Source organism: Cedecea sp. B1(4) (assembly GCF_059414925.1).
The window spans coordinates 1-45550 of the sequence record NZ_JCAHMZ010000016.1 but is presented as its reverse complement, the minus strand read 5'-3'; the positions used below and the strand labels follow the sequence as shown (position 1 = coordinate 45550).

The following is a 45550-nucleotide window of genomic DNA, read 5'->3' as shown; positions in this document are numbered from 1 at the left end:
GTATATAACAGTGAGCGGCCCCATGAATCCCTGAATAACCTGACGCCAGAAGAGTACCGGCTGATGGCTGAAAACCCGGAAATCTCAAAAAGTGCGTGGAACTAAAACGGGTGTGCTTACACTTCCTTACTCAATGGAACCTTGTGGGGCCGTTTCATCTTCATGAACTCAGCGGGGATGTTCCAGAATCGGTTCTCTTCGTCGATGTCAGTCCAACGAGCACGGACAGCCTCTCCGGGACGAACCCATGTAAGAAGTTGCCATTCAATTAGCAGGCGTGTTTCTAAGCGTATAGATGCGTTTGCTAAAGCCACTATGAACCTTGGTAACTCGCTGGGGGGGAGGGCTGGCATGTTTTGCTTCTTTGGCTTGCTGAAACGCTTTGTGAGGTTATCTGCAGGGTTGAACTCAATAAGCTCTTCTGTGGCCGCATAACGGAAAATTTCGTTCAGTCGGGAAATTATACGGCGTAGAGTTTCAAGAACACCTCTTTGCTCGATAGGGTCAAGATGTTGTTTCAACATCTTAGGGCGGATCTCTTTAATAGGAATATCCCCCAAAGTTGGAAAGATGTTTCGTTCAAGGCTACGCCAGATATCCTTAGCATGATCTTGCGATATGCCTGATGTTTTAATTTTTTCATCAAGCCACTTTTTCGCCACTGTTTGGAATGTGTGTTCAGTGGCATCTTTGAACGCTTGAGCTTTTTGCTCATTGTGGGATTGGGGATCGATACCCTGTGCAAGCAAAGAGAGGTATTCATCCCGTAGCGCTCTTGCTTGAGCAAGTGTCAGGTAGGGATAGAACCCAAGACTCATTTTGGCCCGTTTCTTGGTTAAAGGAACGGTATAGCCGAGGTGCCAGATTTTTTTGCCACTTGGTTTGATACGCAGGAACAAGCCATCTCCATCCCATAGCGTGAACTCTTTCTCTGTGGGCTTGGCCTTTTTGATCTCTGTGTCAGTGAGTTTTGTTGCTACCTTCGGCATTTTTGCTCCCTCGTTTTTACTCCCTCATCGACGAGGGATAATAGGAGGGGGCCATAAGGAGTGGTTTCTAGCAATTCTCAGTAGACTTCACTGGACATGAAAAAGGCCGCAAACCCTTGTGGAATGCGGCCTTAGTAGACTTGAGTAGACGTCATTTTACTAAAAAGTGGTGGAGCTGGCGGGAGTTGAACCCGCGTCCGAAATTTCTACATCCTCGGTACTACATGCTTAGTCAGTCTTTACATTCGCCGGGCAACTGCGGACAGACACGCCATTACCAAACTATCCTGATTAGTTTTAATGCTTCAACCCCAGGCAAGGCATCCACACGATCTCTTTTGGGTTTGACCTCTCTTTGATCCCCGTCTTAAGAGCGGAAGCTAGGGAGAGAGGGCTCAGAGCAGGTTATTAAGCTGCTAAAGCGTAGTTTTCGTCGTTTGCGACTATTTTTTTGCGGCTTTTTACGAGGCCAACCGCCCCTCGGCATGCACCTTGGGTTTCGCAAATCCCGTCGAATCCAGAATCAGCCCCAATGTGTACCGGCGAGTATAACAGATTTATTACGTGTGTGACCAGCCGTCTAAAGAGAAATCCCGCTGAGTGCCATTCGTACAAAATTCCTTCAGCACCAGCGGGATAGGCGGTCAATTAACGTTCACGCAGCGCCTCGCGGGCGCGGTTGAACGGCTTAATCAGGTACTCAACGATGGTTTTCTGCCCGGTTTTAATGTCCACGGTGGCCACCATCCCCGGTGAGATGGAGAAATGGTGGCCGACTTTGTTCACCAGGTAGTCCTGATTGGTGCGGATAAACACCCGGTAGTAGACGATTTCCGGCTTCACCTTGTCCTGAATGGTGTCCGGGGAGATGGTTTCCACGGTGCCTTCCAGCCCGCCGTAAATGGCGTAATCGTAGGCGGTGATTTTCACCAGTGCGCGCTGGCCGGGGTGGATAAAGGCGATGTCTCGCGGGGAGAGCCGCGCCTCAATCAGCAGGTGATCGTCCACCGGCACAATCTCCATCATCTCGCCGTTCGGCGGAATAACGCCGCCGATGGTGGTGACCTGAATGTTCTTCACGATGCCGCGCACCGGGGAGCGCACGGTCATGCGGTTCACCGAATCCTCACGGCCTTTGATGATGGCGTCCAGCATGTCCACTTCGGCATTGGCCTTCGACAGCGCCTCGCGCGCCTGCACGTAATACTGCGAGCGGAGGTCGGTTATTCTGAGGCCCAGGTCGCTCTTCTGCCGCTGCAGGCGCAGCACTTCCACGTGGCTTGCCGCGCCGCTTTTCACCAGCCGCTGGGTGATATCCAGCTCTTTGTTAACCGAGGTCAGCGCGTCCCGGAGCTCGGCTTCGGAGTCGTTCAGCTGCGCCCGGCGGGTTTTATACAGCCGGGTTTCGGAGGCGAGGAGATCCGGGAATGCTTTGAGCGAGTCCGGGAACTTCAGCGGCTGGTCGTTCACTTCCGCGTAAAGCCTGGCGCTGGAGGCCAGAGAGGCGCGATAGCGCGCCGTGCTTTCGCCGACGTTGGACTCGGAGCGGGTCGGGTCCAGGCGGGCGACGATTTGCCCGGCCTGTACTTTATCGCCCTCGTGCACCAGCAGCTCGGTGACTATCCCGCCGTCCAGCGACTGCAAAATCTGCTCGCGGGAACTCGGCACCACTTTCCCGGTGCCGGTGGAGACTTCGTCCAGCGTGCCGAACCACGCCCAGATGCCGAACAGAGCAAACAGCAGGGTTATGAGCAGGATAATGCGGCTCGCCCCGGAAAATTCGCTTTCGCGCTGGATGTCCGGGTCATCCATGGTGACGTCATGCTGACTGGTTTTCATTGTTCCACTCCCGCGGTGGTGTCTGGGCGGCGGCCGGAGCCTGAGCCTGTGCCGGTCTTGCGGCGCCGAGCGCCTGCGCCTTCGGTGCATCCATTACCAGCTGGCCGTCTTTCAGCACCAGCACGCGTTCAACCAGTTCGAGCACCGGCACGCGGTGGGTGGCGACGACCAGCGTGCGGTGGCCGAGCCACTGGTTCAGCCGCTGAATAAATTCGCGTTCGGTGTGGTCGTCCAGCGAGGCGGTGGGCTCGTCGAGCAGCACGATGTTGGGCGAGCGCAGCAGCATCCGCGCCAGCAGGATCGATTGCCGCTGCCCGCCGGAAAGCCCGCTGCCGCCTTCCATGATTGGGTGATCCAGGCCTTTGGGCAGGTGCTTCACAAAGTTGCTCGCGCCGCTCACGTCCAGCGCCTCGAAGATAGCTTCGTCGCTGGCGTGCGGGGCACCGAGGGTGAGGTTTTCCCGCAGCGTGCCGTAGAACAGCCGTGCGTTCTGGCTCAGGAAGCCGATGTTGCGGCGCAGATCCGCCATGTCGATTTGCGACATCGCGAGATCGTCGAGCCGGGCTTCGCCGCTGGCGAGATCGACCCCGCCGGCAAGCGCCTGCAGCAGCGTGGATTTGCCCGCGCCGTTGCGCCCGAGCACGGCAATGCGCTCGCCGCGCTGGATCTCAAGGCGGGCAATACGCAGCGGAATGCGCGGATCTTCGCTGTGGTATTTGAACTGGGCGCTTTCAAACAGGTAGTGGCCGTGGAGGATGTCCTTGTGGATGAGGTTTTCATCGCGCTGGGTTTCTACCGGCAGCTGCATAATGCTGTCCAGCCCCTGTTTGGCGGCTTTGACCTGCTGCCAGCGGGCGAGCACGCCGCACAGGTTGGCCATCGGGGCAATCATCCTTGAGGCCAGCATGGAGGCGGCGACCATCGCCCCGGTGGTCATTTCACCTTCAATCACCAGCGGCGCGCCGAACAGCACCACCACCACAAAGACCAGGCTCTGAATGGTGATCCCCCAGCTGATTAAGCCCTGCGTGAGCTCTCGGGTTTTCAGGCCGGACTCGGCGGTGATGCGGATGTAGCTGTTCCACTGCTGGAGGAAGCGGTTCTCCGCCTGCATCAGCTTGATGTCCTCCAGCCCCTGCACGCTTTCCACCAGCACGGCGTTGCGCAGGGTGGATTCGTGGGCGGCCTGGTTGGCCAGCGTGGCGAGCTTTTTCTGCAACAGCAGGCCCGGCAGCACCATCACGATGGCGGCGACCGGGGCGATCCACGCCAGCTGCGGCGCGATGATCGCCAGCACCCCAACGAACAAGATAAAGAACGGCAGATCGACGATCGTGGAGATGGTCGAGGAGGTGATCATCTCGCGGATCTGCTCCAGCTCGCGCAGCTGAGAAATAAAGCTGCCGGTTGAGCGGGGCACGGCGCTGTTGCGCAGCCGCAGGGCGTGGCTGAATACGCGATCCGAAATGCGCATGTCCGCCCGCTTGCCCAGCACGTCCATGATGTTGCTGCGCGTGACCTTCAGAATGAAGCCGAAGACCACGGCGATCAGCACCCCGGTCGCCAGCACGTAGAGCGTCGGGTACGACTGGGCGGGGATCACCCGGTCGTACACCTGCATCGAGAACAGGATCCCGGCCAGCGACAGCACGTTCACCCAAAACGCCGCCAGCATCACCGGGCCGTACGGGCGAATATCCAACATGATCAGCTCTTTCATCCAGTCCGGGCTGAAGCGTGAGATATAGGCGTCGACGCGGCTGTCTTTCAGTGCCGAGAGCGGGCGCAGGGCGGCCACAAAGCGGATCTCCGGCAGCAGCTTGCTGAGCGACTGGCGGTTGGTGTGGCGTTCGTCGTCGAAGTAGCAGATATCCACGGTGTCTTCGCCGTCAAACTGCTCGATCACCGCGATCTGGCCGTTGGCTAAGTCCACCACCACCGGCAGCCGCCACTGGGATATCGCTTTTTCGGTGTTGCCGAGCAGGTGGAAGGAAAGCCCGGCCTGGCGTGAAAGTTGGGTCAGCGCGGCGACTTTGGTTTTGTCCTTGAACCACGGGGCGTTGGCCTGAATGGTGCCGGGCGAGCAAACCACGCGGTAGTGCCCGGCGACGTGACTGATGGCGTGTGCCCATTGGGTCAGGGCCTGTTCGCTTAAAAACTCCCCGGCGGGAGAGGCTGTCTGGCTCATGGCTGAATCTCCAGGGACTGGATGTTGCGGTGTTCCAGACCAAATGCGGTGCGTAATTTGCCGGTGTTGTACAGGCAGTTAAGCTGCAGTTGATGGAGCTGGCTCAGCGTTTGTTGTTGGGCGAAGCGCGCCTGGAAGACTTCCTGCTCGGCGTTGAGCACGTCCAGCAGCGGGCGGGAGCCCAGGTCGAGATACTGCTGTTGGTAGAGTTCGCGGGTGCGGGCGCTCAGTTGTTCCTGGCGCTGCAGCACCTGAAGCGCGGTGGCCAGGCTAATGGCCTGGCTGCGGGATTCCAGCAGCTTCTGGCGCACGTCCAGGCGAACCCGGTCGATACCGGACTGCGCCGCTTCCACCGCGTGGCTGGCGGCGTTGCGGCGCGCCGTCAGGCCACCGCCCTGGTAGATCGGCATTTCGACGCGGATATACGCCGAGTATTGCGTGCGGTTGAGGACTTCGCTGCCGGAGTAGTTGTTGTTCAGGTAGTGCTGTACGGACGGCTCCAGCGAGATGGTCGGTGTCATCTGGGCGTTGGCGTAATCCAGGTTGGCCTGCGCCACGTTAGCCTGCGCCCAGGCTGCGAGCACGGCAGGCACCAGGCGGTCGTCCGGTTTCGCCACATTGCAGCTGTTATTCAGCTTCTGCGGGAAATCCGGGCTGATTTTGTTGAGGCTCGTCCAGCCAAGCTGGCTCATTAGCGTCGCCTGGGTACTGTCGAGGTTGGATTCGTACTGGATCAGCTGCGAGCGGGCGGATTCGATACGTGCGTCGGTTTGCACCACGTCGGACATCGAGGTTGCGCCCTGGTCGTTCCGCTCCTGAGTCAGGCGGCCAATGGCGGTCAGCGCGTCAAGCTGTTCTTTGGCGATGTCGACCATTTGCTGCCAGAGCTGCACCTGTACCATCGCCGAGGCGGTGTCGTGCCCGACGGTGTCAATGCTCACCAGCACGTTGGCCTGGGCCTGGGCTTCCCCTGCGGTTTCGGCGCGGACCTGGCTGGCGACTTTGCCGAAGTCATAGAGCATCTGGGACAGAGAAAGCACCAGCGACGGGCTATAGCCGCTGTTGGTGTAGGTGTTGGTGTAGCCGTTGTTCATCCCGGCGCTGATCTGCGGGTAGTACTTAGATTTGGCGACGTTGATCTGTTCGGACTGGCCGTAAAGTTTGCCGATAGCTTCACGAATACTGGGATGCCAGGTGACAGAGCGGTTGACCGCGTCGTTAAGCGTTAAGATTCCGGGCGCAGGGGCATTGAGCGGGAGGGCGGTTGGGCCGTCGAGTGAGGGTAGCTCTTGTTGTTGAGCCAGACCCTGAGTCGTAATAGAAACGGGCGTGTCGTCGGCCGAGGCCTGGAGTGAAAACAGACCGCAAGCCAGCCATAACGCAACAGGCTGTAATTTTCCCATATTTTTTCCCTAATAAATGGCACTGCGTTTTTGTCTTATTCCCCGGGCGTCTGTGCGCCCGGGGATTTTTCGCTACAACTATCAGGCAACAATGTGGTTGTTCTGGATCAGCTCATCGAGTGTGGTGTGCACGTTCTCCAAAGTGACAAGAGTGGTTGAGTGGAATGCGCCGGCGGTGCCGTCACGGTCGATGGAGATGACCGTGTTGTTGCCGACGGTAGCCACGCTCAGGTAGTTACCCAGCGTTGAGGTCTGCCCGTTCCAGCCGACCAGCAGGTCGTGGATGTTGATCTGGTCGCCCTGTGTGAGCGAGAAGTTCTTCCAGACATCCGACCCGTTACCGCCCGTGCCGTCGTTCGCCCCGCCGGCAAGGACGTGGTACACCAGCGTATCGGCATAGGCCGACGAACCGTTGATGATGTCCCCGTAGGCGGTACTGACGATCTGCGGATTCATGTTGATGGTCAGCGTAGCGCTGTCCGAATGCCCGTTCTGATCGTTCAGGGTGTAGGTGAAGACCTCTTTGTTGGTGATGGAGCCCGGCGATACGCCCGGGTTCAGGGTGTAGGTATAGTTCCCGCCGATGCCGATGGTCAGCGTGCCGTACTGGCCCTGAATCGTTGCCACCGCGTCGCTGTTGGTCATCGGGTTCAACGTAGCCGTGCTGCCGTTGGCGCCGGTGATCGTCATCAGCGTATGCACGCTACCAAGCTGGTCAGCCGCACCGGCGGAGTCGGTGCCGTCGTACAGGTTGCCGTGTACGACGGTACTTTGCGCCGTGAAGCTATCCAGCAGGTTCGAGGTCCCGGTAACCGTAGGCGTGACAGTAATGTTGCCCACGCTTAGCGGCCCCATGTTGCCAACATAGCTCAGCGTCCAGGTGCCCGAATGCAGGTCCGTGACCGGAATGGTGGCTATGCCGCCCAGCAGTACGCCACCACTAAAGGTACCGGTGTAGGTATGACCCTGCCCGTCACTCAGCGTCCAGGTGACGGACAGTCCACCCAGTGCCAGGCCGGAAGCCACTTTGAACACCAGGGCGGCACCGCTCAGCACGGTGTTATCCGCAATGGTAAAGGTGCCGCTGCCGTTGCCGTGAGTAGAGGCCAGTAGCGCAGTGGTCCAGGTCGCCGAACCGACGTTGGCACTCGCGTAAGCCGCAGTGTTTTGCGTCGACGTGATAGCCATAATCGAGCTGATGTCGTTCACGGCATCCACGGTGTGCGGTGTGGCGGTGATGTTCAGCGACGCGGTACCGGTATCACCGTTTGGCGCGGTGACGGTGTACACGAAGCTGTCTGGCGTATTGATGCCATCGGCCCCCTGACCGGCTTTCAGCGTATAGGTGTAGTTGCCCTGGGCATCAATGGTCAGTGTCCCGAACTTGCCGACGATAGTGGTGGTGCCGGTTGCCGAGACAGATACACCGTTCACCGCCGTCAGCAGACTGCCTGCCGGGGCGATATCATCCTGCATCACGTTCCCGGTGGTTGACGCTGCCAGGCTGTCGACCGCGTAGGTGTGATCCTGCAGGATATTCAGCGTGTAGCTGGTCAGCAGCGAGACGCCGCTCGCGTTCATCAGCAGGAACAGGTAGTCCCCGCCGCCCAACGTCACGGTCAACTGGCCTGACGAACCCCCTAGCAGCGGAGCCGTCAGCCAGGTTTTCTGCACCTGGAACTGCTCGTACTGCTGAGTGGCCGCGTTGAACTTGTAGATGTACAGGTCAAACGTGGAGAGCAGCGCCACCCCGCCGACGCTGGCCTGCAGCGTCATGGTGCGAGTCGATCCATCCGCGACATCAAACAGAATCGGGTTGCTCATGTTAGCCAGCAGGTTGAGGTTAACCACGTTCCCCAGACCCACGCTCAGCACCGACAGACCCGTTTGCTGCGAAGCCCCGTGGTCAACGGCAGCAACATCGGTGCCGAAGGTCAGCGATCCGGTGTTATCCGTGGCGGTGACCGTGCTGGCCGGGGCGCCGTTACCCAGGGTGACAATCAGCTGGGCAGAATCGCTGACGCCATTGTGGGTAATGGTGTAGGTAAAGTTCTCCGTCCGGCCCAGTACTGCCGCCGAGGTGTTGGTTAGGGTGTAGGTGTAGCTGCCGTCCTGGTTGATATGCAGGGTGCCGTATTTCCCCTGAAGATCCAGCCCGCCTGCGCCTACGGTGTGGCTGACGCCGTTGGCATCGGTGACGGAGGTCACTACCGTACCGGCAGGGGCGTTATCCACCGCCCCGCCAGGACCTGGATCAGTAATCACGTTCCCGGTGGAGGTGGTGGCACCGCTGACAACGCCAGGGCCGGTTTCCTCGACGGTCACCGCAAGGTTCGTGGTTGCCCCGACGGCCAACAGGCTGGTGTTATAGCCGAGGACGCGGTATTGCCCTTCGCCCAGCCCGTCAAGGTTCAGGGTCACGCCCGTTGCCCCCAGGGTCAGCAGGTTCAGGAACTGTGGCAGAGACGAATCGACAACCGTCGTCCAGGAGTTAGTGGCCGCGTCATATTTCTGAATGGCGATTTCCAGCGTATTCAGCAGCGACAGCACCACTCCGGTGGCGGCAGCGTTGATGGTAATATGCCCGGTTGCCCCGCTGCCGATAGTGAAGCCGACCTGGGCGGTATTGCTGCCCAGCACCGACCCCACGCTCCCCAGTGCGCCAATCAGCAGGGTGCCGTAGCCGCTGTAGTGCTCGGTGGTGATAGTTGCATTAGAGGTTAGCGCCATATCAATCACGTTACTGCTCGCCGAAAGCGGCAGGATCGGCGCGGTAATTGAGAGCGACGGTGAGACGTTCCCGGCCGCGTCCGCGGCAGAGATCGACAGAGACTGCCCTTCAATCTGACGAGTCGGCAGCGTGATGCTGAACGCGCCGGACGCATTCGCCGTGCCGGTGACGGTGATCCCGCCCGGCAGCGTAATGGTCACAGTGCTGTTAGCTTCCGCGACGCCTGTGATCGTCGAACCGTCGGCGCTGATAACCCCGGTTGGGATCAGCGGTGGAATAGTATCGACGATAACCGAGGTCGGCAGAGAGGCGCCGCCCGTCCCGTTGGCGTTAGTTGCCGTGGCGGTAAAGGCATGCACGCCATCACCCAGCGCGCCGGTTGGGGTAAACGTCCAGACGCCGCTCGCGTTGGCTGTAACTGTTCCCAGCAAGGCACCGTTGTCGTAGATCTTGACGGTGGCGTTGGCTTCGGCGGTCCCGTTGATCGTTGGGCGAGTGTCGTTGGTGCTCTGGCCGTTACCCACGACGCCGGTTTTCGGCAGGACATCGTCCACGATGCTGGTGATCACCGGCAGCCCCGGCACGCCGGTAAACGGTGCGGTGAAGCTGGCGGAAACACCGATGTTCCCGGCGGCATCCTGAGCGAAGGCCAGCAGCGGCTGGGCGCTGGTTTGCGCAGGGGAGAGCGTAATGCTGAAGTTCCCGTTGCCGTCAGCCTGAGCCGTACCCAGAACGGTGCCCGTCGCCGAGGTAACGGTCACTTTGCTGTTAGCTTCTGCAATGCCAGTCACCACGGTACCGGTGGCGTTGACCGTCAGACCTGTTGGCGCCAGCGGCGGGACGGTATCGACAATAATGCCGGCCGGTACGGACGGAACGCTGACGTTACCCGCCGCATCCGTTGCGGTGACGGTGAACGAGTGGTTGCCCTGAAGCAGAGGCAGCGTTGGCGTGAACGTCCAGACGCCGCTGCCGTTTGCCGTTGTGGTACCCAGCAGCACGCCGTTATCAAAGATATTGACCGTGGCGTTGGCTTCGGCGGTTCCGTTCAGGGTTGGGCGCGTATCGTCCGTTGGCTGGTTGTTGCCTACCGGGCCAGTGATCGGGCCGACATCATCCACCACAGAGGTTATCGCAGGCTGGTTAGGCGCCACGGTATCCACCACGATGCTGAAGCCTGCCGTTGGGCTACTGACTACGCCCGCACCGTTGGTCGCGGTGATGGTAAAGGTATGCGAGCCGTTTGCCAGCGCGGTCGGCGGGGTAAAGACCCAAATGCCAAGGGCGTTCGCCGTCACGGTGCCAATCAGGTTACCACCATCGTAAATCTTGATGGTGCTGTTGGCATCTGCTGTCCCGTTCAGGGTTGGGCGCGGATCGTTAGTCGCCTGGCCACTGGTTAATGGCCCGACCGTGCCACCGGCGACGTCGTCCACCACCGAGGTCAGCACCGGCGTATTCGACACGCCGCTGGCGAGGGTCAGGGTAAAGCCAGCCGAAGGTACGCTGGTGTTGCCTGCCGCATCGGTCGCGGTGACGGTGAAGACGTGCTGGCCGAGAGGCAGCGCGGTACCCGGCGTGAAGCTCCAGGCACCCAGCGCAGTGGTTGTGACAGTGCCAATCAGGTTGCCATTATCGTAGATATTAATGGTGGAGTTAGCTTCTGCCGTGCCGCTAAGCGCCGGTTGCGTATCGTCTGTGGTTGAGCCGCTGACCAGCGGACCCTGTACCGGGCCAACGTCATCGAAGGCCTGAACCACAATCGGCTGGGTAGGCGCAATGGTGTCCACCACCACGTTAAACGGTGTTGACGGCAGGCTGACGTTGCCCGCGGCATCTGTCGCGGTCACGGTCAACGCATGGCCGCCGTTAATCAACGGTGTTGATGGTCTGAAGGTCCATGCTCCGCCCGGATCTGCCTGCGCGGTGCCAAGCAGAACGCCGTTGTCGTACACACTCACGGTGGCGTTACCCTCGGCAGTACCGGTCAGGGTTGGGCGAGTATCATCGGTGACCTGGCCATTGCTCAGGCCGCCGACAATTGGGCCTACCGCATCCGTAACGGTGCTAATCACAGGGGCGTTTGGTGCCACGGTGTCGACGGTCAGCGAGAAGCCATTCGACGGATTGCTGACGTTGCCCGCCGCGTCGGTCGCGGTCACGGTTAACGTATGCGCGCCGCTGCCGAGTGCCGCCACCGGCGTCAGGCTCCATGCGCCAGACCCGTTGGCAAGGGTGGTGCCGATCAGGTTACCGTCGCTGTAAACCTTAATAATGGCACCGGCTTCCGCCGTCCCGCTCAGGGAAGGGCGGGTTTCGTTGGTGGCCTGGCCGTTGGTGATTGGCCCCAGTACCGGGGCGGTGTTGTCCAGCACGGTCACGATTACCGGCGGGGTCGGTGCGACAGAGTCAATATTCACGCCAAACGAGGCCGCATTACTGACGTTCCCTGCGGCATCGGTCGCCGTAACATTCAGGGTATGTGTGCCCTGGCCCAGCGGCGCGGTTGGGGTGAATGTCCAGTTGCCCAGACCGTCCGCCTGAGTTGTACCCAGCACGGTATTGCCGTCTTTCACCGTGATGGTGGCATTGGCTTCCGCCGTGCCGCTCAGGGTTGGCTGGGTGTCCTTGGTCAACTGGCCGTTGATCAGCGGCAGATTAGAGCCAGGCTGGGTCTGATCGTCTACCACCGAAAGGATAATTGGCACAATCGGCGGCACGGTATCCACCACCACGTTGAACCCGGCGGTTGGGCCGCTGACGTTGCCCGCGGCATCCGTAGAAATGACGGTGATGTTATGGCTGCCGTCCAGCAGCGGCACCGTAGGGGTAAAGGTCCAGTTTCCACCCACCGGTACCGTGACGGTACCGATGATGACATTCCCGTCCTTGAAGGTCAGGGTAGTGCCTGCTTCGGCAGTCCCGCTGAAGGTCGGGGTATTGTCGTTGGTTGGCTGGCCGGAGGTAATTGGCTGCGAGGTGATGTCATTGGTGACCGCCACCACGACAGGGGTTGCCGGTGGCAGGGTATCCACATTGACGACAAAGTTGGTGGACGGCACGCTGACGTTGCCGGCGGCGTCTGTCGCCGTCACGGTCAGGGTGTGCGGGCCTTCACCCAAACTGGTCGTTGGCGTAAAGCTCCAGATGCCAAGGGCGTTAGCGGTGACGGTGCCGATAATGGCGCCGTTATCGAGAATGTTCACCGTAGAGCCCGCTTCGGCGGTGCCGCTCAGCGTTGGTTTAGGATCGTTGGTGGCCTGGCCATTGGTCAACGGCCCGACTACGCCGCCCGCCACCGCATCCACGACGGAGACGATAATCGGCTGCGGCGGTGGCGTGGTATCGACAATAATGGTGTAAGGCGCTGACAGGCCGCTGGTCTCAAGTCCTACGGTCTGGCTGACCGCGAAGGTATGCGTCCCCTGAGGCAGCGGCGTAGTGAGCTGGTACGTCCATGTGCCGCCTGCGCCGACGGGCACGGACGTAAACAGCGCGCCATCGATGTAAATATGCACGACGCCGCCCGCAGCGGCACCTGAACCACTCAGGGTAGGTAAAGTATCATCGGTCGATTTGCCGTTGCCGACGTTACCGGTGATTGGCCCTACGTTATCGTCCACCAGATCGATAGTGGGTGGATGCGGCAGGACGGAGGTGGTTGCGGTAAAGTTCACGCCCGCACTTTGGTTACCCGCCGGGTCCTGAGCAATAGCCGTCAGGGTCGCACCGGTGGTTTGAGCTGGAGAGAGCGTAACGGTCCAGGCCCCGGTGATTGGTGCCGCCACGCCTGTACCGAGTATGTTACCCCCGGCGTCTTTGATGATAACCGTGGCACCAGGCTCAGCGGTCCCGGCCACTAACGTACCTGTCGGATCGGTTATCGGGAGAACGAAAGGCACCCCTGGCGGAGTCGTATCGACGTTGATCACAATTGGCGCAGAAGGCCCAACGCTGTTACCCACGTCATCCACTGCTTTGACCGTAATACTGTGCGCGCCTTCCGGCAGCACGGAGGTAGTGATACTCCATGTGCCGTTGGCGCCAACAACGCCTGTGCCCAGGATAGTCGTGCCATTGGTGTCGTACAGCGTTACCGTACTGCCGACTTTTCCTGTGCCGGTAAAGGTTGGTGTTGTGTCGTCCGTGAAGCTGCCGTTGACCAGCGGCGTCTGGATAGGGCCGACATTATCAATGATCTCCACGACGACCGGCGCAGTAAGCGGCACGGTATCGACGGTGAGGTCGTAATCAACTGAAGGTGAGCCGACGTTACCCGCTTTGTCGGTTTGTACTGCCGTGATGGTATTCAGGCCGTTATTCAGGGCGATATTCGGCGTAATAGTCCAGTTACCTAACCCGTCCACCACGGCAGAACCTATCGCCGTGCTGCCGTTATACAGTGTGACAGTGGCGCCGATTTCCCCGGTACCGTGGAACACCGGTTTTGGATCATCGGTAATGCCGTTGGTGATTGGACCCGTTACCGGACCTACGCCGTCATCCGCAGACCCGATGACCGGAGCACCCGGCGGCGTGGTGTCTACCGTTATTGCGATCGGTGCTGATGGCAGGCTGATGTTACCCGCCGGATCGGTAACCTGAACGGTAATATTGTAGGTGGCTTCGCCCAGCGGAGTAGAAGGATCAACGCTCCACGTGCCGTCGGAACGCACGGTCGTGGTGCCGATTAGCTGATTGCCGTTGTTATAGATGTTGATGGTGGAACCCGCGACGCCTGTACCGCTAAAGGTTGGGGTCGTGTCGTTAGTGCTGCCGCCAGGTATGACGGCGCCCACTACCGGAGGCACATTATCGGTCACCGTCGGAGCTGAAGGTGTGACTGGCGGAGTCGCGTAAACCGACAGCGTAAATCCGGATGACGGTACCCCGACGTTCCCGGCTGCGTCCGTTGCCGTGGTCGTGAAGACGTGTGTTCCACTGCCCAATGGGGCGGTTGGGGTAATCGTCCAGTTCCCGCTGCCGTCTACGATTGCCGTGCCAATTGGCGTTGTGCCGCCGTCGGCGTACAGCGTGATAGTGGCTCCTATCTCACCTTTCCCGGAGAACACTGGCTCGGTACTTTGAGTACTCCCCCCGTTCACCAGAGTCGCTGGTGCGTTAGCGACGTTCCCTAGCGCGCCATCAATGGAAGGGGCGCCTGGTGGGGTGGTGTCGATAACCACAATCTGGGTTGTGGCAGAGCTGGTGTTTCCGGCCGCATCCGTTACGTAAACATTAAGGGTATGCGAGCCTTCGCTCAGTGGCTGAGTTGGCTGGAATGTCCATGCGCCGCTGCCGTTCGCCGTGACGGTGCCGATAAGCGTTGTGCCGTCATAAATTTTTACGACTGCATTAGCGCCTGCTGTCCCATTAATAACGGGTTGAGGGTCGTTGGTTGAGCCGCCAGGCAAGATCGGGCCAGTATCCGGGTTAACGTTATCCACTATTTCGCCGATAGTCGGCGCGGTTGGCAGGGTTGTGATCAGCTCAATGTTCCACGGCGCGGAAGGCGCGGTAACGTTTCCTGCGGCATCAGAAGCCGTGACGGTAAAGGTGTGAGGCCCTTCCAGCAGCGGCGTGGTTGGTGTAAATGTCCAGGTCCCGTTGTTGTTCACGGTGGTGGTCCCCAGCACGTTCAGGCCATCGTAAACTGTGATGGTGGACCCCGGTTCCCCGCTGCCGCTTAGGGTTGGCGTTGGGTCGTTGGTCGCGCCGTTATTACTGACCGGCCCTGTCACGACACCTACATCGTCATACACCTGGGTAATCGTCGGTGCAGTCGGGGCGATGGAATCCACGTTAATGTTGAAGGCGGCGCTCGGCTGGCTAGTGTTGCCCGCGGCATCGGTGGCGGTCACCGTCAGGCTATGCAAGCCTTGGCCGATAGAGGTGCCCGGCGTAAATGTCCATGCTCCGGTGCCGTCCGCATTGACGGTACCAATCAGCGTGCCGTTGTCGTAGATCTTCACGGTTGAGTTAGCCTCAGCCGTACCGGAGATCGTCGGTTTATCGTCGTTAGTCAGGTCGCCGTTATTCAGGCCGCCGGTATGCTCAGGCACATTGTCGATCACGGAGCCAATGATTGGGATGTTCGGCGGTGTAATGTCCGGGGCAGTGATCGGCGCATTCTGGCCAATATTCCCTGCCGCATCCGTGGCGTTGACTTCCAGATGCTGACCGTTGGCCTGTGGCGTGGTCAGGGTGATAGTAAAGCTGCCGTCCGGCCCGGCAACGGCCTGACCCAATGGATTCCCCAGAGCATCAGTCACTTTTACGGTACTGCCGGCCTCGGCTTTACCGGTCAGTATCGAGCCATCTTCATTGAAGGTGAGGTTAGTCGGCAGCGCAGGTGGCGTATGATCCTGAGCGATAACGGCCGCAGGCGAGCTGGTGTTATTGGCGGCATCCGTGGCGGTAACCATCAGCGTCTCGCCGTTAAGCTGCGGTGGCACGAGTGGAGAAATATCAAATGTGCCGGTGCCGCTGGCGATGCCTGTACCAATGACATTGCCGTTACCGTCCCAGACGGTCACCGTGCTGTTTGGTTCTGCGGTACCGGTCACGTGCAGGCCGTCTGCGCTAACGGCAAGCCCGGTGGGTGGGTTAGGGGCGGTATGATCGGGGGCAGGGATACTCGTGCCCAGACCGGTATTGCCTGCCGCATCAGTGGCTTTCGCGGTCAGTATTTCGCCGTTAAGCTGAGCCGGATTGAGCGTCACGCTGAAGTGACCCGTCCCGTCCGCTGTCGCAGTACCGAGTACGGTCCCGCTGGCGTTGGTGATGGTCACTTTGCTGTTGGCTTCGGCCGTCCCGGTAAGCGTTGTGCCGTCGTTGGAAACGGTCAGGCCGGTCGGCAGCCCCGGTGGGGTCGTATCCACCACCACGCCAAACGGGGTGGAAATGGCGCTGGTGCCGTTGGCATTCGTTGCGCTGAAGGTGAAGGAATGTGGGCCATCAGGCAGTGGAGCCAGGGGCGTAAATGACCAGTTGCCGCTGGCGTCCGGTGTCACGATGCCAAGGGGAATATTGTTATCAAAAATAGTGATGCTGGTTGTGCCCGGCTCGGCAGTACCGCTCAGCGTTGGGCGGGAGTCGTCCGTGGCCTGACCATTGGTCAGCGGGCCTTGAATAGGGCCGACATCGTCAGTCACTGAAACCAGAACTGGCACGGTTGGGAAACCGGAGTTTGATGCCGGGAAGGTGGTATCCGGCCCGACGTTACCCGCGGCATCCTGCACCTGAGCGGTTAACGTTCCCCCATGGGTTTGAGCCGGGTTCAGGGTCAGTGTGAAGTTCCCGGTTTGGTCAATTTGCGCGGTGCCCAGCACTACGCCATTCGGGCCGACAACTTTGACGGTGTCACCCGCTTCGCCGGTCCCGGTGATGGTCGTCCCGTCCAGGCTAACGTTGTCAATGGTGACGGCAATCGGCGGAATGGTATCGACGGTGAAGGTCGGCCCGACGGTGACCGTACTGACGTTGCCCGCAGGATCGGTCTGCTGCAGCGTTATGGCGTGAGGGCCATCAGCCAGCGCTACAGTCGGAGTAAAGGTCCAGTTACCGTCATTCCCGACGGTGACCTGCCCAATGGGTAGACCATTATCAAAGATGGTTAACGTACTGCCGGCTTCACCGGTGCCGCTGAAGGCCGGTTTGTTATCATCGGTGATACCGTTGTTGCCGATTGGGCCGGTGATAGACCCGACGGTATCCAGGATTTGATCAAGCACCGGCGGATTGACGATGGTATCCACAATGACGGTAAAGGAGCCGGAACTGCCGCTGTCGCCGCGAATGTTAGAGGCGGTGGCGGTAAAGCTGTGCGGGCCATCAGGTAAGATGGAAACCGGGGTGAAGCTCCAGTTGCCGCCCGGCAGGACGAGGGTGGTACCTATCTCAATCCCATTATCAAAGATATGAATGGTCTCACCGGCCACGCCCGTGCCCTGCAGCGTCGGGGTTTGGTCATTGGTGGGTTGGTTATTTTGTACGGGGCCCACTATGGGCGGGACGTTATCCAGTATTTCGGTGATAACCGGAACGGTCGGGAGCGGGAAGAACGGCGCGGTGGTAGTGCCTGCCGGCCCTACGTTACCCGCAGAATCGCTGGCCACTACGCTTACCTGGCCGCCATCAAGCTGCGGGGTGGTCAGGGTAACGGTGAATGCCCCGCTCACAGGGTCGGCGGTGCCGGTCCCAATGACGTTGCCGCTGGCGTCTTTGATGGTCACCGTACTGCCGTGCTCGGCATTCCCCGTTAACGTAGCCCCGTCCGCGCTAATGGCCAGACCTGTAGGAGCTAGCGGCGGGGTGGTATCAATCGTAATGGTATAGCTGACCGAGGTTCCACTGTCGCCTCTGACGTTAGAGGCCGAAGCGGTAAAGGTGTAGCTGCCTTCACCCAGCGGGGTCTGTGGGGTGAAGCTCCATGTGCTGTCCAGTCCAACTTTCACGGTACCAATCTCGGTCCCGTTCGCGAAAATATGGATGGTATCGCCGGGCTGGCCTGTCCCCTGCACGGTTGGGGTTGTGTCGTTGGTTGCCTGATTATTCCCCACGTTGCCCGTGACGGGGGCCACATCGTCGAGGACGCCGGTGATCGCCGGTAATACAGGTGGCAGCACGTCAGGTGCCGTAACGTTGGCCGGTGGGCTGTTGTTGCCCGCCGGGTCGGTGACGACGACGGTTAACGTTTCGCCGTCTACCTGTGGCGTTGTCAGGGTAATATTGATATTGCCGTTGCTATCGGTCGTCCCTGTCCCGACGACTACGCCGTTCGGATCTTTAATGGTTATTGTGCTACCGGCTTCTGCATGTCCGGTAAGCGTTTCACCATCCGGACTGACGGTCAGCCCGGAGGCCGGCCCTGGAGGGGCAGTGTCAATGGTGACGGTATACGCCGGTGATGGGGCGGTTTCGCCCCTTTCGTTACTCGCCGTGGCAGTGAATACATGGGCGCCGTCGGCCAGCGCGCTGCCTGGGGTAAAGCTCCAGGTCCCGCCGGTGCCTACCACGACCGTCCCAATCTGTACCCCGTTATCGTAGATGTGAATGGTCGTGCCAGCCTGGCCGGTGCCGTTCAGCGTGGGGGTATTGTCGTTGGTCGGTGAGTTATTGCCTACGTTGCCGCCGTCAGGCGCATTTGGATTGTCGTTGATGACACTGGTGATGCTCGGTTCTTCCGGCAGCGGAATGTTTGGCGCGGTAATCGTGGCGCCCGGCCCGGTGTTACCGGCAGAGTCGGTTGCAGTGACGGTCAGCGTGCCGCCGGTAATCTGCGGCGTGGTCAGGGGAATGGTAAAGCTACCGTCCATGCCTGCCGTGCCGGTTCCAATCACGTTCCCATTGGCATCCTTCACCGTGACTGTGGAGCCAGCTTCGGCATGTCCCGTCAGGGTGTCGCCATCCGCACTCACTGCCAGATCGGTAGCCGCCGCCGGTGGCACGGTATCAATGGTGATGGTATAGGCCGGAGAGGTGGCGCTTTCGCCTCTATCATTGGTTGCGATAGCGGTGAACACATGGGCGCCGTCTGCCAGAGGCGTGCCTGGGGTAAAGCTCCAGGTCCCGTTAGCGCCTACCACAACGGTGCCAATCTGCACCCCGTTATCGTAAATATGAACCGTCGATCCGGCCTGGCCAGTACCGTTCAGCGTCGGGGTATTGTCGTTGGTTGAAGCGTTGTTATTAATATTTCCGCCGGTGCCCGGGGTGTCATTGACGATGTTGGTTATGTGTGGTTCATCGGGTAACGGGATATTTGGGGCGGTGATGTTGGTCCCAGGCCCGGTGTTGCCGGACGGATCTGTCGCGGTGGCGGTCAGGGTGCCCCCGTTAACTTGCGGGGAAGTTAACGTCACGGTGAAATTGCCGTCGCTGCCGGCGATGCCGGTGCCGACTACGTTCCCGTTAGCGTCTTTGATGGTTACCGTACTGCCTGCCTCGGCGTTACCGGTAATGGTTTTCCCGTCTGCTGAGATGACAAGACCCGTAGGCGCCGGAGGCGGCGTTACGTCCGGTCTGCCCGGGTTGCCGGGGTTGGTGCCGCTGTCAGAGTGCCCGCCGCCGCCGCTTGAGGCTGCCGCAATGGCGCCGCCCGCGGCAACGGCCAGACCACCCAGCACCCAAGGCCATATTGCGCCGCCTTCGGCATGTGCGCCGGTAGCGGTCATGATCGCGTCAATATTGGCAATTTGCTCATAGTGAGCTGCGGTTTCTGGATCCTGAACCCACCAAAGCACGCCGTCATGGCCTTCCAGAACGAGTTGGTTGCCACCCTGGTCGGCAAAAGCGTAGTAGTTTTTGATGGTAATGGTTTCGCCGGAATGGAGTTTTATAACCAGGTCCTGGCCCGAACGAGTGAAGCTGGCGACTTCTTCACGTTCAATTTTCAGCTCGACAATTGAAGGACCTTTTAAGGTGATTTCAGAGGCTTCGACGTTATTTTTTACGCCGGTTAATTTAGAGATAATTGAAATTGAACGCATTGTTATCACTCCATTCGCGATGAACGTGGTGGTAGTCAATTGCCCGGCGTAATGTCTTGATTACCGAAAGCAAAAATTTTAAGTGCAAGAGGCCCTTCGCGATGAATAGGCGAAAAAAGGGCTGTATCAAAAAATTGATGACAGTGATTATTAATAAATAGGGCGTTTCCGGTGCGGAATCGAAATTAGTTAATTCTCAGGGTCATAGGCTCGTCGTTTATTAAATTGAGACTATTGATGATATAGACAGGAAAAAATGAAAGCGCAACTTAAGCCATATTTAACATTATGTAAGTCACTCTAAAGTATCAGTGAACGTAACGGGCTCACCCAAACGGCTGAAGACAGTTCCCTGGCTGCCGGTTGGCTACTACTATTCTTATCGTGTTGAAAGATTTGAGATAAGTTTTGGCGGGAGTTTTGCATTGCCCTGGTTAAACTGAGGTTTTAGGTAAGATGATACATGTAACTGATCGGGGTGTAGTGCCTTTTCTGGTGGGGTGTTTTCTTTTGTAAAGCAGAAAAATTTGGAAAAAATTATCTATTTTGTGAGGCGTGTAAAGAGGGGGAGGAGAGGAGGGAATATTATATATCTTTGCGTTTATGGCTTTCAGTAAGAATGATAATAATGAAGGGAGATAGTATATATTATTTAGCGTCGCTTAATTAATTTAAAAGCTTCCTTATCTGACCGCGCAATAATAGCTGATAATTTAAGAAACATGTGATTTTTTTATACTGGCTCTTCAGACGAAGAGCCAGCGGAGAGATGAATAACGAGAATCGGCTTAACGCCCCGCGTTTTTCATGATACGGGCTTTATCTACTGCCCACTCGCGATCTTTCGCATCAGTGCGCTTATCATGCTGCTTCTTACCTTTCGCTACGCCGATTTTTACTTTGCACCAGGCGTTCTTCCAGTAGAGGGACAGGGCAATGACGGTGTAGCCGTCGCGGCTGACGCTGCCGAAGAGGTTATCGAGCTCGCGCTTGTTCAACAGCAGTTTACGGGTGCGCGTCGGGTCGCAAACTACGTGGCTGGAGGCGACGGTCAGCGGCGTGAAGTTAGCGCCAAACAGATAGGCCTCGCCATCTTTAAAGATAACGTAGCTGTCACCGATGTTTGCCTTCCCGGCACGTAATGATTTTACTTCCCAGCCTTGCAGCGCGAGGCCCGCTTCAATCTCATCTTCGATAAAGTATTCGTGGCGGGCACGCTTGTTTAGCGCAATGGTGGCTGAGCCTGGTTTGTGTGCTTTTTTCTTTGTCATAGTGCTGCTCAGTATATGTAATCCAGGAGTTCAAAGACACCCCGCAGCCTGCGCGAGGAGGAAGCGCTTATCTTAGCATGAGCGGCAGAGAGTTTTTGTTTGCGCGGTGATAAATGTTATTATTTGTCCGATTTATGACTCCCAGGAATTGTTATGCCGCAGATTAGCCGTACTGCTTTGGTGCCCTACAGCGCCGAGCAGATGTACCAGTTAGTGAACGACGTGAATTCGTACCCGGAATTTTTACCTGGCTGCACCGGTAGCCGGGTAATTGACGCATCGGCTAATCAGATGACGGCGGCAGTCGACGTTTCAAAAGCCGGGATCAGCAAAACCTTTACTACCCGAAATACCCTGACCGACAATCAGAGTATCCTGATGCATCTGGTGGATGGCCCCTTCAAAAAGCTGATGGGGGGCTGGAAGTTCACGCCGCTTAGCGAAGATGCCTGCCGGATTGAGTTCCAGCTTGATTTCGAATTTACCAATAAGCTGATTGAGCTGGCCTTTGGTCGTATCTTTAAAGAGCTGGCTGGAAACATGGTTCAGGCATTTACTACCCGCGCCAAAGAGGTTTACCGTGTCGCGTGAGATTCAGGTTGAGGTGGTTTATGCCCTGCCGCAAAAACAGTACCTGCGCCAGGTGAAGCTTGAGGAAGGCAGCACGGTTGAGCAGGCGATTGTCGCCTCAGGTTTGCTTGAGCTTCGTGACGATATCGATCTGGCGAAAAACAAAGTTGGTGTATACAGCCGCCCGGTAAAGCTGGGGGATAAAGTGAATGACGGCGATCGGGTTGAGATTTACCGGCCGCTGATTGCTGACCCGAAAGAGCTGCGCCGCCAGCGTGCGGAACGTTCTGCCCAGAAATAATCCTGCGTGAAAGTGACAAAAAAAGGTGCCTCAGGCACCTTTTTTTATGCATCGAGCCAGCCTTATTCCCCTTTGGTCAGGGCCGGTTTGTTGTCGATGTTGGTCAGCACGCCGCTGCTGTTAAAGGTCAGGGTTAGCGTCTGCTGAGTCACGTTCTCGTGGCCCGGCTGCTGGCGGAAGACATAGAACCAGGTATTGGTGCCGAACGGATCGGACATCATTGGCGTCCCGAGGGTGTAGGCCACCTGTTGTTGGGTCATGCCCACGCGGAGTTTGGACACATCATTAGGTGCCAGATAGTTACCTTGGTTGATGTCTGGGCGGTAAACCACTCGCTCCAGAGTGGAACAGCCTGCGGTCAACATCAGAAGAACCGCTGCGGCAGCAGTCAGCATTTTACAACGCATAGTGATTTGATTCCTTTTCGGGCCGGAGTAGTGCGTGGCTCATTCGTATTATGCCGATGATAATAGACCTTTAAGCAGTTTAAAACCTCAAGGCGCTCAACTCTGACAGTGGGAGCATAAAAAAGTTGGTTGAAAAGGTGGCAGAAAGTCGGATTAGCGAGTGGGGTGTATGTTTTTTGCACAATGCACGGCGCTGGATACACCGTGCATTGTAAAGCCTCAGGCGGCCAGCAGCTCTTTGGCATTGGCCAGCGTGTTGCGCGTCACTTCACTGCCGCCGAGAAGACGAGCAAGCTCCTGTAGGCGAGAACGTTTATCCAACGGCTGCATATGGGTTTCGGTCATTTCCCCGTCGGTTTCTTTGCTGACGAAGAAGTGATGGTGGCCGCAGCCGGCAACCTGCGGCAGGTGGGTGACACACATCACCTGGGTAGATTCGCCTAGCTGACGTAACAGCTTACCCACTACCGCAGCTGTGGGACCACTGATCCCCACGTCGACTTCATCGAAGATCAGCGCCGGTGTTTCCATTTTACGGGCGGTGATCACCTGAATCGCCAGCGCGATGCGAGAAAGCTCGCCGCCTGAGGCCACTTTTGCCAGCGGCTGCAGCGGCTGCCCTGGGTTGGTGCTGACGCGGAAATCAATGCGGTCGGCGCCTTCGGCGGTGAGGTGGTTTTCGTTAAATTCGACGTCAATGGCGAGCTTGCCGTGCGGCATGGAGAGCGAATGCATGCTTTCCGTAATCAACTGGCACAGTTCATTGGCATGTTTGGCCCGGCTTTGGTGAAGCGCCAGTGCCACGGCAAGCGCCTGCTGATGATGTTGGGCAACGGCCTGCAGCAACTCTTCCAACGACCCGGTTTGCTCATCCAGTAACTGCTGTTCATCCAGCAACTTCTGGTGGAAAGCGGGTAGCTCTTCAGGCGTGATGTGGTGCTTACGGGCCAGAGAGATCTGGCGAGAAATACGCTGTTCCAGTTCATAAAGACGGTTTGGATCCAAATCCAGACGATCGCAGTAATGGCGTAGTTCGTCGCTGGCTTCGGAAATCTGAATGGCGGCTTCTTCCAGCATATCCAGTACGCTAGAGAGCTTGTTATCCATGCCCACCAGTTCACCCATGAGGTGGCGCACGGTATACAGCTGACTTTGTAGATTGTTTTCTTCCCCGTCGGCCAGCACGTCCAGCGCCTGCTGGCTGGTGGATAGCAGTTGGCCGCTGTTGGCGAGGCGCTTGTACTCTTCATCAATCAGTTCGAATTCACCGGCAACGGGAGAAAACTCATTCAGCTCTTTGAGCTGGTAGTGAAGCAGTTCGGCTTTGGCTGAACGCTCCTGAGCCAGTTGCTGATGCTGCGCCAGAGTACGGCAGCTTTGGTGCCATTCGCGGTAGCGTTCTGCCATTTGTTGAATCAGCGCCTGCTCACCGGCATAGCCGTCCAGAAGCGTTTTTTGATGCTCGGGCTTGAGCAACAGCTGGTGGGCGTGCTGCCCATGAATCTGGATAAGCAGCTGACCGAGATCGCGCAGTTGGGAAAGGGGCACGGCGGTACCGTTGATAAAGCCCCGGGAGCGGCCATCGCTGTTGATCACGCGGCGAAGCAGGCATTCGCTGCCGTCTTCCAGCTGGTTTTTTTCCAGCCAGCGTAGCGCAGCCGGGGTGTCTTTCAGGGAAAAGCGGGCGCAGAGATCCGCGCGATTTGCACCAGAACGCACCATGTCCGCTTCCGCGCGACCGCCCAGGCACAGGCCCAGCGCATCTATGGCAATAGATTTACCGGCACCGGTTTCCCCGGTAATGGCCGTCATCCCGTGATGAAAGTCTATTTCAAGTTCACGAACGATAGCGAAATTGCTGATGGTGAGTTGAGCGAGCATGACCACTCTCCTGTATGAGCTCGTCATACTTCAAGCTGCAGGGGTGTTGGCTGCTTTCACTTACCCCAGTCACTTACTCAAGTAAGCTCCTGGGATGCACTCTCTTGCCGCCTACCTGCAACTCGAATTATTTAGAGCTAGATTGAGTTACTGTGTTTTCATACAGTATAAACTGGTTTTATATACAGTAAAGTGGCCAGGTGGTTTTTTAGAACAATTTTTTTGACCAGCCGAGTTTCGAACTTAATGTGTTGAAATAGCTGTAGTCTTTCGGGTGAATCAGATTGAGGTGGTAGTCGCAGCGGCGAATGAGTACGTCTTCACCTTCCTGAATAGGCAAAGCAATCTGGCTGTCGCAGCTGATTTCAAGGTCACTTCGCATATGGGAAAAACGCAGGCGAATGGTGCTGCTGCTGTTGATCACCAGCGGGCGCGCAGACAGCGTATGCGGGAACATCGGCACCAGCGTAATAGCATCCAGCGAAGGCGTAAGAATCGGGCCACCAGCTGAAAGCGAGTAGGCAGTCGAGCCGGTCGGCGTGGAGATAATCAGCCCGTCAGAGCGCTGTGAAAACGCAAAGATTTCGTCGATATAGACTTCGAACTCAATCATATGCGCGACTTTACCGGGGTGAAGCACCACTTCGTTTATCGCGGTACTGAGGCGCGTAGGAGTATCATGCTGGCAGACCTGGGCTTCGAGCAGGAAGCGGCGTTCGGTGATGTAATGCCCTTCAAGAACGTCCGCCAATTGCTGCTGGGCATTGTCCGGGTCAAGGTCGGTCAGGAAACCCAGGTTGCCACGGTTGATGCCAATAACTTTTATGTCATAGCGAGCGAGCACCCGAGCGGCGCCCAGCATATTGCCATCCCCGCCGACGACCACGGCCAAATCAGCCTGCTGGCCTATCTCCGCCAGCGTGCCGGTTTTCACCTGCTTGAGGTTTAGCTCCTGGGCGATTTGCTGTTCCACCATCACTTCATAGCCTTTGGCGCACAGCCAGCGATAGAGCATTTCATGCGTGGTCAGAGCGGTGGGGTGACGCGGATGCCCGACAATACCGATGCAGTTGAAATGTTTGTTCATTATCCTGGTGGTCCTTATTCGCAGACGTTCCTGTGACAATATGACAGGTTCCCTTGAAACCCTGAAACTGATCCCCATAATAAGCGAAGCAGCGAGATGAATGCTAAAAACGCGGAGAATTTCATGAGTAGTAAAGAACAGAAAACACCTAACGAGCAAGCCCCGGAAGATATCGTCATGGATCAGCACGAAGAAGTCGAGGCCGTAGAAGGTGCCGATGTCGTGGATCCGCGCGACGAAGAGATTGCAAATCTGCAGGCTCAACTGGCAGAAATGAAGCAGCGCGAGCGTGAAATTGAGCCGCGCCACCAGGCTGATTTAGCTAATCTGCGTCGCCGTACCGAGCAGGATATCGAGAAAGCGCACAAGTTCGCCCTGGAAAAGTTCGTGAACGAACTGCTGCCGGTTATCGACAGCCTGGATCGCGCGCTGGAAGTAGCCGATAAGTCCAACCCGGATTTAGCCCCAATGATCGAAGGCATTGAGCTGACCCAGAAGTCGATGCTGGATGTGGTTCGCAAGTTCGGCGTGGAAGTGGTGGGCGAGACTAACGTGCCGTTTAACCCGGACGTGCACCAGGCGATTGCGATGGTTGAATCTGCCGACGTTGCGCCAAATAACGTGCTGATGGTGATGCAGAAAGGTTACACCCTGAATGGCCGTACTATTCGTGCCGCGATGGTTTCCGTAGCCAAAGCCTGATTCATTGCAGAAAGTAAAAAGCCAGCCCTGAGGCTGGCTTTTTTACGTCTATTGCTCCACGCTTTGCCGCAAAGGCTTCACCGGCGTGACGCGCACCTGCTTAATCATGTTGTCCTGTACGTCGAGAATATCGATGTCGTACTGACTGAGCCGGATGCGGGTTCCTGCGGCCGGGATCTCCTGAATCTCTTCCAGAATCATACCGTTTACCGTGCGGGCGTCATCTTCCGGCAGCGTCCAGTTAAAGGCTTTGTTGAGTTCTCGCACGTTGGCGCTGCCTTCGATAATGACCGAGCCGTCGTTTTGCGGTGTGACTTCTTCCGCAAGCGTTGGAGACATGGAAGTGGTGAAGTCACCGACAATCTCTTCCAGAATATCTTCTACGGTTACCAGCCCCTGGATATCGCCGTATTCATCTACCACCAGGCCAACTTTCTTTTTATTGCGTTGGAATTTCACCAGCTGCACGCTGAGCGGGGTGCCTTCCGGCACAAAGTAAATCTCATCGGCGGAGCGCAGCATCACCTCTTTGGTGAACTCTTTTTTCTCAGTCATCAGGCGGTAGGCTTCGCGGACGCGCAGCATGCCGATGGCATCATCCAGACTGTCGCGGTACAGCACGATGCGGCCGTGCGGGGAGTGCGTTAACTGGCGGACGATGGACTTCCAGTCGTCATTAATATTGATGCCGACGATTTCGTTTCGCGGCACCATGATGTCGTCGACGCTGACCTTTTCCAGATCCAGTACCGACAGCAACATATCCTGGTTGCGCCGCGAAATTTGCGAGCGGGATTCATGCACGATGGTTCGCAGCTCGTCTTTGCTGAGGGCGGTGCTAATAATGTTGTCAACCTTGATGCCAACCATGCGCATCAGCAGACGGGTAATAGTATTCAGCAGCCAGACCAGCGGCATCATCAGGAACTGCAGCGGGCCGAGTAGCCAACTGCTTGGATAAGCGACTTTTTCCGGGTACAAGGCGGCGATGGTTTTAGGCAGGACTTCGGCAAACACCAGCACAACAAAGGTTAAAACGCCGGTCGCTATTGCCACGCCTGCGTTACCGTAAAGGCGGATGCCGACGATAGTCGCTAATGCAGAAGCCAGAATATTCACCAGGTTATTCCCGATGAGTACCAGGCTAATCAAGCGGTCTGGCTTACGCAGGAGTTTTTCAACGCGCTTCGCTGCCCGGTTACCCTGTTTGGCGCGGTGGCGCAGGCGGTAGCGGTTTAGCGTCATCATGCCGGTTTCCGACCCGGAGAAGTACGCGGACACCACCACCATGATGATCAGGGTGACGATCAGCGTGGTGGTTGAGATGTGTTCCAAAAGTGATTTCCTTTAAGAGATTAACTAGCTAACGAACTGCTGCAGGACACGGCTGCCAAAATAAGCGAGGGTTAAAATGCCCGCCCCGGCAACGTTGAACCAGACCACGCGACGGCCGCGCCATCCTTCATGATAGTGCCCCCACAGCAGAACGACGTAGACAAACCAGGCGAGAATCGACAGCACGGCTTTATCGACGTTTTCCATGCTGAACAGGTTCTTCATGTAAAACAGGCCGGTGCACAGCGTCAACGTCAGCAGGACAACGCCCACCTGGGTGATATGAAACATTTTACGTTCGATCACCATCAGCGGCGGCATTTCTGCGCTGAAGGCCAGCTTTTTGTTCTTTAATTGGTAGTCAATCCACGCCAGCTGCAAAGCGTACAGCGCGGCAATGATCAGCGTCGCATAGGCGAAGAGCGACAGGCCGATATGCACCATCATTCCCGGTGTGGCTTCTAGATGGGTGATAAATTCGTTGGGCATAAAGGTCGCCAGCGCCAGATTTATCAGTGCAAAGGCGTAAACAATCGGTAACAGCAGCCAACCCCGATTACGAGAGGCGACAATGGTCATTACCGTACAAATCATCAGGCTGACGAGGGATCCTACGTTCAGCAGGCTCAGGTTTTGCCCGCCATCGACGGTAAAGAAGCGCGCTTCCAGCGCCAGCGCATGGCTGACCAGGGCAATAGCGGCGGACAAAATGGCAAAGCGTCGCCATCCGCTGTTCTTCCGCAGAAGACCGGGAATGATCAGCGCCAGGCTGACGGAGTAGGCTACAAGCGCAAGAATGGCGAAAACGGGCATATTAAAGTGTCGGTCAAATTGGCCAGAGAACAAAAAAGCCAGTATAACGTTACCTGTCGCCTGCTCCAACCGTTGGATCACACCCGAGGCGGCTTCATGATATAATCCGCCAAATTCAGTTTTGTGTCGCGAGCAGCGGCCCCAGTGACCACGTTAGGCAAAATACCATGTTTGATAATTTAACAGACCGTCTGTCGCGTACCCTGCGCAATATTAGCGGCCGTGGGCGGCTAACCGAAGAAAACGTTAAAGAGACGCTGCGCGAAGTGCGCATGGCGCTGCTGGAGGCGGACGTTGCGCTGCCGGTAGTGCGTGATTTTATCAGCCGCGTTAAAGAAAAAGCGGTGGGGCATGAAGTCAATAAAAGCCTGACCCCGGGTCAGGAGTTCGTCAAAATCGTTCGCGCTGAACTGGTTTCCGCGATGGGCGAAGAGAACAGCAGCCTGAACCTGGCAGCTCAGCCACCGGCAGTCGTGCTAATGGCTGGCCTGCAGGGCGCCGGTAAAACCACCAGCGTCGGTAAGTTAGGTAAATTCCTGCGCGAGAAGCAGAAGAAAAAAGTGTTGGTGGTTTCAGCGGACGTTTATCGCCCTGCGGCGATTAAACAGCTGGAAACTCTGGCCCAGCAGGTTGAGGTGGACTTCTTCCCGTCTGACGCTCAGCAAAAACCTGTCGATATCGTTAACGCTGCGCTGAAAGAAGCGAAGCTGAAGTTCTACGACGTGCTGCTGGTGGATACTGCCGGCCGTCTGCACGTTGACGAAGCGATGATGGAGGAAATCAAACAGGTTCATGCCGCGATTAAGCCGGTAGAAACGCTGTTTGTGGTCGATGCCATGACCGGTCAGGATGCGGCGAATACCGCGAAGGCATTCAACGAAGCGCTGCCGCTGACCGGCGTTGTGCTGACTAAAGTGGACGGCGACGCCCGCGGCGGTGCGGCACTGTCTATTCGCCATATCACCGGCAAACCAATCAAGTTCCTCGGCGTGGGGGAGAAAACCGAAGCGCTGGAGCCGTTCCACCCGGACCGTATTGCCTCCCGTATCCTCGGCATGGGCGACGTGCTGTCGCTGATTGAAGATATCGAAAGCAAGGTTGACCGCGCGCAGGCTGAGAAGCTCGCCAGCAAGCTGAAAAAAGGCGATGGCTTTGACCTGACCGACTTCCTTGAACAACTCAAGCAGATGAAGAACATGGGCGGCATGGCGAGCATGATGAGCAAGCTGCCGGGCATGGGCCAGTTGCCGGATAACGTCAAATCCCAGATGGACGACAAAGTGCTGGTGCGTATGGAGGCGATTATCAGCTCGATGACGCTGAAAGAACGCGCGCAGCCGGACATCATCAAAGGTTCCCGCAAGCGCCGTATCGCGCAGGGTTCCGGCATGCAGGTGCAGGATGTTAACCGCTTACTGAAGCAGTTTGACGACATGCAGCGCATGATGAAGAAAATGAAGAAAGGCGGCATGGCCAAAATGATGCGCGGTATGAAAGGGATGATGCCACCAGGTTTCCCTGGCCGCTGATTGACCTGGTTTACTTGCCATTTTGACGCCGGGATGTGCTCAAAATGCTCACGTACCGGGTGTACGCTCCGCTTTCTGCGCGCACGCCGACGCCAAACTGACCGCGACACCGACGGTCACAAAAGGCAAAGTTTATTAAGTGCTGATTGCTTTTTAGCTAGAAATGAGTAAAATTTTCGGGCTTTTAATATGACACCGGGCTCCATCCCTCGATGGGGCCCGGCGTTTTATTCACTAAAGAGGATGTTATGGTAACTATTCGTTTAGCACGTCACGGCGCTAAAAAGCGTCCGTTCTACCAGGTTGTCGTTACTGATAGCCGTAATGCACGTAACGGTCGCTTCATTGAGCGCGTTGGTTTCTTCAACCCTATCGCTAACGAGAAAGAAGAAGGCGTTCGCCTGGATCTGGATCGTGTAGCACATTGGGTTGGCCAGGGCGCAACCGTTTCTGATCGCGTTGCTACGCTGATCAAAGAAGCTAAGAAAGCAGCTTAATCTGTCACGGTGGTCATGATGAGCAAGCAACTCGCCGCACAGGTTCCTGTTAACCCAATTGTGTTGGGCAAGATGGGCTCCTCCTACGGTATTCGTGGTTGGCTCAGAGTGTTTTCCTCCACCGAAGACGCCGAAAGCATTTTTGACTACCAGCCCTGGTTTATCCAGCGCGGCGGTCAGTGGCAGCAAGTACAGCTGGAAAGCTGGAAGCACCACAATCAGGATCTGATCATCAAGCTGCAAGGCGTTGACGATCGGGATGCCGCGAATCTTCTGACCAATTGCGAAATTGTCGTGGATTCAACGCAACTGCCGGCTCTTGAAGCGGGTGACTACTACTGGAAAGACCTTATGGGCTGCCAGGTAGTGACCACTCAAGGCTACCAGCTCGGTAAAGTCATCGACATGATGGAAACCGGCTCGAATGACGTTCTCGTCATCAAGGCAAACCTGAAAGATGCATTTGGTATCAAGGAGCGGCTGGTTCCGTTCCTCGATGGGCAGGTTATCAAGAAAGTCGATCTCGCTACTCAAACCATTGAAGTAGACTGGGATCCTGGTTTTTAAAACTCCGAAATCATACGGTAGTCGCTAGCATAGTGGGGATTGGCTTGTGTTTATTGGTGTCGTTAGCCTGTTTCCTGAGATGTTCCGCGCAATTACCGATTACGGGGTAACTGGCCGGGCAGTAAAAAATGGCCTGCTGAGCATTCAAAGCTGGAGTCCGCGCGACTTCACCTATGACCGGCACCGTACCGTGGACGATCGTCCTTACGGTGGCGGACCGGGAATGTTGATGATGGTTAACCCTTTGCGGGAAGCTATCCACGCAGCGAAAGCAGCGGCAGGGGAAGGTGCTAAGGTTATCTATCTTTCACCTCAGGGGCGCAAGCTTGATCAAGCGGGCGTCAGCGAACTGGCAGCAAATGAGAAGTTAATTCTGGTTTGTGGCCGTTACGAAGGGATCGATGAGCGCGTGATCCAAACCGAAATTGACGAAGAATGGTCAATCGGCGATTACGTTCTCAGCGGCGGTGAGCTACCAGCGATGACGCTGATTGACTCAGTCTCCCGGTTTATTCCGGGCGTTCTGGGGCATGAAGCATCGGCAACCGAAGATTCGTTTGCTGAAGGGTTACTGGATTGCCCTCACTACACCCGTCCTGAAGTGTTGGATGGCATGGAAGTACCGGCAGTGTTATTGTCCGGGAACCATGCGGAGATTCGCCGTTGGCGCCTGAAACAGTCGCTGGGCCGTACCTGGCTTAGAAGACCTGAACTTTTGGAAAACCTGGCTCTGACTGAAGAGCAAGCAAGGTTGCTGGCGGAGTTCAAAAAAGAGCATACGCAACAGCAACATAAACATGATGGGCAGGCGTAAGCCCCCTTAACCCCAAAATAGTTGGAGTTGCAGCAAGATGGCAAGCGAGTGAATCCCGATGAGCTTACTTCAGTAAGTGATTCGGGTGAAGGAGAGCAGCCAGCGCAGATGCAGCTTCAAATATGACGGGGAAATATCAGTTTACCCAGGATAAGAGATAAATTATGAGCAATATTATTAAGCAACTTGAACAAGAACAGATGAAACAGGATGTACCTTCCTTCCGTCCGGGCGACTCCGTGGAAGTGAAAGTATGGGTCGTTGAAGGTTCTAAAAAACGTCTGCAGGCATTTGAGGGCGTGGTTATCGCTATCCGTAACCGCGGTCTGCACTCTGCATTCACTGTTCGTAAAATTTCCAACGGCGAAGGTGTTGAGCGTGTATTCCAGACTCACTCCCCAGTAATCGACAGCATTACTGTTAAACGTCGTGGTGCCGTTCGTAAAGCTAAACTGTACTACCTGCGTGAGCGTACTGGTAAGTCTGCTCGTATCAAAGAGCGTCTTAACTAAGATTCGCTTAGGCGACATCCTAATAAAAGGGCTGCCATCTGGCAGCCCTTTTTTATGGGAAAAAGAAAGCATCGTGCGCTTGTAAAGGTAATCACTCTGGCTAAAAAAAACATGTGAGTTGTGTTTTGTTGTTTGCCCCAAACAGTCGAAAACCACGTTTTTCGGCTGTTTGTCACCGGACTGAAAGGGCTGCCATCTGGTAGCCCTTTTTTATACTCTAAATCGGCCTTGATTAGGGGGCGGTGATGACGACCGCGACGCGACGGTTTTCCGCGCGGCCTTCGCCGGTGTTGTTGCTGGCCACCGGGTATTTCTTACCCAAACCTTGGGTTGTGAGGTTACTGCGTGGGATGTGAGCACCTTCGGCCCAGGCATCTGCCACGATATTCGCTCGCTTGAGGGAGAGTTGTTCGTTATAGCCGTCTTCACCGTAGTTATCCGTGTGACCATCCATGCGGGCGTGTTTCAGGCCGGTCGCAGAGAGTTTGGCGGCCATACTCTGGATGGTCTGGTAGCTTTCAGGCTGCAGCTTGTACTGGTTTTTACCAAATAGGATCTTGTCTGAGAGCCCAAGTGACCAGCCGTCGTTTGACTCAGAGAATCCGTACGAGCGCATCGCGGCAACCTGTTCAGGAGAGAACGTCGATGGCGGTGCCTGACAGCCAGTTAACAGAAACGAGAAGAGGATTGCCGGTGCAAATAAGCGTGAAGCTTTCATAATGTATCCCTTTGGGGCGGTTTTATTAGCAACTCACGTTGCTTGTTTTTTTCTATGTACATATTGCGATCAGCGGTTTCCATCAGGCTTTCCGCTGAGGTGATATCTTTCGCGAGCGCAACGCCGATGCTTAGGGTCATGGTGACCCAGTGCTCGCCTGGTAAAAGGATTGGCTGCTCGACCATTTCTTTTAACTGTTCCAGCACGGAAGTGGCCTGTTCTTCGCTATTCACAGAATGAAGCAGCATGGCAAATTCGTCCCCGCCGAGACGGAAGGCGAGGTGGCGCGTATTGGCATACACCTGTAACCGTTTTGCGACTTCAATAAGCACAGCATCCCCGGCCGCATGTCCCCAGGTATCGTTAACAAATTTGAAGTTGTCGCCGTCCATAAACAGCAAGGCGCTGTTCTGGAGTATTTCGGGATCTGCAATCAGTTTGTCCAGCGCGGTTCGGAAGGCTGCTCGGTTTGCCAGGCCCGTCAATGAGTCCTGCAGGGCCGTTTTCTGCAGCGAAGCATTTTTCAGCTGAAGCTGTTTTTGCCATTCTTCCATCTCATCCAGCAGGCTGTTGAAGTCCTGGGCAAAGAGGTGAAACTCCTCAATTTTTTCCGGTGATACGCGGCGAGAAAAGTTACGGTTGCTGCGAACGTCGTGGACAACGTCAGTAATATTCTGCAGCGCGGCATCAATATCGCGATGTAAATGACGTGAAATGCCTAATGCGATAACTGACGCGAGTAAAATACAGGCCGTCAGCACGCCTAATGAGAGCCAGACAAACAAAGTCACGGTAGCATCCGTGCCTATCAGCCGCATTTCACCGATGATTTTCCCGTTATGCCAGATAGGCTGCCTGATCGGATGAGGATATAGCCATCGGGTAACCAGGCCACTCACCATGTCATGCTGAGACGGCTTATCTGCCTGCCAGTGCGTTAGTTCCTGACCATTAACATCTACCACCTTTGCGGCGGTGAATTGCCCTTGCTTGCCCAGCACGGCCAGGGTTTCATTGGCCGCGCTGCCATCACGGAAAACAACGGCGGCTTCCAGGCTATGACTTACAGTCACCGCCAGCAATTCGAGGTTTTTTTGCGCATACTGTTTTAGCGTCAGCATCGAAGCGACGGAAAGCAGCAGCCAGACAGCCAGCATGGCAATAACCACGCTGATTATGCTTATTCTACGTAACGTTCCTTTAAACGTTGGACGTGACGGCGTAGTCAAATCCTTATTCATGACTATTATTCCCTGGCCGAGCCAGCAGTAATACATCCGGACTCACCCTGACGCCGCTGCGGCTGAGGGCATCAAGGTTTACCGAAAAAGAAACTGCGTCATTATTAATATTCAGGCAGAAAGCACTGCCAATTATGCATTGTGGGTTCTGCTCGGCAATTAACAATAAAGGCCGGGATTGATAACGTTCTATTAATTGCAACTGTTGTTGTGGTGACTCGTTACCAAAATATATCCCGTCGCAGTTCGCTCGCAGTGCCTCGTCTGATGACTGAACGAGGAGGGGTTGATATGAAATATCGCTATTTTTTGTGCTTAGCGTCGTGGCATAGGCTGCCGTTGAAAATATGCAGAGCTTTGGAAGCCCCTGTAGCTGAGGCCAGCGGGTATAGCTGACAATCCCGGCCACTGTAGTGCGGACTTTGTCGGGCAGCACGGGGCTTGTTGCCTGTGCAGCTTGCATCCTGAATATCGTTAGCGCGAGGACGATAAACGTTAAAAATAACGTCAGCCCGCGGAGTTGAGACGTGGTTTTCACGCGCCACCAGCCCAAAAGCATCCTGGCCGGTGAAGCCAGTCTTTATTATTTATGATGTTGCCTTTGAGCATATCACTCCCACGTATTTCCGTCATTCATTCCCTGGTGTGATGATATTCCTGATTAACCAAAATAATAACGAGAATAACCCTGGAATGATGGTGTAAATCGTTATCGGTTTCCCCACGAAAAACGTACACGTGGGGGATAATATCAGCATAGAAGGTGGAATGAATTTTTACGCGCGCTTTTGTTTAGTCATGCAAGTTTGACCGTAAAATGTGCATTTTTATGTTTTGTGTAATTTTTTATTTACGAAATTGGCGATTCTATGCGGCATTCAATTGGTTGTGTAACGATTAATTTACGTATAATGGATTGCAATCTTTACTGTCGGCGGTTACAGTAAGGCCTCCTCTACGAGGAAACGACTATCGCAAACGAGCTAATACAGGACAGACATCATGCAAAAAGACGCGCTTAATAACGTTCATATCTCTGACGAACAGATACTTATCACGCCGGACCAGCTGAAAGCGGAATTTCCACTAACTGCGGCTCAGGAAGCGCAAATTGAGCAGTCCCGCCAGACGATCTCCAATATTATTGCTGGCCGCGATCCGCGCCTGCTGGTTGTTTGTGGACCTTGCTCGATCCACGATCCGGAAGCTGCGATTGAATACGCTCGTCGTTTTAAAGTTCTGTCTGAACAAGTTAGCGATAGTCTGTACCTCGTGATGCGCGTCTATTTTGAAAAGCCTCGTACGACCGTGGGTTGGAAAGGGCTTATCAACGACCCGCACATGGATGGCTCGTTTGATGTGGAAGCAGGGCTGAAAATTGCGCGTCGCCTGCTGGTTGAGTTGGTAAGCCTGGGGCTGCCGCTGGCAACCGAGGCACTGGATCCAAATAGCCCGCAATACCTGGGTGACCTGTTTAGCTGGTCTGCAATTGGTGCCCGTACCACTGAATCCCAGACTCACCGCGAAATGGCTTCCGGTCTTTCTATGCCGGTTGGTTTTAAAAATGGAACTGATGGCAGTCTGGGCACGGCGATTAATGCGATGCGCGCCGCGGCAATGCCGCACCGCTTCGTGGGCATTAACCAGGCAGGTCAGGTTTGCCTGCTGCAGACTCAGGGTAACCCGGATGGGCACGTGATTCTGCGCGGCGGTAAAGCGCCTAACTACAGCCCGGCGGATGTTGCCCAGTGTGAAGTCGAAATGCAGAAAGCAGGCCTGCGTCCGTCCTTGATGATCGATTGCAGCCACGGCAACTCAAATAAAGACTTCCGTCGCCAGCCGGGCGTGGCCGAATCCGCCATTGCCCAGATTAAAGATGGTAACCGCTCTATTATTGGCCTGATGATTGAAAGTAATATCCATGAAGGGAATCAATCATCAGAGCAGCCGCGTAGCGAAATGAAATACGGCGTGTCCGTTACCGATGCATGCATCGACTGGGAAACTACGGACAGCCTGCTGCGTGAGATCCATAAAGATCTGAGCGGCGTGCTGGCGGCTCGTCAGGCATAAGAGGTTTACTATGGTGGCAGAATTGACCGCACTGCGCGATCAAATCGACGAAGTAGATAAAGCGCTACTGGATTTGCTGGCTAAGCGGCTGGAACTGGTAGCGGAAGTGGGTGAAGTAAAAAGTCGCTTCGGCTTGCCGATTTATGTGCCGGAGCGAGAAACCTCCATGCTGGCGTCTCGCCGCAAAGAGGCTGAGGCTCTGGGCGTTCCACCGGATTTAATTGAAGACGTGCTGCGCCGCGTGATGCGCGAGTCGTACTCCAGCGAGAACGACAAGGGCTTTAAAACTCTGCATCCTGCTTTGCGTCCGGTGGTGATTGTTGGCGGCGGTGGCCAGATGGGCCGTCTGTTTGAAAAAATGCTGACGCTTTCCGGCTACCAGGTTCGTATTCTTGAAAAAGAAGACTGGGACAAAGCACCGGCGCTGCTGGCCGATGCGGGCATGGTGATTGTCAGCGTACCGATTCATATTACCGAGCAGGTTATCGCTAAGCTGCCTCCGCTGCCGGCGGACTGCATCCTGGTGGATTTAGCGTCGGTGAAGAATGGCCCGCTGCAGGCGATGCTTGCCGTACATTCGGGCCCGGTTCTTGGCCTGCACCCGATGTTTGGCCCGGACAGCGGCAGCCTGGCAAAACAGGTTGTGGTCTACTGTGATGGTCGTCAGCCTGAAGCCTATCAGTGGCTGTTGGAACAGATTCAGGTCTGGGGTGCGCGCTTGCACCGCTCCAGCGCGGTTGAGCATGACCAGAACATGGCGTTTATTCAGGCGTTGCGCCACTTCGCGACCTTCGCCTATGGCCTGCATCTGGCGGAAGAAAATGTGCAGCTTGAACAGCTGCTGGCGCTGTCTTCGCCGATTTACCGGCTGGAGCTGGCGATGGTGGGCCGACTGTTTGCCCAGGATCCGCAGCTTTATGCCGACATCATCATGTCGTCGGAAAGTAACCTGGCGCTGATCAAGCGTTATTATAAACGGTTCGGCGAGGCGATCGGCCTGCTGGAACATGGCGACAAGCAGGCGTTTATCGACAGCTTCCGGAAAGTGGAGCACTGGTTCGGGGATTACGCGCAGCGTTTCCAGAATGAGAGCCGCGTTCTGTTACGACAGGCAAATGATAACCGTCAGTAGGTGCCAAAAGGTCTTATAATCAAAAGCCAGTGGGATTTTGCCCGCTGGCTTTTTTGTTTGTCAAAAGGATCCCTGAAATGGCTGAGCCGCAGTTGCTGTTCGACTATACCGGTCACTTACCCGAATGCCCTACGTGGAGTGCAGAAGAAGGCTGCCTCTACTGGACGGATATTCTGGAGAATGAAATCCACCGCTACCATCTGGCCAGCGGCAAACATGACGTTATTCAGTTTTCTGAAGAAGTAGGCTGCTTTGCCTTGCGTGAGTCCGGCGGATTTATTGTGGCGATGCGCAGCGGTATCTGGTTAACCAATAATACCGGGCTGATCGTGGGCAAAGTCTGTGATAACCCGAGTAACCCGGATTTGGCGCGTTTCAACGATGGCGGCACCGACAGACAGGGGCGTTTTTATGCCGGCACGTTCTGGGGGCCAGGGGATTACAACGGCGCGCTACTCTGCCGGGTGGATAACGATTTGACGCCGCATGTAGTTCAGCATGATATTCATGGCGCAAACGGGCTTGCATTTAGCCCGGACGGCAAATGGATGTATACCTCTGACACGCCCAATGCCGTGATTTACCGCACGCCGCTGGATGAGCAAGGCGAGCCAGGCCGACGTGAAGTCTTCAGGCGGTTTGCCGAAGGTGAGGGCATTCCTGATGGCGCGGCGATGGATTGCGAAGGCTATTACTGGACGGCGTTGTTTGATGGCTACCGCATTGTGCGCATTTCTCCTCAGGGTGAGATTGTGGAAGAGCATCGCTTGCCCGTGCGTTGCCCGACTATGGTCTGTTTTGGCGGCGACGATATGAAAACGCTGTTTATTACCACCACCAGAGAAAACATGGACGAAGATGAAGTGGCCCGATTACCGCTTTCCGGGGCGCTTTTCACCCTCCGCGTTACGGTGGCCGGAATGGAAAAACTGAAGTTTCGGGAAGTGTGATTTGTGCAGCCCGGTTTTAGCCGGGCTGGCATTGTTATCAGGCCGGGTCGACCGGTACCACGTTTTCGCTTGGGTAGCTGCCGAGCACTTTCAGAGAGCGAGTGATTTCCCCCAACTCGCGCAGCGCCTTACGCATACTCTCATCTTTCAGGTTTGCCTGAATATCCAGATAGAACATCTCTTCCCACGGGTTGCCGTTGATTGGGCGCGATTCCAGCTTAGTCATGATCAGACTGTGGTTGCGTAATACCAGAAGTGCTTCTACCAGGGCACCGGCCTGCTGGCCAGTCGCCATCAGCAGCGTGGTTTTCGCTGGTACCTGATCGGACACCTCGACGGCCTTACGAGCCAGAACGATGAAGCGGGTGATGTTCTGGGTCTGGTTCGCGAGGTTACGTTCCAGCACCTGCAGGCCATAAAGTGCGCCGCCGGCTTCGCTGCCCAGAGCGGCAACGTGAGGAGAGTTGGCCTGAGCGACTTTTTCCATCGCGGCAGAGGTACTTTCGGTGTATTCAATTTTCCAGTGTGGGTAGCGATTAATGAACTGGCTGCACTGCTGGAAAGGTTGAGGATGGCTATAAACCGTTTGGATTTCCTCGAGAGCGGTGGAACCGGAAACCAATACGCAGTGGTCAATCGGCACAGTCATTTCGGCGACAATCGACAGGCTGGTGTGCTGCAGTAGATCGTAGACGTCATTAATGGCCCCCGAACTTGTGTTCTCGATTGGCACTACAGCGTAATCGGCCTGGCCGGTTTCCACCTGATTGAAGATGTCGTGGAATTTGGCACAGCCACTTTCGATGAACTGCTCAAAGTGGCGCGCGGCATACTGGCGCGCAGCAAGATGAGAATAAGAACCTTTAGGGCCGAGGAAAGCGATGCGGGCAGAGTGAGGGTTCGTTTTGTTCAGGTGCTGCTGCAGCAGAGTTTGCTGGGTCAGAACAGAATCTTCAATAATGAGCTGGAACAGGCGCGTGATGTAGTGGGCATCGAGATGGTGACCTTTACCGAGAGTAATCAGGCGTTCCAGTAAATCTCTTTCACGATCGATATCGCGTACCGGGCGGTGAGAAGCGAGTTTGGCTTTGCCAACTTCAACCGCTAGCAGGCGGCGCTCTGCCAGCAGGGCTAACAGCTTTTCATCCAGCGCGCTGATTTTATCGCGCAGGGCCAGCAACGGATTAATTTCGGTCATAACGCTACCTTTTCGGTGTCCATAAAAAAAGCCTCCCGGTTGGGAGGCTTGTTTGTTCGTCTTCGCATTCTTTATCACACGACGAATTGCCTCCCAGTCAGGGGAAGGTAAAAAAGAATGCGAAGAAGAACGGGAAAAGTTTCATGTCAGGTTTCCTGAGGAATCTGAGAGGTAAAGTACCTGCTCTGTTTTCGTTCTGTCAATAAAAAACGCGCCCGGAGGCGCGTTGCGGTGAGTGGAAGGAGAGTGATGTATTACTCTTCGTCAGCTTCTGCTTCTGCGAAGGACACGTCTTTCACTGAACCTGCTGCGCGACGTGCTTCACCTTTGTGTTGCACTTTATTTAACTGCCGCTCCAGTTTGTTGATCAAATCGTTGATAGCCGTATACATATCTTCATGTCTGGCACTGGCTACGAGGTGCCCATTCGGTGTGTTAATCGTGGCATCAGCCACAAAACCTTGAGGCTCTTTGGACAAGATAATATGTGGATTAATGAGATGAGTTTGCCACTTGTCCAGTTTGCTGAGACGGTCGGCGACATGCTGGCGAATAGCTGGGGTGATTTCCATTTGCTTGCTGGTAATGTTCATTGTCATAAATTTACCTCTTGTCTTTGCCGTCTTGGTAACTCCAGCATACCGTTCTTAATGTCAAAATGTGTGATGTAAATCACGTTATTTTGTCACTTTTTGTCAAGGAGACCTTTTTGTGAGGCAGGACAGGGTATGTGCTTTTAAGGCTTGTGGTTATCAGAAATCACGTCCATATTTGATGGGATGACCTGACGCTAAACCGTTTCAGTTTTCGCGTCGGCAGATAAAAAAACGGCAGCCGAGGCTGCCGTTTTTCTTGTTATATTGTCGATCAGGTGTTGCTGCTGTTGGCGGCAATGATCTTCGCGACTTTCTCTGCCTGACCCGGCATCTGCAGCTCGCGGTAGGCATTTTCCATCAGCTTCAGGCCATCACGGGTGGCCTGAGTGTCAGGATAATCACGCAGCATACCTTCTACGCGATTAACTACTGCCACCCACGCGCCGCGTTTCGTGTAATATTGCGCCACGGAAAGTTCATACTTCGCCAGGCGATCTTTCAGGAACACGAGACGTTTAGTCGCATCGGTAACGTACTGGCTGTTCGGGTAGCCGCGCACCAGCTTCGAGAAGTCGTTAAAGGCATCGCGTGCGTGCTGTGGATCCCTGTCGGAACGGTCAACGCCGAAGAAGCCCTGCAGCGCACTGTCATCCAACGCCATGTCCGTCAGGCCACGCATGTAAAGTACGTAGTCGATGTTTGGATGAGTTGGATTGAGGCGCATAAAGCGATCGATCGCCGCCTGAGCCAGCGGTAAGTCCGCATTTTTGTAGTAGGCGTAGATCAGGTCGAGCTGCACTTGCTGAGAGTACGGGCCGAATGGATAGCGGTTATCCAGCGCTTCCAGTTGCGTTATCGCCGCTTTAAAGTTACCGTCCTGCAGCTTTTGCTGGGCAGTCGCGTAGATCTCAGAAGGCGGATTATCAGGAACCTCATCCTTGGAACTGGAGCAACCAGCCAAAGCCAGGCTCAACGTGGCCGCTGCCACCAGATATTTCATGCGCGTCATGACGTTTGACTTTCCTAAGTAATGTTATTTCCGGGAGAGTTCGTGTTCCGGCTCCCGATAAAGACCAGCTACAATAGCACATTATATTAAACGGCATTGCCGTAAAACCCAACGTTAACGAAAGAAGCTGTCTATGGCACAACTAGTACAACTCACCGAAACGGTGTCCGATTCACAACTGGGTCAACGCTTAGATCAGGCATTGGCCGAATTGTTCCCGGATTATTCGCGTTCGCGCATAAAAGAATGGATTCTTGACCAGCGAGTTACGGTCAACGGCGTTGTCTGGGACAAGCCGAAAGAGAAAGTGTTGGGTGGCGAAAGCGTAACCATCAATGCTGAAATTGAAGAAGAGGTCCGCTGGGAGGCTCAGGATATCCCACTGAATATCGTCTACGAAGATGAAGATATTCTGGTGATCAACAAGCCACGCGACCTCGTTGTGCACCCCGGTGCAGGCAATCCGGACGGTACTGTGCTCAATGCATTGCTGCACTATTACCCGCCAATTGCGGATGTGCCTCGTGCGGGTATTGTTCACCGTCTGGATAAAGACACCACCGGCCTGATGGTTGTGGCAAAAACTGTCCCGGCGCAAACTCGCCTGGTTGAAGCGCTTCAACTGCGAGAAATTACCCGTGAGTACGAAGCCGTTGCAATTGGTCATATGACCGGTGGTGGTACGGTTGAAGAACCAATCAGCCGTCATCCAACTAAACGTACCCACATGTCAGTGCATCCAATGGGCAAACCGGCGGTCACTCACTATCGCATTATGGAGCACTTCCGTGTGCATACGCGACTGCGTTTACGTCTGGAAACCGGCCGTACTCACCAGATCCGCGTTCACATGGCGCATATCAGCCATCCGCTGGTGGGCGATCAGCTTTACGGTGGCCGTCCTCGTCCGCCGAAAGGCGCATCGGAAGAGTTCGTCAGCGTACTGCGTAAGTTTGATCGCCAGGCCTTACACGCAACCATGCTGCGCCTGTACCATCCTATCAGTGGTATTCTGATGGAGTGGAGCGCGCCAATCCCACAGGATATGGTTGAACTGATCGAAGCTCTACGCGCTGATACCGAAACCCATAAAGACCAACTGGACTGGCTATGACCAAAACGATCGTCCCGCACTGGCCTCTTCCTGCAGGCGTTGCTGCCTGTAGCTCAACCCGCGTGGGTGGCGTTAGCGTCGCACCGTATGACTCGATGAATCTGGGTGCCCATTGCGGCGACGATCTGGCTGATGTTGAAGAGAATCGTCGGCTATTTTACGCAGCCGCAGGCTTGCCTTCGAAGCCGGTCTGGCTTGAGCAGGTCCACGGGAAAACTGTGTTGAAGCTAACGGGCGAGCCATATGCCTCAAAGCGAGCGGATGCTTCTTATAGCAATACGCCGGGGACGGTTTGCGCAGTGATGACGGCGGACTGTCTGCCGGTGCTGTTTTGTAATGAGGCTGGAACCGAAGTCGCGGCAGCGCACGCCGGCTGGCGCGGTTTATGTGAAGGTGTACTCGAAGAGACTGTAGCCTGTTTTCAGGATCGCCCGCAGAGTATTCGCGCCTGGCTCGGGCCGGCAATTGGCCCTGAGGCATTTGAGGTGGGACCGGAAGTCCGCGAAGCCTTTATGGCAAAGGATCAAACAGCGGCAAATGCTTTCCGCGCAGCAGGCGAAAAGTACTATGCTGATATCTACCAGCTTGCAAGGCAGCGGCTGGCGAACGTGGGTGTTACGCAGGTGTACGGCGGCGACCGCTGTACCTGGACCGAAAGTGGCGATTTCTTCTCATACCGCCGCGACAGAACAACGGGTCGTATGGCAAGTTTCATCTGGCTGATATAACCTATCGAATCAAGACGATCCAGTGCGGATAGCTCGCGCTTCATATATTTCAGGTCATTAACCTTGAATAATTGAGGGATGACCTCATTTAATCTCCAGTAGCAAATTTGACCTGTTTATGGGAGGAGTTATGCGTCTGGATCGTCTTACCAATAAATTCCAGCTTGCTCTCGCCGATGCCCAATCTCTTGCTCTTGGGCACGACAATCAATTCATCGAACCTCTGCATCTGATGAGCGCTCTGCTCAATCAGGAAGGGGGATCTGTGCGTCCGTTACTGACCTCTGCGGGAGTCAACGCGGGCAAATTACGTACCGACATCGAGCAGGCATTAAGCCGTCTGCCACAGGTAGAAGGCACCGGCGGCGACGTCCAGCCTTCTCAGGATTTGGTGCGTGTACTGAACCTGTGCGACAAACTTGCACAAAAAAGAAACGACAATTTTATTTCGTCAGAGCTGTTTGTTCTGGCGGTACTTGACTCACGCGGCACTCTGACCGACCTGCTGAAAGCCGTAGGCGCAACGCCAGCCAACGTCACCGCCGCGATTGAGCAAATGCGTGGAGGGGAGAGCGTGAACGATCAAGGTGCCGAAGACCAACGTCAGGCATTGAAGAAATACACTGTTGATTTAACTGAGCTAGCTGAACAAGGCAAGCTGGACCCGGTAATCGGCCGTGATGAAGAAATTCGCCGTACTATCCAGGTATTGCAGCGCCGTACCAAAAATAACCCGGTACTGATTGGTGAACCGGGCGTCGGTAAAACTGCCATCGTCGAAGGGCTTGCACAACGCATCATTAATGGCGAAGTCCCTGAAGGCTTGAAAGGCCGACGAGTGCTTGCGCTGGATATGGGCGCGCTGGTGGCCGGTGCCAAATACCGGGGTGAATTTGAAGAGCGTCTGAAAGGTGTGCTCAACGATCTCGCTAAGCAGGAAGGCAACGTCATTCTGTTTATTGACGAGCTACATACCATGGTTGGCGCAGGTAAAGCCGATGGCGCAATGGATGCCGGGAACATGCTTAAGCCGGCGCTTGCTCGTGGTGAACTGCACTGCGTTGGCGCGACCACGCTTGACGAATACCGTCAATATATAGAGAAAGATGCTGCGCTTGAGCGCCGTTTCCAAAAAGTGTTTGTAGCAGAGCCTTCTGTAGAAGACACCATTGCGATTCTACGTGGGCTGAAAGAACGCTATGAGCTGCATCACCATGTACAAATTACCGACCCGGCGATTGTCGCGGCAGCTACGCTGTCCCACCGCTATATTGCCGATCGCCAGTTGCCAGATAAAGCTATCGACCTCATTGATGAGGCCGCATCCAGCATTCGTATGCAGATAGACTCCAAGCCGGAAGAGCTTGATCGTCTTGACCGCCGTATTATTCAGCTCAAGCTGGAACAACAGGCTTTGAAGAAAGAATCTGATGAAGCCAGTCAGAAACGTCTCAGCATGTTGAATGAAGAGCTGGAAGATAAAGAACGTCAGTATTCGGAGCTGGAAGAAGAGTGGAAGGCGGAGAAAGCCTCGCTGTCAGGTACGCAGACTATTAAGGCTGAACTTGAGCAGGCGAAAATCGCAATTGAGCAGGCTCGCCGCGTGGGTGACCTTGGCCGCATGTCTGAATTGCAGTACGGCAAAATTCCAGAGCTGGAAAAACAGCTGGCCGCGGCAACCCAAAGCGAAGGGAAAACCATGCGTCTGCTGCGTAATAAAGTGACGGATGCAGAAATCGCCGAAGTCCTGGCTCGCTGGACCGGGATTCCGGTAGCCAGAATGCTGGAAGGGGAGCGCGACAAGCTATTACGTATGGAAAAAGAGCTTCATCAGCGTGTGATTGGTCAGGATGAAGCCGTCGAAGCTGTCTCTAACGCGATTCGTCGTAGCCGTGCTGGATTGTCCGATCCTAATCGCCCAATAGGCTCGTTCCTGTTCCTGGGGCCAACCGGGGTAGGTAAGACTGAGTTGTGCAAAGCGTTAGCGAACTTTATGTTCGACAGTGATGATGCGATGGTGCGTATCGACATGTCCGAGTTTATGGAGAAACACTCTGTATCGCGGCTAGTGGGTGCGCCTCCGGGTTATGTCGGTTATGAAGAAGGTGGCTATTTGACGGAAGCCGTTCGTCGCCGTCCTTATTCCGTTATTCTGCTGGATGAGGTAGAGAAAGCGCATCCGGATGTGTTTAACATTCTGTTGCAGGTTCTGGACGACGGCCGTCTTACCGATGGGCAGGGCCGTACTGTTGATTTCCGTAATACGGTTGTCATTATGACCTCTAACCTTGGTTCAGACTTAATTCAGGAGCGTTTCGGTGAACTGGATTACGGCCATATGAAGGATCTGGTGCTGGGCGTTGTTAGCCAAAGCTTCCGTCCGGAGTTCATTAACCGTATTGATGAGGTTGTTGTCTTCCATCCTCTTGGGGAGCGCCATATTGCTTCTATTGCTCAGATTCAGCTGCAGCGTCTTTACAAACGGCTGGAAGAGCGTGGCTATGGCGTAAGTATCTCTGACGACGCATTGAAGCTCATCAGCGAGAACGGTTACGACCCGGTCTACGGTGCTCGTCCGTTGAAACGCGCTATTCAGCAGCAAATTGAGAACCCATTGGCTCAGCAAATCCTTTCCGGTGAGCTGATTCCTGGAAAAACAATCAAGCTGGAAGTCAAAGACGACCGCATTGTGGCCGTGCAGTAAGTCACTCAACGTAAAAAACGAGCCTGCCCGGGCTCGTTTTTGTTTGTAAAATAGTCATTTCTGGCTGGGTTTTATACTTTTAGCCTGGAAAGTGAGCGGTCAGAAAGTTTTTTCAAATTAGGGGTTGTCAGGCTCTGAGAACTCCCTATAATGCGCCTCCA

The 45550-nt window shown here is 55.5% G+C and carries 31 protein-coding genes, 1 other RNA gene, 2 pseudogenes and 1 other annotated feature; of the genes and pseudogenes, 15 read left to right on the top strand and 19 right to left on the bottom strand.

Features of this window, described 5'->3' with window-relative positions:
* Nucleotides 1-105, top strand: a pseudogene (locus tag ACR6JA_RS21655) (integrase); the annotation flags it as partial.
* 17 nt (nucleotides 106-122) lie between these two features.
* On the opposite strand, the pseudogene ACR6JA_RS21650 reads toward ACR6JA_RS21655, so the two are convergent.
* The 7 genes and pseudogenes from ACR6JA_RS21650 to smpB all read right to left on the bottom strand — a co-directional run.
* Nucleotides 123-989 (bottom strand): annotated as a pseudogene (locus ACR6JA_RS21650) (integrase arm-type DNA-binding domain-containing protein); the annotation flags it as partial.
* A gap of 167 nt (nucleotides 990-1156) precedes the next feature.
* Nucleotides 1157-1520: a transfer-messenger RNA gene (ssrA, locus tag ACR6JA_RS21645) on the bottom strand.
* Between the two features lie 117 nt (nucleotides 1521-1637).
* Complete coding sequence (locus ACR6JA_RS21640) at nucleotides 1638-2801, bottom strand: HlyD family type I secretion periplasmic adaptor subunit (protein ID WP_494494408.1); 1164 nt, start codon at nucleotides 2799-2801, stop codon at nucleotides 1638-1640.
* Between the two features lie 7 nt (nucleotides 2802-2808).
* Nucleotides 2809-5016 (bottom strand): type I secretion system permease/ATPase, encoded by a 2208-nt coding sequence (locus tag ACR6JA_RS21635; RefSeq protein ID WP_172744978.1) that lies wholly within the window; start codon nucleotides 5014-5016, stop codon nucleotides 2809-2811.
* Nucleotides 5013-6419, bottom strand: a complete 1407-nt coding sequence (locus ACR6JA_RS21630) for a TolC family outer membrane protein (protein WP_494494400.1) — start codon at nucleotides 6417-6419, stop codon at nucleotides 5013-5015. Before ACR6JA_RS21630 ends, ACR6JA_RS21635 begins: the two co-directional genes overlap by 4 nt.
* An 81-nt stretch (nucleotides 6420-6500) precedes the next feature.
* Entirely contained in the window at nucleotides 6501-19640 is a 13140-nt protein-coding gene (locus tag ACR6JA_RS21625) for a BapA/Bap/LapF family large adhesin (RefSeq protein WP_494494401.1), read from the bottom strand.
* A gap of 788 nt (nucleotides 19641-20428) precedes the next feature.
* Nucleotides 20429-20911 carry an SsrA-binding protein SmpB gene (gene smpB / locus ACR6JA_RS21620; RefSeq protein ID WP_085542304.1) on the bottom strand — a complete coding sequence of 161 codons (483 nt, stop codon included), beginning with the start codon at nucleotides 20909-20911 and terminating at the stop codon, nucleotides 20429-20431.
* Between the two features lie 153 nt (nucleotides 20912-21064).
* Between smpB and ACR6JA_RS21615 the strand changes: the two genes are divergently transcribed.
* Together ACR6JA_RS21615 and ACR6JA_RS21610 are read left to right on the top strand one after the other, a co-directional pair.
* Nucleotides 21065-21502, top strand: coding sequence for a type II toxin-antitoxin system RatA family toxin (locus tag ACR6JA_RS21615; RefSeq protein WP_039297422.1), 438 nt, complete (start codon nucleotides 21065-21067; stop codon nucleotides 21500-21502).
* Nucleotides 21492-21782 (top strand): RnfH family protein, encoded by a 291-nt coding sequence (locus ACR6JA_RS21610; protein WP_039297419.1) that lies wholly within the window; start codon nucleotides 21492-21494, stop codon nucleotides 21780-21782. Before ACR6JA_RS21615 ends, ACR6JA_RS21610 begins: the two co-directional genes overlap by 11 nt.
* A 62-nt stretch (nucleotides 21783-21844) precedes the next feature.
* Here ACR6JA_RS21610 and bamE read toward each other — a convergent pair whose 3' ends face one another.
* The 3 genes from bamE to nadK all read right to left on the bottom strand — a co-directional run bounded on the left by bamE (nucleotide 21845) and on the right by nadK (nucleotide 25157).
* Nucleotides 21845-22189 (bottom strand): outer membrane protein assembly factor BamE, encoded by a 345-nt coding sequence (bamE, locus tag ACR6JA_RS21605; RefSeq protein ID WP_008458182.1) that lies wholly within the window; start codon nucleotides 22187-22189, stop codon nucleotides 21845-21847.
* Between the two features lie 219 nt (nucleotides 22190-22408).
* Nucleotides 22409-24070, bottom strand: coding sequence for a DNA repair protein RecN (gene recN, locus ACR6JA_RS21600; protein ID WP_494494402.1), 1662 nt, complete (start codon nucleotides 24068-24070; stop codon nucleotides 22409-22411).
* A 208-nt stretch (nucleotides 24071-24278) separates the two neighbouring features.
* A complete protein-coding gene (gene nadK, locus ACR6JA_RS21595) occupies nucleotides 24279-25157 on the bottom strand; it encodes an NAD(+) kinase (RefSeq protein ID WP_008458177.1) in 879 nt (292 codons plus the stop codon).
* Between the two features lie 123 nt (nucleotides 25158-25280).
* On the opposite strand from nadK, the gene grpE reads away from it, so the two are divergent.
* Nucleotides 25281-25859 (top strand): nucleotide exchange factor GrpE, encoded by a 579-nt coding sequence (gene grpE, locus ACR6JA_RS21590; RefSeq protein ID WP_008458175.1) that lies wholly within the window; start codon nucleotides 25281-25283, stop codon nucleotides 25857-25859.
* Between the two features lie 48 nt (nucleotides 25860-25907).
* On the opposite strand, the gene ACR6JA_RS21585 is transcribed toward grpE, so the two are convergent.
* Together ACR6JA_RS21585 and ACR6JA_RS21580 are read right to left on the bottom strand one after the other, a co-directional pair.
* Nucleotides 25908-27194 carry an HlyC/CorC family transporter gene (locus ACR6JA_RS21585; protein WP_039286882.1) on the bottom strand — a complete coding sequence of 429 codons (1287 nt, stop codon included), beginning with the start codon at nucleotides 27192-27194 and terminating at the stop codon, nucleotides 25908-25910.
* A 24-nt stretch (nucleotides 27195-27218) separates the two neighbouring features.
* The gene (locus tag ACR6JA_RS21580) at nucleotides 27219-28007 is read right to left on the bottom strand and encodes a cytochrome C assembly family protein (RefSeq protein WP_008458173.1); all 789 of its coding nucleotides are present in this window, start codon (nucleotides 28005-28007) and stop codon (nucleotides 27219-27221) included.
* A gap of 167 nt (nucleotides 28008-28174) precedes the next feature.
* Between ACR6JA_RS21580 and ffh the strand changes: the two genes are divergently transcribed.
* The 5 genes from ffh (at nucleotide 28175) to rplS (ending at nucleotide 31926) form a co-directional block, all read left to right on the top strand.
* Nucleotides 28175-29536 (top strand): signal recognition particle protein, encoded by a 1362-nt coding sequence (ffh, locus tag ACR6JA_RS21575; RefSeq protein WP_039297411.1) that lies wholly within the window; start codon nucleotides 28175-28177, stop codon nucleotides 29534-29536.
* 248 nt (nucleotides 29537-29784) lie between these two features.
* The gene (gene rpsP / locus ACR6JA_RS21570; protein ID WP_008458171.1) at nucleotides 29785-30033 is read left to right on the top strand and encodes a 30S ribosomal protein S16; all 249 of its coding nucleotides are present in this window, start codon (nucleotides 29785-29787) and stop codon (nucleotides 30031-30033) included.
* 18 nt (nucleotides 30034-30051) lie between these two features.
* On the top strand, nucleotides 30052-30600 hold the full coding sequence (rimM, locus tag ACR6JA_RS21565) for a ribosome maturation factor RimM (RefSeq protein WP_008458170.1): 549 nt from the start codon (nucleotides 30052-30054) through the stop codon (nucleotides 30598-30600).
* A gap of 46 nt (nucleotides 30601-30646) precedes the next feature.
* Nucleotides 30647-31414 (top strand): tRNA (guanosine(37)-N1)-methyltransferase TrmD, encoded by a 768-nt coding sequence (trmD, locus tag ACR6JA_RS21560; protein ID WP_008458169.1) that lies wholly within the window; start codon nucleotides 30647-30649, stop codon nucleotides 31412-31414.
* A 164-nt stretch (nucleotides 31415-31578) separates the two neighbouring features.
* Nucleotides 31579-31926, top strand: coding sequence for a 50S ribosomal protein L19 (gene rplS, locus ACR6JA_RS21555; RefSeq protein ID WP_008458168.1), 348 nt, complete (start codon nucleotides 31579-31581; stop codon nucleotides 31924-31926).
* A 232-nt stretch (nucleotides 31927-32158) separates the two neighbouring features.
* Here rplS and ACR6JA_RS21550 read toward each other — a convergent pair whose 3' ends face one another.
* The 3 genes from ACR6JA_RS21550 to yfiR are packed head-to-tail and all read right to left on the bottom strand — an operon-like array spanning nucleotide 32159 to nucleotide 34348.
* Nucleotides 32159-32644, bottom strand: a complete 486-nt coding sequence (locus tag ACR6JA_RS21550; protein ID WP_008458166.1) for an OmpA family protein — start codon at nucleotides 32642-32644, stop codon at nucleotides 32159-32161.
* Nucleotides 32641-33885: a diguanylate cyclase DgcN/YfiN gene (gene dgcN, locus ACR6JA_RS21545; RefSeq protein WP_494494403.1), complete on the bottom strand. Its 1245-nt coding sequence runs from the start codon at nucleotides 33883-33885 to the stop codon at nucleotides 32641-32643. The genes ACR6JA_RS21550 and dgcN overlap by 4 nt, the downstream gene beginning before the upstream one ends.
* Nucleotides 33878-34348 carry a regulatory sequestration protein YfiR gene (gene yfiR / locus ACR6JA_RS21540; protein WP_494494409.1) on the bottom strand — a complete coding sequence of 157 codons (471 nt, stop codon included), beginning with the start codon at nucleotides 34346-34348 and terminating at the stop codon, nucleotides 33878-33880. Before yfiR ends, dgcN begins: the two co-directional genes overlap by 8 nt.
* A 539-nt stretch (nucleotides 34349-34887) precedes the next feature.
* Here yfiR and aroF point away from each other — a divergent pair.
* The 3 genes from aroF to ACR6JA_RS21525 all read left to right on the top strand — a co-directional run bounded on the left by aroF (nucleotide 34888) and on the right by ACR6JA_RS21525 (nucleotide 38040).
* Nucleotides 34888-35958 (top strand): 3-deoxy-7-phosphoheptulonate synthase AroF, encoded by a 1071-nt coding sequence (gene aroF, locus ACR6JA_RS21535; RefSeq protein WP_494494404.1) that lies wholly within the window; start codon nucleotides 34888-34890, stop codon nucleotides 35956-35958.
* 10 nt (nucleotides 35959-35968) lie between these two features.
* A complete protein-coding gene (gene tyrA, locus ACR6JA_RS21530; RefSeq protein WP_008458161.1) occupies nucleotides 35969-37090 on the top strand; it encodes a bifunctional chorismate mutase/prephenate dehydrogenase in 1122 nt (373 codons plus the stop codon).
* Nucleotides 37091-37167: 77 nt separating this feature from the next.
* Nucleotides 37168-38040, top strand: a complete 873-nt coding sequence (locus tag ACR6JA_RS21525; RefSeq protein WP_213716511.1) for an SMP-30/gluconolactonase/LRE family protein — start codon at nucleotides 37168-37170, stop codon at nucleotides 38038-38040.
* Between the two features lie 37 nt (nucleotides 38041-38077).
* Here the strand turns inward: ACR6JA_RS21525 and pheA are convergent, their stop codons facing one another.
* The 4 genes from pheA to bamD all read right to left on the bottom strand — a co-directional run bounded on the left by pheA (nucleotide 38078) and on the right by bamD (nucleotide 40843).
* Nucleotides 38078-39238, bottom strand: a complete 1161-nt coding sequence (gene pheA, locus ACR6JA_RS21520) for a bifunctional chorismate mutase/prephenate dehydratase (protein WP_494494405.1) — start codon at nucleotides 39236-39238, stop codon at nucleotides 38078-38080.
* A 21-nt stretch (nucleotides 39239-39259) separates the two neighbouring features.
* Nucleotides 39260-39384 (bottom strand) — a sequence feature (Phe leader region).
* Nucleotides 39336-39383: a pheA operon leader peptide PheL gene (gene pheL / locus ACR6JA_RS21515; RefSeq protein WP_193216298.1), complete on the bottom strand. Its 48-nt coding sequence runs from the start codon at nucleotides 39381-39383 to the stop codon at nucleotides 39336-39338. (Overlaps the previous feature by 48 nt.)
* Before the next feature lie 108 nt (nucleotides 39385-39492).
* Nucleotides 39493-39837, bottom strand: coding sequence for a ribosome-associated translation inhibitor RaiA (raiA, locus tag ACR6JA_RS21510; RefSeq protein WP_008458158.1), 345 nt, complete (start codon nucleotides 39835-39837; stop codon nucleotides 39493-39495).
* 268 nt (nucleotides 39838-40105) lie between these two features.
* Complete coding sequence (bamD, locus tag ACR6JA_RS21505) at nucleotides 40106-40843, bottom strand: outer membrane protein assembly factor BamD (RefSeq protein ID WP_008458157.1); 738 nt, start codon at nucleotides 40841-40843, stop codon at nucleotides 40106-40108.
* 133 nt (nucleotides 40844-40976) lie between these two features.
* Here bamD and rluD point away from each other — a divergent pair, with 133 nt between their 5' ends.
* The 3 genes from rluD to clpB all read left to right on the top strand — a co-directional run bounded on the left by rluD (nucleotide 40977) and on the right by clpB (nucleotide 45389).
* Nucleotides 40977-41957, top strand: a complete 981-nt coding sequence (gene rluD, locus ACR6JA_RS21500) for a 23S rRNA pseudouridine(1911/1915/1917) synthase RluD (protein WP_008458156.1) — start codon at nucleotides 40977-40979, stop codon at nucleotides 41955-41957.
* Complete coding sequence (gene yfiH / locus ACR6JA_RS21495) at nucleotides 41954-42685, top strand: purine nucleoside phosphorylase YfiH (protein WP_494494406.1); 732 nt, start codon at nucleotides 41954-41956, stop codon at nucleotides 42683-42685. The genes rluD and yfiH overlap by 4 nt, the downstream gene beginning before the upstream one ends.
* 130 nt (nucleotides 42686-42815) lie before the next feature.
* On the top strand, nucleotides 42816-45389 hold the full coding sequence (gene clpB / locus ACR6JA_RS21490) for an ATP-dependent chaperone ClpB (protein WP_494494407.1): 2574 nt from the start codon (nucleotides 42816-42818) through the stop codon (nucleotides 45387-45389).
* The last annotated feature ends 161 nt before the right edge of the window (nucleotides 45390-45550 follow it).

What these genes read in the sequence shown, in the direction of transcription:
- ACR6JA_RS21630 (WP_494494400.1), bottom strand. Translation starts at nt 6,419, where the DNA reads ATGGGAAAATTACAGCCTGTTGCGTTATGGCTGGCTTGCGGTCTGTTT.
- grpE (WP_008458175.1), top strand. Translation starts at nt 25,281, where the DNA reads ATGAGTAGTAAAGAACAGAAAACACCTAACGAGCAAGCCCCGGAAGAT.
- ffh (WP_039297411.1), top strand. Translation starts at nt 28,175, where the DNA reads ATGTTTGATAATTTAACAGACCGTCTGTCGCGTACCCTGCGCAATATT.
- raiA (WP_008458158.1), bottom strand. Translation starts at nt 39,837, where the DNA reads ATGACAATGAACATTACCAGCAAGCAAATGGAAATCACCCCAGCTATT.
- ACR6JA_RS21625 (WP_494494401.1), bottom strand. Translation starts at nt 19,640, where the DNA reads ATGCGTTCAATTTCAATTATCTCTAAATTAACCGGCGTAAAAAATAAC.
- recN (WP_494494402.1), bottom strand. Translation starts at nt 24,070, where the DNA reads ATGCTCGCTCAACTCACCATCAGCAATTTCGCTATCGTTCGTGAACTT.
- aroF (WP_494494404.1), top strand. Translation starts at nt 34,888, where the DNA reads ATGCAAAAAGACGCGCTTAATAACGTTCATATCTCTGACGAACAGATA.
- rimM (WP_008458170.1), top strand. Translation starts at nt 30,052, where the DNA reads ATGAGCAAGCAACTCGCCGCACAGGTTCCTGTTAACCCAATTGTGTTG.
- clpB (WP_494494407.1), top strand. Translation starts at nt 42,816, where the DNA reads ATGCGTCTGGATCGTCTTACCAATAAATTCCAGCTTGCTCTCGCCGAT.
- ACR6JA_RS21580 (WP_008458173.1), bottom strand. Translation starts at nt 28,007, where the DNA reads ATGCCCGTTTTCGCCATTCTTGCGCTTGTAGCCTACTCCGTCAGCCTG.
- nadK (WP_008458177.1), bottom strand. Translation starts at nt 25,157, where the DNA reads ATGAACAAACATTTCAACTGCATCGGTATTGTCGGGCATCCGCGTCAC.
- pheA (WP_494494405.1), bottom strand. Translation starts at nt 39,238, where the DNA reads ATGACCGAAATTAATCCGTTGCTGGCCCTGCGCGATAAAATCAGCGCG.
- tyrA (WP_008458161.1), top strand. Translation starts at nt 35,969, where the DNA reads ATGGTGGCAGAATTGACCGCACTGCGCGATCAAATCGACGAAGTAGAT.
- ACR6JA_RS21640 (WP_494494408.1), bottom strand. Translation starts at nt 2,801, where the DNA reads ATGGATGACCCGGACATCCAGCGCGAAAGCGAATTTTCCGGGGCGAGC.
- yfiR (WP_494494409.1), bottom strand. Translation starts at nt 34,348, where the DNA reads ATGCAAGCTGCACAGGCAACAAGCCCCGTGCTGCCCGACAAAGTCCGC.
- ACR6JA_RS21635 (WP_172744978.1), bottom strand. Translation starts at nt 5,016, where the DNA reads ATGAGCCAGACAGCCTCTCCCGCCGGGGAGTTTTTAAGCGAACAGGCC.
- ACR6JA_RS21550 (WP_008458166.1), bottom strand. Translation starts at nt 32,644, where the DNA reads ATGAAAGCTTCACGCTTATTTGCACCGGCAATCCTCTTCTCGTTTCTG.
- bamE (WP_008458182.1), bottom strand. Translation starts at nt 22,189, where the DNA reads ATGCGTTGTAAAATGCTGACTGCTGCCGCAGCGGTTCTTCTGATGTTG.
- ACR6JA_RS21615 (WP_039297422.1), top strand. Translation starts at nt 21,065, where the DNA reads ATGCCGCAGATTAGCCGTACTGCTTTGGTGCCCTACAGCGCCGAGCAG.
- rplS (WP_008458168.1), top strand. Translation starts at nt 31,579, where the DNA reads ATGAGCAATATTATTAAGCAACTTGAACAAGAACAGATGAAACAGGAT.
- bamD (WP_008458157.1), bottom strand. Translation starts at nt 40,843, where the DNA reads ATGACGCGCATGAAATATCTGGTGGCAGCGGCCACGTTGAGCCTGGCT.
- ACR6JA_RS21525 (WP_213716511.1), top strand. Translation starts at nt 37,168, where the DNA reads ATGGCTGAGCCGCAGTTGCTGTTCGACTATACCGGTCACTTACCCGAA.
- rluD (WP_008458156.1), top strand. Translation starts at nt 40,977, where the DNA reads ATGGCACAACTAGTACAACTCACCGAAACGGTGTCCGATTCACAACTG.
- rpsP (WP_008458171.1), top strand. Translation starts at nt 29,785, where the DNA reads ATGGTAACTATTCGTTTAGCACGTCACGGCGCTAAAAAGCGTCCGTTC.
- smpB (WP_085542304.1), bottom strand. Translation starts at nt 20,911, where the DNA reads ATGACAAAGAAAAAAGCACACAAACCAGGCTCAGCCACCATTGCGCTA.
- yfiH (WP_494494406.1), top strand. Translation starts at nt 41,954, where the DNA reads ATGACCAAAACGATCGTCCCGCACTGGCCTCTTCCTGCAGGCGTTGCT.
- dgcN (WP_494494403.1), bottom strand. Translation starts at nt 33,885, where the DNA reads ATGAATAAGGATTTGACTACGCCGTCACGTCCAACGTTTAAAGGAACG.